General features: G+C 59.5%; 49 protein-coding genes and 1 tRNA gene. 14 read left to right on the top strand and 36 right to left on the bottom strand.

The window, feature by feature from the left end; all coding sequences use genetic code 11:
• Positions 1 to 395 precede the first annotated feature (395 nt).
• Positions 396 to 1547, bottom strand: a complete 1152-nt coding sequence (locus ACIROW_RS24015) for an ABC transporter substrate-binding protein (protein WP_402279711.1) — start codon at positions 1545 to 1547, stop codon at positions 396 to 398.
• 125 nt (positions 1548 to 1672) lie between these two features.
• Positions 1673 to 2083 (bottom strand): thioesterase family protein, encoded by a 411-nt coding sequence (locus ACIROW_RS24010; protein WP_116433127.1) that lies wholly within the window; start codon positions 2081 to 2083, stop codon positions 1673 to 1675.
• 276 nt (positions 2084 to 2359) lie between these two features.
• Between ACIROW_RS24010 and ACIROW_RS24005 the strand changes: the two genes are divergently transcribed.
• Positions 2360 to 4048, top strand: coding sequence for an electron transfer flavoprotein-ubiquinone oxidoreductase (locus ACIROW_RS24005; RefSeq protein WP_402279708.1), 1689 nt, complete (start codon positions 2360 to 2362; stop codon positions 4046 to 4048).
• Between the two features lie 145 nt (positions 4049 to 4193).
• Positions 4194 to 5264 (top strand): alpha/beta fold hydrolase, encoded by a 1071-nt coding sequence (locus ACIROW_RS24000; protein ID WP_402279705.1) that lies wholly within the window; start codon positions 4194 to 4196, stop codon positions 5262 to 5264.
• A gap of 78 nt (positions 5265 to 5342) precedes the next feature.
• Here ACIROW_RS24000 and ACIROW_RS23995 read toward each other — a convergent pair whose 3' ends face one another.
• The 21 genes from ACIROW_RS23995 to ACIROW_RS23895 form a co-directional block, all read right to left on the bottom strand.
• Positions 5343 to 5918, bottom strand: a complete 576-nt coding sequence (locus ACIROW_RS23995; protein WP_402279703.1) for an NUDIX domain-containing protein — start codon at positions 5916 to 5918, stop codon at positions 5343 to 5345.
• A gap of 82 nt (positions 5919 to 6000) precedes the next feature.
• Positions 6001 to 6315, bottom strand: coding sequence for a DUF2818 family protein (locus ACIROW_RS23990; RefSeq protein ID WP_402279701.1), 315 nt, complete (start codon positions 6313 to 6315; stop codon positions 6001 to 6003).
• Positions 6316 to 6328: 13 nt separating this feature from the next.
• A complete protein-coding gene (nuoN, locus tag ACIROW_RS23985) occupies positions 6329 to 7840 on the bottom strand; it encodes an NADH-quinone oxidoreductase subunit NuoN (RefSeq protein WP_402279698.1) in 1512 nt (503 codons plus the stop codon).
• A gap of 179 nt (positions 7841 to 8019) precedes the next feature.
• A complete protein-coding gene (locus ACIROW_RS23980) occupies positions 8020 to 9513 on the bottom strand; it encodes an NADH-quinone oxidoreductase subunit M (protein ID WP_029363018.1) in 1494 nt (497 codons plus the stop codon).
• Positions 9514 to 9533: 20 nt separating this feature from the next.
• Positions 9534 to 11642, bottom strand: a complete 2109-nt coding sequence (gene nuoL, locus ACIROW_RS23975) for an NADH-quinone oxidoreductase subunit L (protein WP_402279695.1) — start codon at positions 11640 to 11642, stop codon at positions 9534 to 9536.
• A gap of 132 nt (positions 11643 to 11774) precedes the next feature.
• Entirely contained in the window at positions 11775 to 12083 is a 309-nt protein-coding gene (nuoK, locus tag ACIROW_RS23970; RefSeq protein WP_016832380.1) for an NADH-quinone oxidoreductase subunit NuoK, read from the bottom strand.
• A 13-nt stretch (positions 12084 to 12096) separates the two neighbouring features.
• Positions 12097 to 12750, bottom strand: a complete 654-nt coding sequence (locus tag ACIROW_RS23965) for an NADH-quinone oxidoreductase subunit J (protein WP_116433134.1) — start codon at positions 12748 to 12750, stop codon at positions 12097 to 12099.
• Between the two features lie 135 nt (positions 12751 to 12885).
• Entirely contained in the window at positions 12886 to 13374 is a 489-nt protein-coding gene (gene nuoI, locus ACIROW_RS23960) for an NADH-quinone oxidoreductase subunit NuoI (protein ID WP_016832378.1), read from the bottom strand.
• A gap of 22 nt (positions 13375 to 13396) precedes the next feature.
• Positions 13397 to 14476, bottom strand: a complete 1080-nt coding sequence (nuoH, locus tag ACIROW_RS23955; RefSeq protein ID WP_402279692.1) for an NADH-quinone oxidoreductase subunit NuoH — start codon at positions 14474 to 14476, stop codon at positions 13397 to 13399.
• On the bottom strand, positions 14476 to 16803 hold the full coding sequence (gene nuoG, locus ACIROW_RS23950; RefSeq protein WP_402279689.1) for an NADH-quinone oxidoreductase subunit NuoG: 2328 nt from the start codon (positions 16801 to 16803) through the stop codon (positions 14476 to 14478). Before nuoG ends, nuoH begins: the two co-directional genes overlap by 1 nt.
• 109 nt (positions 16804 to 16912) lie before the next feature.
• Entirely contained in the window at positions 16913 to 18208 is a 1296-nt protein-coding gene (nuoF, locus tag ACIROW_RS23945) for an NADH-quinone oxidoreductase subunit NuoF (protein WP_053199262.1), read from the bottom strand.
• Positions 18205 to 18696 (bottom strand): NADH-quinone oxidoreductase subunit NuoE, encoded by a 492-nt coding sequence (gene nuoE, locus ACIROW_RS23940; protein WP_116433138.1) that lies wholly within the window; start codon positions 18694 to 18696, stop codon positions 18205 to 18207. The genes nuoF and nuoE overlap by 4 nt, the downstream gene beginning before the upstream one ends.
• Positions 18697 to 18785: 89 nt before the next feature.
• A complete protein-coding gene (locus ACIROW_RS23935) occupies positions 18786 to 20039 on the bottom strand; it encodes an NADH-quinone oxidoreductase subunit D (protein ID WP_402279687.1) in 1254 nt (417 codons plus the stop codon).
• Complete coding sequence (locus ACIROW_RS23930; RefSeq protein WP_402279685.1) at positions 20039 to 20635, bottom strand: NADH-quinone oxidoreductase subunit C; 597 nt, start codon at positions 20633 to 20635, stop codon at positions 20039 to 20041. Before ACIROW_RS23930 ends, ACIROW_RS23935 begins: the two co-directional genes overlap by 1 nt.
• Positions 20636 to 20653: 18 nt before the next feature.
• Positions 20654 to 21130, bottom strand: a complete 477-nt coding sequence (locus tag ACIROW_RS23925) for an NADH-quinone oxidoreductase subunit B family protein (RefSeq protein WP_029363014.1) — start codon at positions 21128 to 21130, stop codon at positions 20654 to 20656.
• Between the two features lie 3 nt (positions 21131 to 21133).
• Positions 21134 to 21493 carry an NADH-quinone oxidoreductase subunit A gene (locus ACIROW_RS23920; RefSeq protein WP_029363013.1) on the bottom strand — a complete coding sequence of 120 codons (360 nt, stop codon included), beginning with the start codon at positions 21491 to 21493 and terminating at the stop codon, positions 21134 to 21136.
• 116 nt (positions 21494 to 21609) lie between these two features.
• A tRNA-Leu gene (locus ACIROW_RS23915) sits at positions 21610 to 21694 on the bottom strand.
• A gap of 109 nt (positions 21695 to 21803) precedes the next feature.
• The gene (secG, locus tag ACIROW_RS23910; RefSeq protein ID WP_402279682.1) at positions 21804 to 22178 is read right to left on the bottom strand and encodes a preprotein translocase subunit SecG; all 375 of its coding nucleotides are present in this window, start codon (positions 22176 to 22178) and stop codon (positions 21804 to 21806) included.
• 30 nt (positions 22179 to 22208) lie between these two features.
• Positions 22209 to 22970 (bottom strand): triose-phosphate isomerase, encoded by a 762-nt coding sequence (gene tpiA, locus ACIROW_RS23905; protein ID WP_402279679.1) that lies wholly within the window; start codon positions 22968 to 22970, stop codon positions 22209 to 22211.
• A gap of 119 nt (positions 22971 to 23089) precedes the next feature.
• Positions 23090 to 24070, bottom strand: coding sequence for an NAD(P)H-quinone oxidoreductase (locus ACIROW_RS23900; RefSeq protein ID WP_402279677.1), 981 nt, complete (start codon positions 24068 to 24070; stop codon positions 23090 to 23092).
• Between the two features lie 52 nt (positions 24071 to 24122).
• Positions 24123 to 24677, bottom strand: coding sequence for a winged helix DNA-binding protein (locus ACIROW_RS23895; RefSeq protein WP_053199273.1), 555 nt, complete (start codon positions 24675 to 24677; stop codon positions 24123 to 24125).
• Between the two features lie 154 nt (positions 24678 to 24831).
• Here ACIROW_RS23895 and pxpB point away from each other — a divergent pair, with 154 nt between their 5' ends.
• From pxpB to ACIROW_RS23865, 6 genes are all read left to right on the top strand, one after another.
• Complete coding sequence (gene pxpB / locus ACIROW_RS23890; RefSeq protein WP_402279674.1) at positions 24832 to 25485, top strand: 5-oxoprolinase subunit PxpB; 654 nt, start codon at positions 24832 to 24834, stop codon at positions 25483 to 25485.
• A complete protein-coding gene (locus ACIROW_RS23885) occupies positions 25482 to 26492 on the top strand; it encodes a biotin-dependent carboxyltransferase family protein (protein WP_402279671.1) in 1011 nt (336 codons plus the stop codon). Before pxpB ends, ACIROW_RS23885 begins: the two co-directional genes overlap by 4 nt.
• A 9-nt stretch (positions 26493 to 26501) precedes the next feature.
• On the top strand, positions 26502 to 27242 hold the full coding sequence (gene pxpA, locus ACIROW_RS23880) for a 5-oxoprolinase subunit PxpA (protein ID WP_402279668.1): 741 nt from the start codon (positions 26502 to 26504) through the stop codon (positions 27240 to 27242).
• 82 nt (positions 27243 to 27324) lie between these two features.
• Complete coding sequence (locus tag ACIROW_RS23875) at positions 27325 to 28044, top strand: DUF969 domain-containing protein (protein WP_116433149.1); 720 nt, start codon at positions 27325 to 27327, stop codon at positions 28042 to 28044.
• Positions 28041 to 29027 carry a DUF979 domain-containing protein gene (locus ACIROW_RS23870; protein WP_402279665.1) on the top strand — a complete coding sequence of 329 codons (987 nt, stop codon included), beginning with the start codon at positions 28041 to 28043 and terminating at the stop codon, positions 29025 to 29027. Before ACIROW_RS23875 ends, ACIROW_RS23870 begins: the two co-directional genes overlap by 4 nt.
• 89 nt (positions 29028 to 29116) lie before the next feature.
• Complete coding sequence (locus ACIROW_RS23865; protein ID WP_402279662.1) at positions 29117 to 30121, top strand: DUF2891 domain-containing protein; 1005 nt, start codon at positions 29117 to 29119, stop codon at positions 30119 to 30121.
• 71 nt (positions 30122 to 30192) lie between these two features.
• Here ACIROW_RS23865 and ACIROW_RS23860 read toward each other — a convergent pair whose 3' ends face one another.
• The 3 genes from ACIROW_RS23860 to rpsO form a co-directional block, all read right to left on the bottom strand.
• A complete protein-coding gene (locus ACIROW_RS23860; protein WP_402279659.1) occupies positions 30193 to 31491 on the bottom strand; it encodes an NAD(P)/FAD-dependent oxidoreductase in 1299 nt (432 codons plus the stop codon).
• A 306-nt stretch (positions 31492 to 31797) separates the two neighbouring features.
• Entirely contained in the window at positions 31798 to 33930 is a 2133-nt protein-coding gene (gene pnp, locus ACIROW_RS23855; RefSeq protein ID WP_402279656.1) for a polyribonucleotide nucleotidyltransferase, read from the bottom strand.
• 311 nt (positions 33931 to 34241) lie between these two features.
• The gene (gene rpsO, locus ACIROW_RS23850) at positions 34242 to 34511 is read right to left on the bottom strand and encodes a 30S ribosomal protein S15 (RefSeq protein ID WP_016832358.1); all 270 of its coding nucleotides are present in this window, start codon (positions 34509 to 34511) and stop codon (positions 34242 to 34244) included.
• Positions 34512 to 34699: 188 nt separating this feature from the next.
• On the opposite strand from rpsO, the gene ACIROW_RS23845 reads away from it, so the two are divergent.
• On the top strand, positions 34700 to 35197 hold the full coding sequence (locus ACIROW_RS23845; protein ID WP_402279652.1) for a hypothetical protein: 498 nt from the start codon (positions 34700 to 34702) through the stop codon (positions 35195 to 35197).
• A gap of 81 nt (positions 35198 to 35278) precedes the next feature.
• Here the strand turns inward: ACIROW_RS23845 and ACIROW_RS23840 are convergent, their stop codons facing one another.
• From ACIROW_RS23840 to ACIROW_RS23825, 4 genes are all read right to left on the bottom strand, one after another.
• Complete coding sequence (locus ACIROW_RS23840) at positions 35279 to 36640, bottom strand: GntP family permease (RefSeq protein ID WP_402279650.1); 1362 nt, start codon at positions 36638 to 36640, stop codon at positions 35279 to 35281.
• A gap of 70 nt (positions 36641 to 36710) precedes the next feature.
• Positions 36711 to 37094, bottom strand: coding sequence for a RidA family protein (locus tag ACIROW_RS23835; RefSeq protein WP_116433156.1), 384 nt, complete (start codon positions 37092 to 37094; stop codon positions 36711 to 36713).
• Positions 37095 to 37196: 102 nt separating this feature from the next.
• On the bottom strand, positions 37197 to 38714 hold the full coding sequence (locus ACIROW_RS23830) for an amidohydrolase family protein (RefSeq protein WP_402279646.1): 1518 nt from the start codon (positions 38712 to 38714) through the stop codon (positions 37197 to 37199).
• Between the two features lies 1 nt (position 38715).
• Positions 38716 to 39597, bottom strand: a complete 882-nt coding sequence (locus ACIROW_RS23825; protein ID WP_402279645.1) for a MurR/RpiR family transcriptional regulator — start codon at positions 39595 to 39597, stop codon at positions 38716 to 38718.
• A gap of 170 nt (positions 39598 to 39767) precedes the next feature.
• Between ACIROW_RS23825 and ACIROW_RS23820 the strand changes: the two genes are divergently transcribed.
• Both ACIROW_RS23820 and ACIROW_RS23815 read left to right on the top strand, forming a co-directional pair.
• Positions 39768 to 41063, top strand: coding sequence for an amino acid deaminase (locus ACIROW_RS23820; RefSeq protein WP_402279642.1), 1296 nt, complete (start codon positions 39768 to 39770; stop codon positions 41061 to 41063).
• A gap of 20 nt (positions 41064 to 41083) precedes the next feature.
• Entirely contained in the window at positions 41084 to 42007 is a 924-nt protein-coding gene (locus ACIROW_RS23815; RefSeq protein ID WP_402279640.1) for a sugar kinase, read from the top strand.
• 75 nt (positions 42008 to 42082) lie between these two features.
• On the opposite strand, the gene ACIROW_RS23810 is transcribed toward ACIROW_RS23815, so the two are convergent.
• The gene (locus ACIROW_RS23810) at positions 42083 to 43414 is read right to left on the bottom strand and encodes a tetratricopeptide repeat protein (RefSeq protein ID WP_402279638.1); all 1332 of its coding nucleotides are present in this window, start codon (positions 43412 to 43414) and stop codon (positions 42083 to 42085) included.
• A 191-nt stretch (positions 43415 to 43605) separates the two neighbouring features.
• Positions 43606 to 45126, bottom strand: coding sequence for a PLP-dependent aminotransferase family protein (locus ACIROW_RS23805; RefSeq protein ID WP_402279635.1), 1521 nt, complete (start codon positions 45124 to 45126; stop codon positions 43606 to 43608).
• A 174-nt stretch (positions 45127 to 45300) separates the two neighbouring features.
• Between ACIROW_RS23805 and ACIROW_RS23800 the strand changes: the two genes are divergently transcribed.
• From ACIROW_RS23800 to ACIROW_RS23790, 3 genes are all read left to right on the top strand, one after another.
• Positions 45301 to 45666, top strand: a complete 366-nt coding sequence (locus ACIROW_RS23800; protein WP_402279632.1) for a hypothetical protein — start codon at positions 45301 to 45303, stop codon at positions 45664 to 45666.
• 133 nt (positions 45667 to 45799) lie between these two features.
• Positions 45800 to 47302: a diguanylate cyclase domain-containing protein gene (locus tag ACIROW_RS23795; protein ID WP_402279714.1), complete on the top strand. Its 1503-nt coding sequence runs from the start codon at positions 45800 to 45802 to the stop codon at positions 47300 to 47302.
• Positions 47299 to 48018: an alpha/beta hydrolase gene (locus ACIROW_RS23790; RefSeq protein ID WP_402279630.1), complete on the top strand. Its 720-nt coding sequence runs from the start codon at positions 47299 to 47301 to the stop codon at positions 48016 to 48018. Before ACIROW_RS23795 ends, ACIROW_RS23790 begins: the two co-directional genes overlap by 4 nt.
• Here ACIROW_RS23790 and ACIROW_RS23785 read toward each other — a convergent pair whose 3' ends face one another.
• The 4 genes from ACIROW_RS23785 to ACIROW_RS23770 form a co-directional block, all read right to left on the bottom strand.
• Positions 48019 to 48537, bottom strand: coding sequence for a hypothetical protein (locus ACIROW_RS23785; protein ID WP_402279627.1), 519 nt, complete (start codon positions 48535 to 48537; stop codon positions 48019 to 48021).
• A gap of 164 nt (positions 48538 to 48701) precedes the next feature.
• On the bottom strand, positions 48702 to 49568 hold the full coding sequence (gene pssA, locus ACIROW_RS23780) for a CDP-diacylglycerol--serine O-phosphatidyltransferase (protein ID WP_116433167.1): 867 nt from the start codon (positions 49566 to 49568) through the stop codon (positions 48702 to 48704).
• 29 nt (positions 49569 to 49597) lie between these two features.
• The gene (locus ACIROW_RS23775; protein WP_402279624.1) at positions 49598 to 50239 is read right to left on the bottom strand and encodes a phosphatidylserine decarboxylase; all 642 of its coding nucleotides are present in this window, start codon (positions 50237 to 50239) and stop codon (positions 49598 to 49600) included.
• A gap of 355 nt (positions 50240 to 50594) precedes the next feature.
• Positions 50595 to 51341 carry an SIMPL domain-containing protein gene (locus ACIROW_RS23770; RefSeq protein WP_402279621.1) on the bottom strand — a complete coding sequence of 249 codons (747 nt, stop codon included), beginning with the start codon at positions 51339 to 51341 and terminating at the stop codon, positions 50595 to 50597.
• Between the last annotated feature and the right edge of the window lie 349 nt (positions 51342 to 51690).

The raw sequence follows: 51690 nt of genomic DNA, 5'->3' as shown, positions 1-51690 counted from the left end.
ACCGCGTAGATCATGCCTAGCGCGATGCCGCTGAAAACCAGCTGTAACAGAATATCCATTATTTCTACCCAAGAAGCGGCTGCCAATGAATGGCGGGTTGAGCGTGCCGCGATTTTTTGCGCCGTAGGGCGGTGAAGGATTATGCAAACCGGGCCTGCTTGTGCATATGCGTAGGAGTACGCATATGCTTGCTACACCCTGCCCGGTTTGGCTTGCGCGTTGCCCGACGTTGAACACGCGGCCGTTCAGCCGATGCGGTTCCGACGTCGCTGCGACATTTCCGTCACTTCCGATACAAGTTAAAAGATCGTCAACAGACTCTGCGAAAAAGGCCAGTCCCCGGATCGCAAGGACTGGCCTTTATGCTTTAACGACAAATTACGTTGCCGTCAGATTTATTTGCCGAGTACGACGCGGCCGTTTTTGACTTCGCCCATCACGACCATGTTGGCCTTGATGGCTTCGTGATCGTCGCGCGTGAATGGCTTGTTGTACGTGGTGACAACGCCTTCAATCTTGGTGTTCAGGCTTTCCAGCGCGCCGCGGACTTTGTCGCCGTCGGTGCTGCCCGCTTGCTTGATCGCGGCGGCCAGCAACAGGATCGAGTCGTAGCCTTGGGCTGCGGAAACAGCCGATGGCATGCGGTCAACCTTGTAAGCTTTTTGGTAGGCTTCGATGAAGGCCTTGCGCTTTGGCGTGTCGCCGTCCTGGATGAAGGTTTGCGGCATGCGTGCGCCGTTGCCGTTCTTGCCGGAGTTGTCGATGAAGTTACCCATCGACAGCGGCCAGCTGCCGATGATAGGCACGTGCCAGTTCAGCTTTTCCATGCCGTTGGCGATCTGCGCCAGCTCAGGGCCGATGCCGTAAGTCAGCACGACTTGCGCGCCGCCTTGCTTGGACTTCAGCAACTGGGCCGTCATGTCGACGTCCTTGAGGTTGTACTTTTCGATGGCGACAGGTGTGATCTTCTTGGCGGCCAGGGCCTTTTCCAGATCTTCACGTCCGAGCTGACCGTAGTTGGTCGAGTCGGCCAGAATCGCGACCTTGGTGTACTTTTGCTTGTCGATGGCTTCGTCAGCCAGCATCTTGGCCTGGATTGCATCGTTGGCCGAAGTGCGGAAGATGTAATTGTCTTTGTCTTTTTCGAACTGCTTGGTGACCACGGAGCCGGTGGCAACGTTGGTGATCACGGGAATCTTGGCTTCCTGGTAGAAGCGCTGCGAAGCCAGTGCCACGCCGGTGTTGGCGTAACCGACAGTAGCGACGACTTTTTCCTTGTTGATCATTTCTTGTGCGATCTGCACACCGCGCTCGTTTTTGGCTTCATCGTCGCGTTCAACGATTTGCACCTGACGGCCCAGCAGACCGCCGGCGGCGTTGATTTCAGCCACGGCGAGCTTGACGCCGTCGCGCATGGACACGCCCATCGGCGCGGAACCGCCGGTGAACGGGCCGGACACGCCGATCTTGATCGGGTCGGCAGCTTGGCTGGAAAGGGAAAGGCTCAGCAATGCTGCTGCAACCAGAGCTTGGGTCTTGTAAGTCATTTGTCTTCCTCCTGGGTTTAATTATGTGGCCAGACCATCTTGTTGTGGACTAACTCTCCTCTGCTGCAGGTTCTCCGCAGCGTCGGTATCGGGGCTGATTCTGTCCCATCTACCTTTCTCGAAACTTACAAACCTGTCAGGGTCTGACGGATGCTTTCGGGTAGTGGAACCGATTTTTCTTGTTTGAAATTAACCCACACGATCTTTGCGCCGCCCTCAGCATAAATGATTTCCGGCTGATCGACACGCCGGATTTCATAGGTAGTTTCCACACTGGAACGGCCGGGAGGCTGCGCGTACATGCGGACCTCGATGTCGGCCGGATACTTGAGCTGGCGCAGGAAGCTGCAGTGCGCATTGACGATCACCGGGCCCAGCCCGTCGGCCTCGATGCCAACGCCGATGGCTTCCAGCCACTCGATACGGGTCTGTTCCATGTAGCGGAAATAGACGGTGTTGTTGACATGATTGAAGGCATCCATGTCGCCCCAGCGCACATCCATGCGCGAGGTGTGAATCAGTATCTTGTCTGTCATTGCGGGGCTTGCCTTTCGTTGCGGGCTAAAGCGATTCATTCATTGTTGAATTTATTTCATCTTTCCTGGCGATGCTGTGGCAGCTGCGGCCCTATTCCTTATCGGTTTCGGATCGACTGCGCGGATTCCATTTCCATACTTACAAGAGGGAAATCACATAAAATACTTGGCATCGCGAACATATTTGCGTTGCAGACTAGCATTCTCTCGCAAAATATTGAACAATAGCACGATCGTTCGCAAAAATATTCCAACCAAAACCATACGGGACACTCCATGACTCAACCTCAAGACTTGCTGGCGCAGTACGGGCCGCGCGAAGCAATGGAATACGACGTCGTCGTTGTCGGCGGCGGCCCGGCCGGCCTGTCGTCGGCCATTCGCATCAAGCAACTGGCGGCAGAAGCCGGCAAGGAAGTCTCGGTCTGCGTACTGGAAAAAGGCAGCGAAGTCGGCGCCCATATCCTGTCGGGCGCGGTCATGGATCCGCAGGCGATCACCGAACTGTTCCCCAACTGGAAGGAACTCGGCGCGCCGCTCAACACCGAAGTCACCGAAGACCGCTTCCTTTTCCTCTCCGCCAGCAAGGCTTACAAGACGCCGTCGTGGATGCTGCCAGCCTGTTTCCAGAACCATGGCAACTACGTCATCTCACTGGCCAACGTGACGCGCTGGCTCGGCCAGCAGGCTGAAGCGCTGGGCGTGGAAATCTTCCCCGGCTTCGCCGCTGCCGAAGTCCTCTACAACGACGACGGTTCCGTCAAGGGTGTGGCCACCGGCAACATGGGCGTGGACCGTCATGGTGAACCGACCGGCGCGTTCCAGCTGGGCATGGAACTGCATGCGAAGTACACCTTCTTCGCCGAAGGCGCGCGCGGCCATCTGGGCAAGCAGCTGATCGCCAAATACAAACTCGACGCCGGCAAGGATCCGCAGACCTACGCCATCGGCATCAAGGAAATCTGGGAAATCGATCCGAAGATGCACAAGCCCGGCCTGGTCGTGCATACCGCAGGCTGGCCGCTGGATAGCGGTACTTACGGCGGCTCCTTCCTGTACCACCTGGAGAACAACCAGGTCGCGGTCGGCTACGTGGTCGGCCTGGCGTACGAGAATCCTTACCTGTCGCCGTACGAAGAATTCCAGCGTTACAAGACCCATCCGGAAATCCGCAAGTTCTTCGAAGGCGGCAAGCGTCTCGCCTACGGTGCGCGCGCGATTACCGCCGGCGGCTTGCAATCATTGCCGAAGCTGACCTTCCCGGGCGGCGCGCTGATCGGCTGCGATGCCGGCTTCCTGAACGCATCGCGCATCAAGGGCAGCCATGCGGCGATCAAGACCGGCATGCTGGCCGCTGAGGCCGTGTTTGAAGCCCTGAACGGCGGTCGCCAGTTCGACGAACTGACGGCCTACAGCGCTGCGTTTGAAAAGTCCTGGCTGCACGAAGAACTGCACAAGGCGCGCAACTTCAAACCGTCGATGAGCAAGGGTCTGTACACCGGCACGCTGTTGGTCGGCATCGACCAGGTGCTGTTCGGCGGCAAGGCGCCATGGACGCTGCATCATTCGCACGCCGATCACGAATGCCTGAAGCCGGCCTCCGACTTCACACCGATCGCGTATCCGAAGCCGGACGGCAAGCTGACCTTCGATCGCCTGTCGTCGGTGTTCATCTCCAACACCAACCATGCCGAAGACCAACCGGTCCACCTGACGCTGAGAGACCCGACGATACCGGTCGGCGTCAACCTGGCGAAGTACGCCGGGCCCGAAGCGCGTTACTGCCCTGCCGGCGTGTATGAGTTCGTGAAGAATGATGAAGGGAATGGCAACAGCGCCGATCGCCTGCAGATCAACGCGCAGAACTGCGTACACTGCAAGACCTGCGACATCAAGGACCCGACGCAGAACATCGTGTGGGTCACGCCGGAGGGCGGCGGCGGGCCGAATTATTCGAATATGTAATTGGCTTGTCGCTTCAAGCAAAAACGGCGCTTCGATCAAACGAAGCGCCGTTTTTGTTTCAGTGTTCTCATCGCAGCGAGGCAAGCGAATTTCATTTAGTATGGCCTTTCACATAAGAACACCTTCTCTTACGAGGACTATAAAAATGATTCGGAGACTTGCCCTGGGCATCATCGCCCCGTTGCTGCTTTCATCTTCCCTGCTGTCGACTGCGGCCCATGCCGCCGGCTATCCGCAACAGCGCGAAGCCGACTGGATTGCGCCGTCCTTCACCTTCCACACCGGTGAGACGCTGAACAACTTCAAACTGCATTACATCACCGTCGGCGATCCGGCCAATCCGGCGGTGCTGCTGTTGCACGGTACCTATCGCAGCGGCGCTGACATGGTCGCCAAGGATTTCGCCGGTGAGATGCTGGGTCCGGGACAACCGCTGGATGCGAGCAAGTACTACGTGATCATGCCGGACGCCATCGGTGTCGGAAAATCGGCCAAACCGTCGGATGGACTTCGCGCAAAATTCCCGCAATACAATTACGCCGACATGGTGCTGGCGCAATACCGGCTGGTGACCGAAGGCCTTGGTGTCAAACACCTGCGCCTGGTGATGGGCAATTCCATGGGCGGCATGCAGACCTGGATGTGGGGAGAAACCTATCCGGCGATGATGGATGCGCTGGTGCCGATGGCCTCGCAGCCGATCGAGATGGCGAGCCGCAACTGGATGATGCGCCGCATGCTGGTCGAATCGATCAAACAGGATCCAGCCTGGAACAGCGGCAACTACACCACGCAGCCGCCGTCGCTGCGACTGGCCAACACCATGTTCGGCATCGCCACTGCCGGCGGCACCCTTGCCTACCAGGCGCTGGCGCCGACGCGCGCGCAGGCCGACAAAATCGTTGATGACCGTTTGAATGCGCCGGTGACGGCGGATGCCAATGACTTCATCTATCAATGGGGATCGTCGGCGGACTTCAATGCCATGCCGAATCTGACGCGCATCCAGGCGCCTCTGCTGGCGATCAATTCGGCCGACGACGAGCGTAATCCGCCTGAGACAGGAACGATGATTGCGGCCTTGAAGCAGTTGAAGAACGCCGAGTTGTATCTGATACCCGCGAGCGCGGAAACGCGTGGGCATGGGACGACGAGCTTTTCAAAATTCTATGCCAGGCAAGTCGGCGACTTTTTGAAAACGCTGCCGCAACGCTGAGTTATTCGGCAGCGCAAACGAAAAAGGCTTCGATACGTATCGAAGCCTTTTGTTTTTGCGGCATATCCGGACCAGCGATTACGCGCCCGGCAAGGTCCATTGACCGTTGATGATTTTCTCCAGCCAGAACGCGCCGATGACCGTCTTGACGTCGGTTACCTTACCCAGACGGACTTGCTCCAGCAACTCCGACAGCGGCGCCTTGTAGATGTCGAGGAACTCGCCGTCGTCGAGCTTGCGCTCCCCTGCCGTCAAGCCGCGCGCCAGGTAGATGTCCAGGTGCTCGTCCGAGTAGGCAATCGCATTGTGGATGGTACAGACGAATTGCCAGTCGGTGGCGGTATAGCCGGTTTCTTCCTGCAGCTCGCGCTTGGCGCAGGCCAGATGGTCTTCGCCGGCATCGATCTTCCCGGCCGGGAATTCGATGAAGACCTGGTCGAGCGGATAACGGAACTGACGCTCCAGCAGCACCGAGCCGTCGTCGAACAACGGCAGGATCACCACCGCGCCTGGATGACGAATATGTTCGCGTATTGCGTGCTTGCCATCAGGCAGTTGGATCGTGTCGCACTGAACCTTGAGGAAATGCCCCTCGTAGACCAGCTTACCGTCTACCTTGCTTTCTTTGAGATGTGCGTCCGGATGTGCGTCCATAGGGAATCAGGCAATCAATAAGCGTGGATGGAGAAAGAAAATCTTGTCGCCGCGACAAGTGTCGGGCACAGGCCGGAGCAGCTCAGGCGTGGCTCTTGCGCAAGTAACGCGCAACGTAGCCCGGATAGGCCAACACCAGGAACAGACAGCCGGTGACGGCATAAAATTCCCAACGCTGGGCAAAGGCATTGCCGATATTGGCTTCGAAGACATGCGCGAGCGCGCCGACGATGAAATACAGGGCCACCAGCTCAAGCAAGCGCACCCATATCGGCTTGCGATAATCGGGTGACTTGCTCAGGGGGATCAGCGCGAACAGCTGCTGATTGAGGAAAGGAAGGTTGGCGGCCAGGACCGCCAACACGATGACACACCAGCTCAACAGAGAGACGTTCACTGGCGGCTTCGCTTTACGCTGCGATGACTTTGCTGAGGAACGTCGCCAGCGTGGTGACGATGGCGTTGGTGCAGGCATCCATCAGGTGACCGGGCCACAGACCGAGGCCCAGCGCTGCGATACCGTTCAGGCTCAATGCAATACGCACGTCGAAGCTGGCGGTGATCTTGCCGCTGTCGGCAGGATCATCGAAGTACATGTTCTTGATCACGCGCAGGTAGTAGAACGCGCCCACCAGCGAGAACACCACGGCCAGCACGGCCAGCCAGATCTGGCCGGTGCCCAGCACTGCTTGCAGCACCGACAGCTTGGCGTAGAAGCCGACCATCGGAGGAATGCCCGCCAGCGAGAACATCAGCACCAGCATGATGCCGGCAAACCATGGGCTGCGTTGGTTCAGGCCCTTGAAATCGTCGAGCGTGTCGGCTTCGAAACCGGAGCGCGCCATCAGCAGGATCACACCGAAGGTACCCAGCGTGGTCAGCACGTAAGTAATCGCATAGAACAGCGACGAGCTATAGGCGTTGACGGCCTGGAACAGATTGCCGTCGACCACGCCCGACATCATGCCCAGCAACATGAAGCCCATGTGCGAGATGGTCGAGTACGCCAGCATGCGTTTAATGTTGGTCTGTGCAATCGCCGTCACGTTACCGACGATGATCGACAGCACGGCCAGCACCATCAGCATTTGTTGCCAGTCGATCGCCAGCGGCAGCAGGCCTTCGACCAGGATGCGGAACACCATTGCGAACGCCGCCAGCTTCGGCGCGCCGCCGATCAGCAGCGTCATCGGGGTCGGTGCGCCGTGATAGACGTCAGGCACCCACATGTGGAACGGCACCGCGCCCAGTTTGAATGCCAGGCCGGCCACCACGAACACGATGCCGAATACCAGTACGTTGCGGTCAACAGTGCCCGAGACGATGGCGCGGAAGACGTCGTTCAGTTCCAGCGAACCGGTGGCGCCGTAGAGCATCGAGATGCCGTACAGCAGGAAGCCGGAAGCCAGCGCGCCGAGGATGAAGTACTTCATCGCGGCTTCGGTCGAACCGACGTTGTCGCGGCGCAGGGCGACCAGCGCGTACAGCGACAGCGACATCAGTTCCAGGCCCAGGTAGATGGACAGGAAGCTGTTGCCGGAGATCATGACCATCTGGCCCAGCAGCGCGAACAAGGCCAGCGCGTAGAATTCACCGCCGAGGTGGCCGCCGCCGACGATGCCGCGGTCGGAGTTGTATTGACGGCCGTAGATCAGCGTCAGGCCGATGGCCAGGTAGGAGAACAGTTTCAGCAGGCTCGACAGCGGATCCGAGACGAACATGTTGCTGAAGGTGTAGACCGTTTCGCCGCTTGCGTAGTTGGTGAAGGTCAGCACTGCGCAGACTACCAGCGCCAGCAGGGACAGCACGTAGGTGATGACGCGCTTTGCATCCGGCAAAAACATATCGATCAGCAGGATTGCGGAGGTCGCAATCAGCAGAAATATTTCCGGATAGACAGGGATCAGATTCATGTTGTTCATTTAGTTACCGCTTAGTTTCGTCCGCGTATTTTGTCCGCTTACCGTTGCCGCCGTTTTCAGCCGGGCCTGCACTTCGCCTGCCCTGCCTGTTTCGAAACGTCGTACCGAATTGCTTGCTGGCGTCGGTGCCACATGGTGCATGTGCTGCAGCAGCGCCGACGCTTTGTTACCTGAGTTGCTTAGTTGCCGATCTTGGAGACCGACACATGCTTCAACAGATCGCTGACCGAAGTCTGCATGGTGTCCGTCACCGGCGCCGGGTACAGACCCATCACCAGCACTGCGATCGCCAGCAGGCCGAGGATGAAGAATTCGCGCTTGTTGACGTCGGTCAGTTCTTCCACGTGGTGATTGGTCACTGCGCCGAAGATCACGCGCTTGGTCAGCCACAGCGAGTAAGCCGCACCCAGGATCAAGGCGGTTGCCGACAGCAGACCGATCCAGAAGTTGAACTTGACCGCGCCCAGGATCACCATGAATTCGCCGACGAAACCGGAGGTCGCAGGCAGGCCGCAGTTAGCCAGAGAGAACAGGATGAAGAAAGCAGCGAAGCGCGGCATCTTGTTGACCACACCGCCGTACTGGGCGATTTCACGGGTATGCATGCGGTCGTACAGCACGCCGATACACATGAACATCGCGCCCGACACGAAGCCGTGGGAAATCATTTGTGCGATACCGCCCTGCACCGCCATGTCGTTGAACATGAAGAAGCCCAGGGTGACGAAGCCCATGTGGGCGATCGATGAGTACGCGACCAGTTTCTTCATGTCCTGCTGCACCAGCGCGACCAGGCCGATGTAGATCACGGCGACCAGCGACAGCGTGATCATGAAACCGGACAGCGCGTGGCTGGCGTCAGGAGCGATTGGCAGCGAGAAACGCAGGAAACCGTAGGCGCCGAGCTTCAGCATGATCGCAGCCAGCACGATCGAGCCGCCGGTAGGCGCTTCCACGTGGGCGTCAGGCAGCCAGGTATGCACCGGCCACATCGGCACCTTGACTGCGAATGCCATCAGGAATGCGAAGAACAGCAGTTTTTGCTCGATCATCGACAGCGGCAGTTGATGCCATGTCGGGATTTCAAAGCTGCCGCCGGACACGATGTACAGATAGATCAGCGCGATCAGCATCAGCAACGAGCCGAGCAAGGTGTACAGGAAGAACTTGAACGCCGCGTACACGCGGTTGGCGCCGCCCCACACACCCACGATGATGAACATCGGGATCAGGGTCGCTTCGAAGAACACATAGAACAGCATGCCGTCGAGCGCCGAGAACACGCCGATCATCAGGCCCGACAGGATCAGGAACGCACCCATGTATTGGCCGACGCGCTTCTGGATCACTTCCCAGCCGGCCAGCACCACGATCACGGTGATGAAGGCGGTCAGCGGGATGAACCACAGCGACAGGCCGTCAATGCCGAGGAAATAGCTGATGTTGAAACGATCGATCCAGGGCGTCTTCTCGACGAACTGGTAACCGTGCGCGGCCGCATCGAAATGCAGGACCAGAGGGATGGTTACCAGCAGGCTGACGACGGCGCCGAGCAGCGCCAGCCAGCGTGCGACGGATGGATTGTCGTCGCGGCCCACGGCCAGGACGAGTATGCCGAACGCGACCGGACACCAGATCGCAAGGCTAAGGAGAGGAAAAGTTGACTGCATCATGGTTGTTATCTTCTTACAGCTTATTTGCCAAACGGAAACGGCATGAACCAAACCAGGAAACCCAGCACCCCGATAATCATCACGAACGCGTAATGGTAGATGTAACCGGATTGCCACAGGCGCGTGACTTTCGAGAACCAGTTGACGACCTTGGCGCTGCCGTTGACGACCAGGCCGTCGATCAGGCCCTTGTCGCCCACTGTCCACAGGCCGGTGCCCAGCAAGCGTGCGCCACCGGCAAACACGACATCATTGAACTTGTCCATGTAGTACTTGTTGTCCAGCAAGGTGTAAATCGCACTGAACTTGTCCTTGAACCAGGCCGGGACGCGCGGGTTGACCATGTAGAAATAGTAGGCCGTCACGACGCCGGCGATCGCCAGCCACAGCGGCGCCGATGTCAGCGAATGCACTGCCATCGCGATCGGACCGTGGAATTCGTGCGCCAGCTCTTCGAGCGCCTTGTGGTTTTCGCCGACAAAAATCACGTTCTTGAAGAAATCACCGAAGACCATTGGCGAGATCGCGAAGAAACCGATGATGACCGACGGAATCGCCAGCAGGATCAGCGGCAGCGTCACTACCAGCGGCGACTCGTGCGGCTTCTGGCCCGGGGCCAGACCGTGATGTTCATGATCGTCATGTGCATGGTCATCATGACCGTGCGCATCGTGGGCATCATGAGCGTCATGCGCAGCGTGTGCGGCAACGGGAGCGTGATGGTCATCATGACCATGTGCGTCAGCCTTGCCGAAACGCTCTTCGCCGTGGAACACCATGAAGTACATGCGGAACGAATAGAACGCGGTCACGAACACGCTGGCCAGCACGGCGAAGTAGGCAAAACCGGAGCCCGCCAGATGCGATTCGGCAGCGGCTTCGATGATGCTGTCCTTGGAATAGAAACCGGAGAAGAACGGTGTACCGATCAGCGCCAGCGAACCCAGCAGCGAGGTGATCCAGGTGATCGGCATGTACTTGCGCAGGCCGCCCATGTTGCGCATGTCCTGGTCATGGTGCATGCCGATAATCACAGAACCCGCGCCGAGGAACAGCAGCGCCTTGAAGAACGCGTGCGTCATCAGGTGGAACACGGCGACCGAGTAAGCCGATGCGCCCAGCGCGACAGTCATGTAACCCAGCTGCGACAGCGTCGAATACGCCACCACACGCTTGATGTCGGTCTGCATGGTGCCGAGGAAGCCCATGAACAACGCGGTAATCGCGCCGATCACGAGGATCACGGACAAGGCGGTGTCGGACAGTTCGAACAGCGGCGACATGCGGGTCACCATGAAGATGCCGGCAGTCACCATCGTCGCGGCGTGGATCAGTGCGGAAATCGGGGTCGGGCCTTCCATCGAATCAGGCAGCCAGACGTGCAGCGGGAACTGGGCGGACTTGCCCATCGCGCCGACGAACAGGCAAATACACGCCACGGTCAGCAGCATCCAGTCGGTGCCAGGCAGCGTCAGCTGAGCCAGCTCGCCGCGCTTGGCGAAGACTTCGCCGTAGTTCATGGAACCGGCATAGGCCAGCAAGAGGCCAATGCCGAGGATAAAGCCGAAGTCGCCGACGCGGTTGACCAGGAAGGCCTTCATGTTGGCCTTGATCGCGGTCGGACGGGTGTACCAGAAACCGATCAGCAGGTAGGAAACCAGGCCCACTGCTTCCCAGCCAAAGAACAGCTGCAGGAAGTTGTTGCTCATGACGAGCATCAGCATCGAGAACGTGAACAGCGAGATGTACGAGAAGAAGCGGTTGTAGCCGTCATCGTCTTTCATGTAGCCGATGGTGTAGACGTGCACCATCAGGGACACGAAGGTCACCACGCACATCATCATCGCGGTCAGGCTGTCGATCAGGAAGCCGACTTCCAGCTTCAGGCCGGCCACGGTCATCCAGGTGTACAGCGTGCCGTTGTAGGTCGCGCCGTCGACTACCGCCAGCAAAGTCTGGACGGAAATGATCAGTGCGATCAACACGCCGAGGATGGTCGCCGTGTGCGAAACCTTGCGGCCGACTACATTGCCGAAGAACTTCGTCCCGAGCAGGCCTGCGATCGCAGAACCGGCCAACGGCGCCAGTGGTACGGCTAAAAGAAGATGTGGGTTAAGTTGCCCCGCCATGATGAACCTTATCGCTATTTGGGTTCTCCTCGAATCGGGAAGACTCTCGGAGAACACCCATCTTTAAATGAAATTTAAATTCAATCTACCTGCATTGCGGACGTTCCAATGCGCACTACAGCTCAAACGTGCTTATCCCTTGAGCGTGTCCAGGTCTTCCACGTTGATGGTGTCCAGATTACGGAACAGCACCACAAGAATGGCCAGGCCGATTGCGGACTCCGCAGCGGCGACGGTCAGGATGAAGAACACGAAGATCTGTCCTGCTGCATCGCCGAGGTAATGCGAAAAGGCAATGAAGTTCATATTCACCGCCAGCAGCATCAGTTCGATTGCCATGAGCAACACGATGACGTTCTTGCGGTTGAGGAAAATGCCGACGATCGAGATCGCGAACAGGATCGCGCCGAGGATCAGGTAATGCGAGAGCGAGAGGGTCATGATTGCGCGCTCCTTAAGCTTGTGGTCCTGCGCCGGATGCCTGAGCATCGCCGCCGGTGTTGGTGTCATTGCGAGTGGATTCAGCCTTCATCTTGACCAGGCGAACGCGATCGGTGCTCTTGACCTTGACTGCTTCGGCCGGCGAGAAGTACTTGCTGTCCTTGCGGCGACGCAGCGTCAGCGCCACGGCGGCGACGATGGCGACCAGCAGGATCACGGCGGCGACTTCAAAGGCGTAGACGTATTCGGTGTAGATCAGCATGCCCAGCGCCTTGGTGGTGCCGATGGTGTTCGATGCCGCCGGTACTTGCGCTTCCGGCGCCCAGAAGCTGCGCAACAGGACCGCTGCCATTTCCAGCACGATGATCACGCCGATGGTCGCGGCCAGCGGGAAGTATCCCCAGAAGCCCTCTCGCATCTTGTCGAGATTGATGTCCAGCATCATCACCACGAACAGGAACAGCACCATCACCGCCCCGACATAAACCAGCACCAGCACGATGGCGAGGAATTCCGCCTTCAGCAACATCCAGATGCCGGCCGCCGAAAAGAAGGCCAGCACGAGAAACAGGGCCGCATGCACCGGATTGCGGGCCGTAATGACGCGTAATGCGGCGAGCACGAGGACCACCGAAAACGCATAGAACAAGACAGTTTTAAATTCCATAATCAACCAAAAAGTTGGCTAAAACCAGCATCAGATCATTCGATCGCCCGATCCATCGATCAGGCTACCCAACAAGCTTCAGACCCGATCATCTCAGCGGCATGCAACAACCAGCGCATGCCGTCCCGAACTCAATCAACGATATGCCGCGTCTGCAGTACGTGCAGCGGCGATTTCATTTTCGTAACGATCACCAACGGCCAGCAGCATTTCCTTGGTGTAGTACAGATCGCCGCGCTTTTCACCGTGGTATTCCAGGATGTGCGTTTCAACGATCGAATCAACCGGGCATGACTCTTCGCAGAAGCCGCAGAAAATACACTTGGTCAGATCGATGTCGTAACGCGTGGTGCGGCGCGAACCGTCGTCACGCTGTTCCGATTCGATCGTGATCGCCATCGCAGGGCAAACCGCTTCGCACAGTTTGCAGGCGATGCAGCGCTCTTCACCGTTCGGATAGCGACGCAAGGCGTGCAGACCGCGGAAACGCGGCGACTGCGGCGTCTTCTCTTCCGGGAACTGAATCGTGATCTTGCGCGCAAACAGATAGCGGCCGGTCAGGGCCAGGCCCTTGAACAGCTCCCGCAACATCAGGCTGCCGAAAAAATCCTTAATAGCTTCCATGCTTCTCACCTCAGCCTTTACATTACTTCCAAATATTCCACGAGGTCTGCATCCAGGTCGCAACGATGACCAGATACACCAATGTCAGCGGAATGAACACTTTCCAGCCCAGACGCATGATCTGGTCATAGCGGTAACGCGGGAACGATGCGCGCACCCAGATAAATAGCGACACAATGAAGAACGTCTTGATACCGAGCCATATCCAGCCAGGGATGAAGTCCAACACGCTCAGCGGCGATGCCCAGCCGCCCAGGAACAGCAGCGCGGTCAGGATCGAAATCAGCCACATGTTGGCGTATTCAGCCAGGAAGAACATCGCAAACGACATACCCGAGTATTCGATCATGTGACCGGCCACGATTTCGGATTCGCCTTCGACCACGTCGAACGGGTGACGGTTGGTTTCAGCGATGCCCGAGACGATGTAGATCACGAAAATCGGCAGCAGCGACAACCAGTTCCACGACAGGAAACCGACGCCGTGGTCGGCGAAGAAGCCTTTGCCCTGGCTGGTGACGATGTCGATCAGGTTCAGGCTGCCGGACACCATCAGCACGATGACCAGGCAGAAGCCCATCGAGATTTCGTACGAGACCATCTGCGCCGAAGCACGCATGGCGCCGAGGAAGGCGTACTTCGAGTTGGACGCCCAGCCGGCGATGATCACGCCGTAGACTTCCATCGACGTGATCGCCATGACGAACAGCAGGCCGGCATTGACGTTGGCGATGACCGCTTCAGGTCCGAACGGAATCACTGCCCAGGCAGCCAGCGCCGGCATGATGGTCATGATCGGTGCGATGAAGAACAGCACCTTGCTGGCGCGCGCCGGCGTGGTCACTTCCTTGAAGATCAGTTTCAGCGCGTCGGCGATCGGTTGCAGCAGACCGGCGGGGCCGACGCGATTCGGACCGAGACGAACGTGCATCCAGCCGATCAGCTTGCGTTCCCACAGCGTCAGGTAAGCGACGCAGCCCAGCAGCGGCACCATCACGACCAGAATCTTCAGCAGACTCCAGACGAAGGTCCACACATACGGCCAGGCGGTGCCCAGATACGTGGGGCCGACTGCGTTGATGTTGGCAATCAGTTGATCCATTACGCTTTCTCCACAACGATTGCGCCGAACATGCTGCCCAGATTAGCGGTGCTTGCATGGGCGGCTGCCACACGTACGACATTTTCCGGCAGGTTCTTGTCGATGCCTGCAGTCAGCAGCGCGCTGCCCTGCCCTTGCTTGATGCTCACGCGATCGCCGGCGGCGATGCCGAGCTTTTGCGACAAGGCGGCCGACAACCATGCCTTCGGCGCCTGGCCGTCTTGCGTTTGCAGCAGCGCCGGCGAACGGCGTGCGATGGCATCGGCAAAATGGATAGGCACATCGGCCAGGCGTTCCAGCGCACCGTTGGCGGCCACGTTGCCCGCTTGCGGCGCCAGCTTGGCGATATTGTTCAGACGCGCGGACAGATCGGTTTCTTCGCCGATGACTTCGGTGCGAATCGATTCCGAGGTTTCGTAGTCGAAATTTTGCAGACCGAGCAGATTGCCCAGGACGCGCAACACCTTCCATGCCGGACGAGCGTCACCCAGCGGCTTGACGGTGCCGTTGAAGCTTTGTGCGCGGCCTTCGGCGTTGACGAAGGTGCCGGCTGTTTCAGTGAACGGTGCGATCGGCAGCAACACGTCGGCGTAATCCGCGCCGTGTTTGAATGCCGACATCACGACGACCATTTCAGCTTGCTTCAGCGCAGCGGTAGCAGCTTGGGCATCATGGCTGTCGAGTTCCGGTTCGGCGTTCAACAGGAGGTAGGCCTTGCGCGGTTGCGCGAAGGCTTGCAGCGCGTTGGCGCCGTCCTTGCCTGGGATCGCGTTGGCGAGGTAACCGCCGACGGCGTTGCCGCCTTCAGTCAGGTAGCCCAGCTTGGCGCCGGTTTGTTCGGCGATCCATTGTGCGGCGGCGTGCAGTTGCGATGCTTGCGGATGTTGCGCAGCGGCGTTGCCCAGCAACACGGCCTTGGATGCACCCGACAACAGGCTTGCTGCGGTCTGCTTGGCTTCCTGCGAAATCTCAACGTTTTCGAAACCAGCCGGTGCGGCGACGCTCTTGGCTTGCGCCACGGCGGCAACGATGCCGCTCAGTGCCGCCAGCCATGCGGACGGTGCTGCGATGATCTTGTTGGCGACCGGCATCAGCAGGTCGTCGTCGGCGGCGTGCAGGACGCTGATCTTGGCGCCGCTCTTGACTGCCTGGCGCAGACGCGCGGTCAGCAACGGATGATCCTTGCGCAGGAACGAGCCGATGATCAGGGCGCGGTTCAGTTCGGAGAACTCGACGATGGACATGCCCAGCCATGGAGTGACCTGATGGTCCAGCGCGAAGTCGGACTGACGCAGGCGGAAATCGATGTTTTCCGAACCCAGGCCGCGCACGACTTTTTGCAGCAATGTCAGTTCTTCCAGCGTCGAGTACGGCGTACCCAATGCAGCGATGGCGCTGGCGCCGTGTTCGTGGCGGATGTTGCGCAGGCCGTGTGCGACGTATTCCAGCGCAACTTGCCATTCGACTTCCTGCCACTTGCCGTCTTGCTTCAACATCGGCTTGGTCAAGCGCTCTTCGCTGTCCAGCGCTTCGTAGGAGAAACGGTCCTTGTCGGAAATCCAGCATTCGTTGACCGCTTCGTTTTCCAGCGGCAGAACGCGCATGACCTTGCCGCCCTTGACCTGAACGATCAGGTTGGCGCCGAGGCTGTCGTGCGGGCTGACCGACTTGCGACGCGACAATTCCCAGGTACGTGCAGCGTAGCGGAACGGCTTCGATGTCAACGCGCCGACCGGGCACAGATCGATCATGTTGCCGGACAGTTCGGAGTTGACGGTGTTGCCGACGAAGGTAGTGATTTCGGAGTGCTCGCCGCGACCCAGCATGCCCAGTTCCATGACGCCGGCGACTTCCTGGCCGAAACGTACGCAACGTGTGCAGTGGATGCAACGATTCATTTCCTTCATGGAGATCAGCGGGCCGACGTCCTTCGGAGGAACCACGCGCTTTTCTTCTTCGTAGCGTGATGTCGAACCACCGTAGCCGACCGCCAGATCCTGCAGCTGGCATTCGCCGCCCTGATCGCAGATCGGGCAATCCAACGGGTGATTGATCAGCAGGAATTCCATGACGCCTTTTTGCGCCTTGACCGCCTTGTCGCTCGCCGTACGAACGATCATGCCGGCCGTGACCGGAGTGGCACAGGCAGGCAGAGGCTTCGGCGCTTTTTCAACGTCGACCAGACACATGCGGCAGTTGGCCGCAATGGATAATTTTTTGTGATAGCAAAAATGAGGAATGTAAGTGCCGACCTTGTTGGCAGCATCCATAACCATGCTGCCTTCTTGCACTTCAACTTTTTTGCCGTCTATTTCGATTTCAACCATGGCTTTTTGCCCAAGCTAAGTATTCTTTTGACCTTGAAGACATGCGCCCTGCCTTGTCGCCGATCGCATGTCTTGCCGTGCTGCCTAATGCTGTACTTGACGCTATGCGTTAAATATAAGCAGGCACCGAGCAGTGTTTGTGCTCGATGTGATACTCAAATTCTTCGCGGAAGTTCTTGATGAAAGCACGCACCGGCATTGCCGCCGCATCGCCGAGCGCACAGATGGTGCGGCCCTGGATGTTGTCGGCAACCGAATTGAGCACATCGAGGTCTTCCAGCTTGCCGTGACCGTTTTCGATACGCTCCACCATGCGGTACATCCAGCCGGTGCCTTCGCGGCACGGCGTACATTGACCGCAGGATTCTTCGTAGTAGAAATACGCCAGGCGCAACAGCGACTTGACCATGCAACGCGTTTCATCCATGACGATGACAGCGCCCGAACCCAGCATCGAGCCGGCCTTGGCGATGGCATCGTAGTCCATGGTGGTTTCCATCATGACGTCGCCGCGGATCACCGGAGCGGACGAGCCGCCTGGGATGACTGCTTTAAGCTTCTTGCCGCCGCGCATGCCGCCCGCCAGTTCCAGCAGTGTCGAGAACGGCGTGCCGAGCGGGATTTCGTAGTTGCCCGGACGTTCGACGTCGCCCGAGATCGAGAAGATCTTGGTGCCGCCGTTGTTCGGCTTGCCGATGTCGGCGTAGGCTTGCGCGCCGATCTTGAAGATGAACGGCACAGCAGCAAACGTTTCGGTGTTGTTGATCGTGGTCGGCTTGCCGTACAGGCCGAAGCTGGCAGGGAACGGCGGCTTGAAGCGCGGTTGGCCCTTCTTGCCTTCGAGCGACTCCAGCAGCGCAGTTTCTTCGCCGCAGATGTAGGCGCCGTAACCGTGGTGACCGTGCAGCTGGAAGCTGAAATTGGTGCCGAGGATGTTGTCGCCCAGGAAGCCGGCTGCGCGTGCCTCTTCCAGCGCTTCTTCAAAACGCAGGTACGCGTCGAAGATTTCGCCGTGGATGTAGTTGTAGCCGACCGTGATGCCCATTGCGTAGCCGCCGATGATCATGCCTTCGATCAGCGAGTGCGGATTGTAGCGAATGATGTCGCGGTCCTTGAATGTACCCGGTTCGCCTTCATCGCTGTTGCAGACCAGGTACTTTTGTCCTGGGAACTGGCGCGGCATGAAGCTCCACTTCAGGCCGGTCGGGAAACCTGCACCGCCGCGACCACGCAAGCCCGAGGACTTGAGTTCGGCGATGACTTGTTCAGGCGTGATGTTTTCAGCCAGGATGCGCTTGAGCGACTCGTAGCCGCCGCGCTTGACGTAATCCTCCAGATGCCAATTCTGGCCATCCAGATCCGCCAGAATCAGCGGCTTGATATGACGATCGTGCAGACAAGTCATTTCTTCAGTTCCTCCAGCAGCGCGTCGATCTTGTCGTTCGACATCCAGCTGCACATGCGGTGATTGTTGACCAGCATGACAGGTGCGTCGCCGCATGCGCCCATGCATTCGCCTTCGACGATCGTGAACTGACCGTCGGCGGTGGTTTCCTTGTAGCCGACACCGAGCGTGTGCTTCAGGTGATGCGCTGCACGATCGCCGCCCGACAGCAGGCATGGCAGATTCGTACAGACGGTGATCTTGTGCTTGCCCTGCGGGCTGGTGTTGAACATGTTGTAGAACGTGGCGACTTCCTGCACGGCCACCGCAGGCATGCCGATGTAATCGGCGATTTCCTGTTGCAGCTCAGCAGGCAGCCAGCCGTGTTCGACCTGCGCAATGCGCAGCGCGGACATGACGGCAGACTGGCGTTGATCCGCCGGGTATTTCGCGAGTTCGCGATCGATTTTCTTAAGAGCGTCTTGACTTAACAGCATATCGTTGGCCATCCGTGCGCATGGTTTGTTGAGAACCTGCGCGGGTTTATCGGATATTCCCCAGAACCTAATGGGTTTTCAAAAACATCCAGGGACCGGTTTTACCGGTCGATTTCACCAAACACAATGTCTTGCGTACCGATGATGGTTACGGCATCGGCAATCATGTGCCCCTTGGCCATCTCGTTGAGACTTTGCAAATGCGCATAACCCGGCGCGCGGATCTTCATCCGGTAAGGCTTGTTGGCGCCGTCCGACACGAGGTAAATGCCGAACTCGCCCTTCGGATGCTCGACCGCTGCATATGTTTCGCCCGGCGGCACGTGGAAGCCTTCGGTGAACAGTTTGAAGTGGTGAATCAGGTCTTCCATGTTGGACTTCATGTCCATGCGTGGCGGCGGCGCAATCTTGTGATTGTCGATGATGACCGGACCCGGGTTGTTGCGCAGCCACTCGACGCATTGCTTGATGATGCGGTTCGACTGGCGCATTTCTTCCACGCGCACCAGATAGCGGTCGTAGCAGTCGCCGTTCTTGCCGACCGGGATGTCGAAATCGAGCAGGTCGTAGACTTCGTACGGCTGCTTCTTGCGCAGATCCCATTCGATGCCCGAGCCACGCAGCATCGGACCGGAAAAGCCCATTGCCATTGCGCGTTCCGGCGAGACCACGCCGACGCCGACCAGACGCTGCTTCCAGATACGGTTGTCGGTCAGCAGTGTTTCGTACTCGTCGACGTATTTCGGGAAACGGTTGGTGAAGTCCTCAATGAAGTCCAGCATCGAGCCCTGGCGATTTTCATTGAGTTGCTTGATGGCTTTGTCGTTGCGGATGATCGATGCCTTGTACTGCGGCATGGTTTCCGGCAGGTCGCGATACACGCCGCCCGGACGATAGTAGGCCGCATGCATGCGTGCGCCGGACACGGCTTCGTAGCAATCCATCAAATCTTCGCGTTCGCGGAAGGCGTACAGCAGCACGCCCATCGCGCCGACGTCCAGACCGTGGGCGCCGATCCACATCAGGTGGTTCAGCAGACGGGTGATTTCGTCGAACATGACGCGGATGTACTGGGCGCGCAGCGGCACTTCGATGCCGAGCAGCTTCTCGATGGCCATGACGTAGGCGTGCTCATTGCACATCATCGACACGTAATCGAGGCGGTCCATGTACGGAACCGATTGAAGATAGGTTTTTTGCTCGGCCAGCTTTTCGGTGCCGCGATGCAGCAGACCGATATGCGGGTCGGCGCGCTGAATGACTTCGCCGTCCAACTCCAGCACCAGGCGCAGCACACCGTGCGCGGCCGGATGCTGCGGACCAAAGTTCAGCGTGTAATTCTTGATTTCAGCCATTATTTAATCCCGTAGTTTTCTTCACGAATGACACGCGGCGTGATTTCACGCGGCTCAATCGTCACGGGTTGATAAACCACGCGTTTTTGTTCGGCGTCGTAACGCATTTCGACATAGCCCGACACCGGGAAGTCCTTGCGGAACGGATGGCCGATGAAGCCGTAGTCGGTGAGGATGCGACGCAAGTCGTCATGCCCGTCGAACAGGATGCCGTAGAAGTCGAAAGTCTCGCGCTCATACCAGTTGGCGGCGGACCAGATATTCATGAGCGAGGCCACCAGCGGCATGTCGTCGTCCGGCGCAAAAACCCGCACGCGAACGCGCCAGTTATGCGTCAGCGACAGCAGATGCGAGACCACCGCAAAGCGCGGACCGTCCCAGACGCCGTCGCCGTACGTCGAGTAGTCGACGCCGCACAGGTCCATCAATTCTTCGAAACGGGTATCGGCGTGATCGCGCAGAACGCGCATCGCCGAAAGATAATCGGCGGACTTGACCACTACCGTGATCTCGCCCAAAGACACTGTCAAATTCTGAAGATACCCTCCAAGCGCGTTGCGCAAGGCAGCTTCGAGAGTTTCCAATTTTGTCGTCATACTGACCCTTCCACTCCCTTAGCGCGCAATGGTATTGGTGCGCTTGATCTTATTTTGCAGCTGGATCACGCCATACAGCAGCGCTTCGGCTGTCGGCGGGCAGCCTGGAACATACACGTCGACCGGCACGATACGGTCGCAACCGCGCACGACGGAATACGAATAGTGATAGTAGCCGCCGCCGTTGGCACAGGATCCCATCGAGATCACCCAGCGCGGCTCGGCCATCTGGTCGTACACCTTGCGCAGCGCCGGCGCCATCTTGTTGCAAAGCGTGCCGGCAACAATCATGACATCGGACTGACGCGGCGACGGGCGGAACATGATGCCAAAACGATCCAGGTCGTAACGCGAGGCGCCGACGTGCATCATTTCAACCGCACAGCACGCCAGACCAAAGGTCATCGGCCACATGGAACCGGTACGGGTCCAGTTGATTACCTTATCCAGCGAGGTGGTAACAAACCCTTCGTTTAATACGCCTTCAATTGACATGGCTCACTCCCAATCCAGGGCACCCTTTTTCCAGATGTACCAAAAACCGACAACAAATTCAGCGATGAAGACCATCATCGTGATGTAGCCAGACCAGCCCAGGTCGCGCATGGAAACGCCCCACGGGAAGAAAAATGCAGTTTCGAGATCGAACAGAATGAACAGGATGGCGACGAGGTAATACCGCACATCGAACTTCATGCGGGCATCTTCAAAAGCTTCAAAGCCGCATTCGTAAGGAGAGGTCTTTTGCGCATCAGGCCGGTGAGGCCCGAGCAAACGACCGAGTAACTGAGGAGCGACACCGACACCGATGCCAACTAGGATAAACAACAGAACTGGAAAGTAATTTTCGAGGTTCACGATTTGGCGTAGGTTTGTTGATAATTAGCGGAATGATTCTCAATATCAAACAGCTTTTTCCTCGACAAAAAGCCAGCTCGGGACTTGGTCCTTTGCTGGCTTTTCTCGGTATTTCATGGTGCCGACGACGAGACTCGAACTCGTACAGCTTTCGCCACTACCCCCTCAAGATAGCGTGTCTACCAATTTCACCACGTCGGCTTGAGACTGCAATTGTAACCCGTTTTGATGCTCTTGTTCAATGCACAATCACACTAAAACTTCACAATCTGCTTTAAGTTTTGCGCATTATTACACTCTGCGCAAAAGACTATTTCGGAATCTGATTTGATTGATCTGCAGGATTTGCAGGAGCTGCTGCAGGAGCGCCCGATGCAGCGGGAGTTGCCGGAATTGCGGCAGCCGGAGCAGGCAAATTATCCATAACGCCACCAGATTGCGAAACATGATGATTGCCGACGAATGCCAGCGCAAGAGTCGCCGCAAAAAAGATCGCAGCAGCGATGCCGGTCGACTTCGACAAGAAGTTGGAAGAACCCGTGGCGCCGAACAAGCTGCCCGACGCGCCCGAACCGAACGCAGCCCCCATATCCGCCCCTTTGCCGTGCTGCAGCAGAACCAGACCGATGATAGTCAGCGCCGCGAGCACCTGAATCACAACAATAACAGTAAATAAAGTATTCATATAGCCATCTTAAATTAAAACAACAAACAATCAGTTGCCCTGGGCAGCCTGGACAATCGCCAGGAAATCCGCTGCTTTCAGAGCCGCGCCACCGATCAGACCACCATCAATATCCGACATGGCCAGCAGTTCTTTGGCGTTATCGGGTTTCATGCTACCACCGTAGAGGATTTGCACCCTGACGGCGGCGTCAGCATTTTTTGCGGCCAGTCGCGCGCGCAACATCGCGTGCACATCCTGCGCCATGTCGGGCGTGGCCGTCTTGCCTGTGCCGATGGCCCAGACCGGCTCGTATGCCACCACAATCTTTTGCACGTCGGCCGCATCCAGCGCAGCCAGCACGACATCGAGCTGGCCGCCGACGACGGCGTTGGTGCGCCCTGCCTCGCGTTCGGCCAATGTTTCACCCACGCAGACGATAGGCGTCAATCCGGATTTCAGCGCCGCAGCGGCCTTGGCCGCAACCGCCGCGTCGTTTTCGCCGTGATAGGCGCGACGCTCGGAATGGCCGACGATGGCGTATTTGCAAGCGAATTCGGCCAGCATGGCCGCCGACACTTCACCGGTGTACGCGCCGCTTGCATGCGCGGAGACATCTTGCGAGCCCAAAGCCAGCGCGGAGCCGGCAACAGCCGCCTGCACTTGCGCCAGGTAAGGCGCCGGCACGCACACGGCGACGTCGGCATTGACGCCGACGGCAGCCAGACCGGCTTTGACATCGGCGACCAGCGCGGCGTTGGCGGCGAGGCCGCCATTCATTTTCCAGTTACCGGCAACTAATTTACGGCGCATAAAAGGGAGAGCCAAAGGACGAATTAAGGGGAGAATTCTGAATAACCCCGCATTCTATCGCGCCGCGGCAAACCCGGTCAAACCAAACACCCCGGCATCTGGCGCCTGCCCGATATTCTTCAGTCCAGCGTCAGCATGATCTTGCCGACATGCGCACTCGATTCCATCAGTGCATGGGCCTCTGCCGCCTGCCCCAGCGGGAACGTCTTGTAGATCACCGGCTTGACCTTGCCGCTGGCCAGCAGCGGCCAGACGCGCTCCTGCAACTGCTGCGCGATGAAGGCCTTGAACTCCACCGGACGCGGACGCAGGGTCGACCCGGTGACGGTCAGGCGGCGACGCAGGATCTGGCTCATGTCCAGCTGCCCCTTGGCGCCGCCCAGCAAGGCAATGATGACCAGCCGGCCATCGTCGGCCAGGGTCTTGATTTCGCGCGGCAGGTAGTCGCCGCCGACCATGTCCAGGATGACATCGACGCCGCGGCCTTCGGTGGCGGCCTTGAGGACTTCTTCGAAATCTTCAGTACGGTAGTTGATGGCGAGCTCAGCCCCCAACTCTTCGCAGGCGCGGCATTTGTCATCCGAGCCGGCGGTAGCAAAGACACGATGCCCCAGTGCGGCTGCGATCTGGATCGCGGTCACGCCGATACCGGAGGAGCCGCCCTGCACCAGCAGGGTTTCGCCCGGCGCCAGTCGCGCCCGCTCGAACACGTTGCTCCAGACGGTGAAGAAATTTTCCGGCAGCGCCGCCGCCTGCAACGCGCTCAGACCTTGCGGCACCGGCAGGCATTGCGCCAGCGGCGCTGCGCAATATTCCGCATAGCCGCCGCCCTGCACCAGCGCGCACACCAGATCGCCCTTTTTGAAGACGCTGCCGCTCAGATCGCCGTCGACGATTTCGCCGGCCACTTCCAGCCCCGGCAGATCCGAGGCGCCCGGGGGCACCGGATAATTGCCCTGGCGCTGAAATACGTCTGGACGATTGACGCCCGCCGCATGAACCTTGATCAGGATTTCGCCGGTTTTCAGCTGCGGCAGCGGGCGTTCGCACAACTGCAGCACTTCCGGCCCGCCTAATTCGGTAATTTCGATTGCTCGCATGATTTTCCCTCTGCGCCCCCAGTGGGAGACGCCGTCGATGGCCGACGGTTGCTTACAACGATGCGGCCGCGCGCGCGGCGGTATCGTACAAACCGGAGGCGCTGCGCAACAATTGCGCGGCCTCGCCGATGGCCTGGTTCTGGATGCCGCTGTCGACCTGCACTTCGATCAGGCAGCGCTCGCGCACTTCCTTGTAGCGCATGCACAGTTGCTGGCCTTCGTCGGTGGTCGAAAACAGCAGTTCCTTGCCGGCCTTCTCGCTCTTCACGTAACCCGCCTTGACCAGTTTCTTGAGCGCATAGGTGACAACGTGCGTATCCTCAATATTCAGGACAAAGCAAATGTCCGCGAGTTTCTTTTTGCGCTCGCGGTGGTTCACGTGATGCAACAAAGAGACCTCGATTGCCGTCATATCTTTGGCGCCTGCGGCCATCATGCAACGCATCATCCAGCGATTGAATGCATTACCTGCCATGATGAGGGCATATTCCAGCTCCGACAGCTCGGCGCTGCGCTCGGAAACGAGATGATTGGAGGAGACGATTTTGGTCGGAGATTTTTGTGTCACGGCCTGTTCCGGCGTGTTTTTCAAGGATTTGTCACTCATAAGCTTTTTTCTGTCATGAAAATGTTCGTACAACTACGACACTATATAGCAATCTTAAATAAATAATTTATCTATATATTGTCTATACCTTGTCCGAAATGTATGATCCCTCGGGATTAACGGGCGCAAGCCTTCCAGCCAGATCCGGATGACAATGATTCAACCTCAACTCCACTTTCTCGGCGACGGCGCACTATTGTGCAATCTGCCGCCGCCGGCCACCCTGTCACATCAGCAGCGCATCTGGAGTCTCGCCGACACCGCAGCGGACTGGCCCGAAGTTGCCGAAGTCGTCCCTGGCATGAACAACCTGACGCTGATCCTGCGCCGCCCCATTGTCGATATGGATGCCGTCTCAAAGCGCATCCTCGACAGCTGGAAATACCTCGACGTAGGCCAGCTGAGCGGCCGCAACATCGACATCCCTGTCGTGTATGGCGGCGCCGGCGGTCCCGACCTCGACGTCATTGCGCGCCATACCGGCCTCTCGACGGCGGAAGTCATCCGCCGTCACAGCGAAGGCGAATACGTCGTCTACTTCATCGGCTTCATGCCCGGCTTCGCCTACATGGGCGGCCTCGATCCGCAACTCGCGACACCGCGCCAGGATGAACCGCGCCTCTCGATTCCCGCAGGCTCGGTCGGCATCGGCGGTGAACAGACCGGCATTTATCCGCTGGCCTCGCCGGGCGGCTGGCAATTGCTCGGACGCACCGCGCTGCCGCTGTTCGATCCGACGCAAAATCCGCCAACCCTGCTGCGCCCGGGCGACCGCGTCCGCTTTACCGTGGAACGGATCGCCAAATGATCGATATCATCCAACCCGGCCTGCTGACTTCGGTGCAGGATCTCGGCCGCCCCGGTCATCGGCAGCTCGGCATCAATCCAGGCGGAGCACTCAATCCGCTGGCGCTCAGCACTGCCAACCTGCTGGTCGGCAACGACGTCAATGCCGCTGGCCTTGAAATCACCATGGGCGCCTGTGAGCTGCGGTTCACCATCGACACGCGTATCGCGCTAGGCGGTGACGATTTCGACGCGCGGATCGACGACAAACCGCTGGCGCCTTACTGGAGCACGCCGGTACGCCCAGGACAGACGCTGCGCCTTGCCCACGTCGGCCGCAGCGGTGCGCCAGGCATGCGCACCTGCCTGGCCGTCGCGGGCGGCATTGACGTTCCCGTCATCCTGGACTCGCGCAGCACTGACCTCAAGGCCGGCTTCGGCGGCCACCAGGGGAGGATCCTGCGCAAGGGCGACCGCCTGCCGCTGGGCGACGCCGGCGTCAAAGCGACCGGACCGGCCTTCGGCGTACGTTCACCGCAATGGAGCGGCCTTAGCGCACAGGCCAACGACAGCAGCAAACTGATCACGCTGCGAGTGCTGCCCGGGCCCGAATTCGAACAATTCACGGTCGCCGCCCGCAACACGCTGTGGCACGACAAGTGGCGCATTACGCCCAACAGCAACCGCATGGGCTACCGCCTGGAAGGTCCTGAACTCAAGCGCAAGCAAAGTCGCGACCTGCTGTCGCACGGCGTGGTGCCGGGCGTGATTCAGGTGCCGCCCTCCGGCCAGCCGATCATCCTGATGGGCGATGCACAGACCACCGGTGGTTACCCGAAGATCGGCGTGGTCATCGCGGCGGACATGTGGAAGCTCGCGCAGGCGCCGCTCAATGGCTTGCTGCAACTGCAACTCTGCGATCTGGAACAAGCCTTGCATGCATGGGAAGAACAACAGCGCTACCTCGCCCATGTCGAACAAACCGTCGCTGCGCTCGATTGGTCACGCGCGACGCAATACCGGAAATAAGGACAGCTCATGCACATCGATCTCAACGCCGATCTCGGCGAAGGCTGCGACAACGACGAACTGCTGCTGACGCTGGTCAGCTCGGCCAATATCGCCTGCGGCTGGCATGCCGGCGACGCCAACACCATGCGCCAGAGCGTACGCTGGGCGATCCGGAATCAGGTCGCCATCGGCGCGCACCCGAGTTTTCCAGACCGCGAAAATTTCGGCCGCAGCGCCATGAATTTGCCGCCTGAAGAAATCATCAGCGGCATGCTGTATCAATTGGGTGCGCTCGATGCCATCGTACGTGCCGAAGGGGGTCGCATGGTGCACGTCAAGCCGCACGGCGCGCTGTACAACCAGGCCGCCAAAGATGCCGTGCTGGCGCAGGCAATCTGTTCAGCGATACGCACCTTCAATCCGGAGCTGGCGCTGTTCGGCCTGGCCGGCAGCGAACTCGTCAGCGCAGCAAAACAGGCTGGCCTGACTGCCGTTGAAGAAGTGTTTGCCGATCGCGCCTACAACGCCGACGGCAGCCTGGTCAGCCGCGCGTTGCCCGGCGCCATGATCGAGGATGAAGCGCAGGCCATCGCGCAAACGATTTCATTCGTCAAGGACAAGCAAGTCACCGCCATCGATGGCAGCGTTGTGAAGGTCAACGCGCAGACCGTCTGCCTGCACGGCGACGGTGCGCATGCATTGGAATTTGCACGCCAGATCCGTGCTCGCCTGAGCAGCGAGCACATCGGCATCCGCGCCCCGTCCTAAGTTCATTTTGCCGTCCGTTCTTTTTGATTTTCCGTCGTCAGCAGTCAATTCACAATAACCATTCCTACTTGGGAGATAGTCCATGGATAGCTCGATTTTGCTACCGTTGATCGGGATTCCGATCGTCGTTGCAGGCTTTGCATTCCGCTTCAATCCGCTGTTGGTCGTTACCGTCGCAGGCCTTGCCACCGGACTTGCCGTCGGCATGGATTTCGGCATGCTGCTGGAAACCTTCGGCGAGAAGTTCATCAACAGCCGCTCGCTGGCTGTGTATGTACTGATCCTGCCGATCATCGGTCTACTGGAAAGCTATGGTCTCAAGGAACGCGCGCAAGACTGGATTTCCAGCATGGCCAGCGCGACCTCCGCACGCATCCTGATGCTGTACTTCATCCTGCGCCAGGTGTTTGGCGCGCTCGGCCTGACCTATATCGGCGGCCAGGCGCAAACCGTGCGGCCCTTGCTCGCCCCCATGGTCGAAGGTGCTGCGACAGCGCGCTATGGCGACCTGCCGCAACATATCCGCGACAAACTGCGCGCGCACTCCGCTGCCTGTGACAATATCGCCGTGTTCTTTGGCGAAGACATCTTCCTCGCCTTCGGTGCAGTACTGCTGATCGACGCCTTCCTCAAGGAAAACGGCATCACCAACATCGAGCCATTGCATCTCGGCTTGTGGGCCATTCCGACCGCGATTGCGGCGCTGGCCATTCACATGTTCCGTCTGGTGCGTCTCGATGCCGGGATTCAGCGTGACGTCAATGCCTGGAAAAAATCAGAAGGAAAAGAGGTGGCAGCATGAGTACCCTTATCACCATCAACGAAATCTACTATCTCATCGGCGTCATCGTCATGCTGCTGGTCGGCATGACATTGCGCGACAAAGGCAACCCCAAACGCCTGACCACCGCGCTGTTCTGGTTCTTGTTCGGTGCGGTATTCCTGTTCAGCGATCTGCTGGTTTCCTCACTGGGCAAACCGCTGGCTTATCGCATCATCGGCGTCGTGGTCATCCTGATCTCGCTGATTGCCGGCTTCGGCCTGCTGTCGCTCGGCACGTACAAGCAGCGCAGCGCCGAGCAACGCCAGGCATCGGCCAATCAATACGGTAACTGGATCTTTGTCCCAGCCATCCTGATTCCGGTCGTGACCGTGTTGTGCACCATCCTGCTCAAGGGCGTGGCCATCGGCGGCATGTATATCCTCGACCAGAAACAACTGACGCTGGCGGCGTTGTGCGTCGGCTGTATCTGCGCCATCCTGGCAGGCTGGAAACTGACCGGCGGCACGCCGCTGCATGCCGTGCGTGAATCGCGCCGGCTGCTCGACGCCATCGGCTGGGCTGCGGTGTTGCCGCAAATGCTGGCGATGCTCGGCGGCGTTTTCGTCGCAGCCCAAACCGGCAAATCGGTGCAGCAGGTTGTCGGCCTGTTCGTCAATCCTGAAAATCGCTTCATGCTGATCGTGATCTACTGTGTCGGCATGGCGCTCTTCACGATGATCATGGGTAACGCCTTCGCGGCCTTCCCCGTCATGACCGCCGGCATCGCCCTGCCCTTCATCATCGTCGGACAACATGCCGACCCGGCGCCGCTGGTCACCATCGGCATGCTGGCCGGTTATTGCGGCACGCTGATGACGCCGATGGCAGCCAACTACAACATCGTGCCGGCGGCGCTGTTGGAGCTCAAGGACAAGTACCAGGTCATCAAGGTGCAGATTCCTACCGGCATCGCGCTGTTGGCAGCCAATATCCTGCTGATGTATTTCATCGTGTTCCGTTAACTGTTCCGTCAATGTACGTCGCGGCCGGCGCTTCTGCACCGGCCGCAAACACGCTGCAACAACGCTGATCTGAAAACCGGAAAATTCTCATGCAACTCACTATCGAACTGGCCGCCGCATACACCGAGATGCCGCTGACCTACCTCCGCCAGGAATATCCCAATCACATCATGCACGTGCTCCACAGCGCCGACGACGTTTTGTCGCCACGCGCCATGCATCCGGTGTTTTACGGTTGCTACGACTGGCACTCGGCCGTCCATGGCTACTGGCTGCTGTTGCGCTGCGCGAAGCTGTATCCGACGCTGCCGACGCAGGACAAAATCACTGCGATCTTCGACGAACACTTCACGCCGGAATTGATGGCGCAGGAAACCGCCTACTTCCAGGTCGGCGGCCGCGCGTCTTTCGAGCGTCCTTACGGCTTTGGCTGGATCCTCGGTCTGGAGCAGGAACTTGCCGCATCGTCGCATCCACGCGCAAGCGCGTGGCACGCTGCGATGCAACCGCTGACACTGGAAATCCGCAAGCGCCTGCTGGAATACCTGGGCAAGTTGACTTACCCGATTCGCGTCGGCACGCATTACAACACGGCGTTTGCGCTGGCATTGGCGCTCGACTACGCCCGCGCCGCAAACGATGACGAGCTGGAAAGCGCCATCGTCCAGGCGTCGCTGGGCTACTACGGCAAGGACGTCAACTATCCGGCGCATTACGAACCGGGCGGCGACGAATACATCTCTGCGGCGTTGACGGAAGCGCTGTTGATGAGCAAGGTCCTGGACACAACCGCATTCCCGGCGTGGTTCGATACCTTCCTGCCGCAGATCGACAAGATCGAACGCCTGATGCAGCCGGCACAAGTCAGCGACCGCACCGATCCCAAGATCGCCCATCTCGACGGCCTCAACCTGAGTCGCGCCTGGTGCATGAAACACATCGCGCGGCATCTGCCGGCCGCTCACCCGGCGCAACCGGCATTGACTGGCGCGATCGAACGTCACCTGAAAGCCAGCGTTGATCACGTCGTCGGCAGCCACTACAGCGGCGGCCACTGGCTTGCCAGCTTTGCGCTGCTGGCGTTGGAAAACTGACGCTGCGGAACGAACTGCAAACGAAAAAAAGGCCGGCATATTGATGCCGGCCTTTTTATTTCGCAAATCAATTACTGCGTCGGCGCTTCATCATGCTTGTCATGCGGCTTGGCAGGCGGCGTGTTGATCGCACTGGAGATCACGCGTGCGCTGCGCTTGAAGGTCAGGTAAGCCCACGCCCAGTCCGTCATTACCATCAGGCGATTGCGGAAGCCGATCAGGAAATAGACGTGGATGAACAACCAGAACAGCCACGCCGGATAGCCTGAAAACTTCAGCTTGCCGACCATCGCCACGGCGGCCTTGCGACCAATCGTGGCCAGCGATCCATAGTCCTGGTAGACGAAGTTTTCCGGCGTCTTGCCCGCCATGTGGGCGAGCACATTGCGCGCAGCGACGCGGCCCATCTGCTTGGCCGCCGGCGATACACCCGGCACCGGCTTGCCGTCGGAAGTCGCAGCGGCAAGATCACCGATGACAAAGACTTCCGGATGGCCGGGAATCGATAGCCCGCCGCCCACCGGCACCCTGCCCGCACGATCGAGCGGCACATTGAGCGCCTTGCCCAGCGGCGACGCCGCCACGCCGGCCGACCAGATCACGGTGCGTGACGCCAGCCGTTGCTCGCCGTCCTTGTCGGTGTAGCGCACGCATTCTTCATCGATGTCAGTAACGCGGCTGCCCGTACGCACGTCGACGCCGAGCTTGACCAGCTGCGTGCGCGCCTTTTCCGACAGGTCGGGTGGAAAGGCCGCCAGCACGCGGTCGGAGCCTTCCAGCAACACCACCTTGGCATGGTGCGGATCAATGCGGCGGAATTCCCCGCTCAGCGTATGTCGGGCGATTTCGATCAGCGTGCCGGCCATCTCGACGCCGGTGGCGCCGGCGCCGATCACGGTGAAGGTGAGCCATTCGGCGCGGCGCACGGGGTCGTCTTCGCGTTCCGCATATTCGAACGCCATCAGGATGCGGCGGCGGATGTCGAAGGCGTCTTCCAGCGTTTTCAGTCCGGGGGCCAAGGATGCCCATTCGTCGTGACCGAAATAGCTATGGGTGGAACCTGCGGCAACGATCAGGTAGTCGTAGGCAATTTCGCTGCCGTCTTCCAGCGCGACCGTCTTGCGCGTCACATCGATGTCGGCGACCGCCGCCATCAGGCTGGTGACATTGCGTTGTGTCGCAAGGATGCTGCGGATCGGCGCGCTGATGGCGGGCGCCGACAAGCCGGCGGTGGCGACCTGGTACAGCAGCGGCTGGAACAGGTGGTGGTTGCTGCGGTCGATCATGGTGATGTCGACCTTGGCGTCGGCCAGTGCGCGAGCTGCGGCGAGGCCGCCGAAACCGCAACCGACGATGATCACGTGAGGCATGGAACTCCTTTCAGATTCGAATGAAATGACGCTCCCAAATTGTCCTGAATAGTTTGCGCCTGCATTGTCTCAAACGACTACCCCGAGGGTAATGCCAGTTGCAGGCATGGGCAAGGTGTACAGACGCGAATCGGCGCGCGTCCGACAGCTGCATGCGGCGCTTTCCGACAAACCAGGCAAAGCAAGGAAGGACAAGACACGCCAAAAACAAAAATCCCCCAGGACTTTCGCCCTGAGGGATTCGACACTACCTGACTGCAGCTGGCGAATGAGGCGATGCCTGCATCCGCCATGCCAATACGGCGATTACTGCGCGTCTTGCGAAGCAGGCGCTTCCGTGCCTTCTTGCGCTGCCTTCATCGACAGTTTCAGACGGCCGCGGTCGTCGGTTTCCAGAACCTTGACGCGGACTTGCTGGCCTTCCTTCAGGTAATCGGCAACGGCGTTGACGCGCTCGTTGGCGATCTGGCTGATGTGCAGCAAGCCGTCTTTGCCTGGCAGGACCTGAACGATCGCACCGAAGTCCAGCAGCTTCAGGACGGTGCCTTCGTAGACCTTGCCCACTTCGACGGAAGCGGTCAGTTCTTCGATACGGCGCTTGGCTTCCTGGCCTGCACCAGCGTCAACGGAAGCGATGGTGACCACGCCTTCGTCGCTGATGTCGATCTGGGTGCCGGTTTCTTCGGTCAATGCGCGGATGACTGCGCCGCCCTTGCCGATCACGTCACGGATTTTTTCCGGATTGATCTTGATGGTAATCAGGCGTGGAGCGAAATCGGACAGTTCGCCGGCGCCGGCTGGAACGGCTTCCTGCATTTTGCCCAGGATATGCACGCGGCCTTCCTTGGCTTGTTCCAGTGCGACCTGCATGATTTCCTTGGTGATGCCCTGGATCTTGATATCCATTTGCAGTGCGGTGATGCCGTTGGCAGTACCCGCCACCTTGAAGTCCATGTCGCCGAGGTGATCTTCATCGCCCAGGATGTCGGTCAGGACGGCGAACTTGCTGCCTTCCTTGATCAGACCCATGGCGATACCGGCCACGTGTGCTTGCATCGGCACGCCGGCGTCCATCAATGCCAGGCAGCCGCCGCAGACCGAAGCCATCGACGAGGAGCCGTTGGATTCAGTGATTTCCGACACCAGACGCACCGAGTAGCTGAATTCTTCAGCTGGCGGCAAGGCGGCGATCAGTGCGCGCTTGGCCAAACGGCCGTGACCGATTTCGCGGCGCTTTGGCGTACCAACGCGGCCGGTTTCGCCGGTTGCGAACGGAGGCATGTTGTAGTGGAGCATGAAGCGATCGGTGTACTCGCCCATCAGCGCGTCGATCTTTTGTTCGTCGCGTGCAGTGCCCAGGGTCGCGATGACCAGGGCCTGAGTTTCGCCGCGGGTGAACAATGCCGAACCGTGGGTGCGTGGCAGCACGCCGGTGCGGATGCTGATCGGACGGACGGTGCGGGTGTCGCGGCCGTCGATGCGTGGCTCGCCGTCGAGGATCTGCGAGCGGACGATCTTGGCTTCCAGATCGAACAGGATGCCGCCGACTTCTGCGGAGTCAGCTGCCGATGTACCTGCCGCTGCAGCATCTGCCGCCAGCGCTGCGTTGACTTCGGAAGTGACGGTCTTCAGCTTTTCGGTACGGGCTTGCTTGTCCTTGGTTTGATACGCAGCGCGCAGCTTGCCGTCAGCCAGTTCGGTGACGCGTGCGATCAGCGGTTCATTCTTGGCAGGCGCAGTCCATTGCACTTCAGGCTTGCCGCCGTCGCGCACCAGTTCGTGGATCGCGTTGATGACAGCCTTCGATTGATCGTGACCGAACACGACCGCGCCCAGCATGATTTCTTCGGACAATTGCTTGGCTTCCGATTCGACCATCAGCACGGCGGTTTCAGTGCCGGCGACAACCAGATCCAGTTGCGAAGTCTTCAATTGCGTTGCGGTTGGGTTCAGGACGTACTGGCCGTCAATGTAACCGACGCGTGCGGCGCCGACCGGGCCGTTGAATGGAATGCCGGCGATCGACAGAGCAGCCGACGCACCGATCATTGCCGCGATGTCCGGATCGATTTCCGGGTTCACGGACAGAACGTGAATGATGACCTGGACTTCGTTCAGGTAGCCTTCAGGGAACAGCGGACGAATCGGGCGATCGATCAGGCGCGATGTCAGTGTTTCCTTTTCGGAAGGCTTGCCTTCACGTTTGAAGAAGCCGCCGGGGATGCGACCCGCAGCGTAAGTCTTCTCGATGTAATCGACGGTTAGTGGGAAAAAGTCCTGACCTGGCTTGGCATCCTTGCGGGCCACAACCGTTGCCAGCACAACAGTGTCTTCAATCGAAACGACGACTGCACCGGAAGCCTGGCGAGCGATTTCGCCGGTTTCCAGAGTGACCTGGTGTTGTCCATACTGGAAGGTTTTAGTAACTTTATTGAACACGGTATTTCCTTTCTATATTGAACCTCCGCGTTGCCTTGCTTGGCGGGGATTCTTTTTTGCCGACAGATTTTCAGGCGCTGTCGTTCACCTCACCACGGATGCTTGTCACCGGCAAAAACAGCACCGCTGCAAGACATCTTACGAATCACGATCATTGGATGGGATCGCGGTACTGCAAAGAAGTTTTGCGAACCGGGAAAACATCGAGAACCACACGAAGCGGAATCGCAAAAAACAAAATGCCCGCGTCAGAAACTGACGCAGGCATTTTGGCTATGAACCCTGAACCTGAATGGTACGAGGGAACAAAATTACTTACGCAGACCGAGTTTTTCGATCAGTGCGCGGTAACGGTCGGCGTCCTTGCCCTTGAGGTAGGACAGCAGGCTCTTGCGACGGTTAACCATCTTGATCAGACCACGACGGGAGTGGTGATCCTTGCTGTGTTCTTTGAAGTGACCATTCAGGTCGTTGATGCGTGCTGTCAGCAGCGCAACTTGAACTTCCGGGGAGCCGGTGTCGTTTTGACCACGGGCGTTATCAGTAATAATGGCAGCCTTGGCTGTTTTTTCGATCGACATGCTATACCTTTCACAAGCGGTGTGCGGAGTGGCTACCCTGCATACCGTGAACAAAAATAAAAACTGGCCGAAATGACCAGAGGCGCAAGTATATAGCAAAAGACCAGCAGATTCAAATACTTACCTGAAAAGCGTAGAATCACAGACCTCTCGGGATATTTTTCTTACAAACATCTCTCCAACTGCTCATGAAACGACTCCTTCTCCCAGTTTTAGCTGCGGCCGCCTTGTCTTTGAGCGGCTGCGCCAGCGTGTTCGCCCCGCCGCCAGCCGCCGGCGACTCCGAAGAACAGGTCGTCACGCGCCTGGGGCATCCGACCGCCGTCTATCCCGACGGCAACACCCATCTGCTTGAATATGCGCCAGGTCCTTTCGGCCAATACTCTTATATGGCCCGTATTGGTCCGGACGGACGCCTGATTTCCTATGAGCAAGTGTGGACAGTCCAGAAATTCCAGTCAATCAAAGTCGACCAGGCCACCAAGAACGATGTATTGCGTATCGTCGGTCAGCCGACCGAAGTAACGCGTTATGCGCGCATCCCTTACGAAGCCTGGAACTACGGCTTCAAGGAAAGCGGCGTCTGGAACTCGCAGATGACGGTCTACTTCGATGGCAACGGCATCGTCCGCAAAGTCGAAAATGGTCCCGATCCGCGTTACGACGACAGCCGCATGCGCTTCTGATCGTTCACGCTCCAGCCTCGCCATAAAAAAAGCCGCTTGAAAAAGCGGCTTTTTTCTTGGATCTCATAGAATTCAGACAACTCAGACCACAGTCGACAGCGCCAGCGTGAACAACAGGGCCAGCACCGAGATCAGCGTTTCGCAGACGGTCCAGGTTTTGAAGGTTTGCGGCACAGTCATGTTGAAGTACTCCTTGACCAGCCAGAAACCGCCGTCGTTGACGTGCGACAGGATCAGCGAACCGGCGCCGGTGGCCAGCACCATCAATTCCGGACGCGCGCCGCCGCCCGCCATCACGATGGGCGCCACGATACCGCAAGCGGTAGTCATCGCGACAGTAGCCGAACCCGTCGCTACACGAATCAGCGCCGCCACGAACCAGCCCAGCAGCAACGGCGACAAATGCGCATCGGTCGCGATACCGACGATGGCCTTGGACACGCCGCCATCCATCAGGATACGACCGAAACCGGCACCCGCGCCCACCACCAAGGTGATGCTGGCGATCGGGCCCAGGCATTCGTTGGTGAATTTGAGGATGGCTTCGCGGTTGAAACCGCGCATGTTCCCGAAGGTGTAGAAGCTCACCAGCGTGGCGATCAGCAACGCGATCACCGAATTGCCGATCAGACGCAGGAAGTCGTTGGCGAAGGTCTTCGGTGTGAAGAACACGTCCGCCCAGCTGCCGATCAGCATCAGCGCCACCGGCAACAGGATGGTGAATAGCGTGATGCCGAAGCCCGGCAGTTCACGCTTGGTCCCACCATTTGCGCCTTGATCGACAAACTGGCCGATCAGGGGATTGTCCGGATTGGGGATCACCACTTTGGACATCAGCTTACCGAAGATCGGGCCGGCAATGATGGCGGTCGGAATACCGACGATCAGCGCGAACAGGATGGTGCGGCCGATGTCCGCGTTATACGCGGTCACCGCCAGCAGCGCCGCAGGATGCGGAGGAATCAGGCCGTGCACCACCGACAAACCCGCCACCATCGGGATACCGACCAGCACCATCGACGTGCCGGTGCGCTTGGCGACGTTGAAGGCGATCGGGATCAGCAGCACGAAGCCGACTTCGAAGAACACCGGCAGACCGACGATAAAGGCCACCGTCATCATTGCCCAGTGCACGTTTTTTTCACCGAAGGCGTCGATCATCGTCGTCGCGATGCGTTCGGCGCCGCCCGACTCCGCCATCATCTTGCCCAGCATGGTGCCGAGACCGACCACCAGTGCGATGTGACCAAGGGTGTTGCCGACGCCGGTTTCAAACGATTTGACGATCGCGCCCATCGGCATGCCGACGGCCAGACCCAATATCAGCGAGACCACGATCAGCACGATGAACGGATTCATCTTGAATTTCGCGATCAGCACGATCAATGCGATCACCGCCACCAGTGCGTAGATCAGCAACATGCTTCCTTGTACTGCTTCCATTTCCTTCTCCTCACCCCAATTCGGGTTTCACTCAACCCCGGGTTTCATTGAACCCCGGGCCTCATTCAACTCAGCGCTTGAACGCCACGCAATCCACTTCAACCTTGCAGTCGACGACCATTGCCGACTGCACGCAGGCGCGCGCCGGCGGGTTGGCGCCGAAGTATTCCTTGAACACTTTGTTGAAGGACTGGAAGTCGCGTGTGTCGTCAAGCCAGACGCCGCAACGCACCACGTGCTCAGGGCCGTAGCCGGCCTCCTTGAGGATGGCCAGCACGTTCTTGATGGCTTGGTGCGACTGCGCCACGATGCCGCCGTCGATCACTTCGCCATCAACCATCGCCACCTGGCCGGAGACGTACAACCAGCCATCCGCTTCCACTGCGCGGGCGAAAGGAAGATGCTGTCCGCCAGTACCTTTGCCGCCGTCGACGCCATATCGTTTGATGCTCATTGTGTTTCTCCTTCAAGAAATGAAATCGGGATACTGCTCGACCATCGATGCATCCCGCTATTGCAATTGTTGGTTGTGAATTATTTGTGAATTACTTCTGAATTACGCCGGGGCGGTGTCTTCCGCCTGAATCCGCTGACGCGCCAGGAAACGACCGGCGCGTTCGCCGGTGGCCTTCTTGTCGTCGCCGCGATAGGACAGCACGCCGTTGACCCACACGGCATCGATGCCGTGCGCCGGCTGCATCGGATCGGTGAAGGTAGCGGCATCGCGAATGGTGGCGGCGTCGAACAGGACCAGATCGGCCCAGTAACCGGTTTTGACCAGACCGCGTTCGTGCAGGCCGAAACGCTGCGCCGACAAACCGGTCATCTTGCGCACCGCCGCCGCCAGCGAGAACAATTTCTGCTCGCGGCTGTAATAGCCGAGCACGCGCGGGAAAGCTCCCCACAGGCGCGGATGCGGCAGCGGATCGTTGGGCAAGCCGTCGGAACCGATCACGGTGGCCGGATGGCTCAGTATGCGATTGACGTCATCGTCGGCCATGCAGTGGTACACGGCGCCTGCCGGAATCAGGCGGCGCGCCGCTTCCGTCAAGTCGACCTGCCATGCCGCGGCGATGTCGGACAGCAGCTTGCCGCCCTGCTCCGGATGCGGTTCGGACCAGGTGACCTGGATGGGGTAGGTATCGGTGACTTGTTTCAGGTCCAGTGTTGAGGAGCTGGCGGTATAGGGATAGCAATCGCAGCCGACGTGCTGATGTTTTTCGGCCTGTTCCAGCGCGGCCAGCACTTCGCTGCTGCGGCCCCAGTTTTCGACGCCGGCGCATTTGAGATGCGAGATCACCACCGGCACGCGTGAATGCTTGCCGATGTGGAAGGCTTCGTCCATGGCGTCGAGGATGTCGGCGAATTCGCTGCGCAGATGGGTCGCGTACATCGCGCCGTACTCCGCCAGCGGCTCGGCCAACGCCAGCACTTCTTCAGTCGGCGCGTTGATGGCATTGCCGTAGGCCAGGCCAGTGCTCAGGCCGAGCGCGCCATGCTCCAACGCTTCGGTCAGCTGGTCGCGCATGCCGGTGATTTCAGCATCGCTGGCGGCACGGTCGAGGCGGTCCATGTGATTGCTGCGCAAGGCGGTGTGCCCGACCAGCGCGGCGACATTGACCGAGGGCTGGGCGGCATCAATGGCGGCGACGTAGCTGGCGAATGTCGGGTAGGAAAATGCCGCCGACTGACCGAGCAGATTCATCGGGTCCGGCGGATCGCCCCTGAGCGTGACCGGCGAGGCGCTGATGCCGCAGTTGCCGACCACCACGGTGGTGACGCCTTGCGACAGCTTGGGGAACATGTCCGGCATGCGGATCACGTTGGTATCGTCATGCGTATGCACGTCGATGAAGCCGGGGCTGAGGACTTTTCCTGAGCCGTCAATCACTTGCTTCGCCTGCCAGCCATCCAGCGTGCCTATGGCGGCGATGCGGCCGTCGGCAATGGCGACGTCGGCGACAGCAGGATCGCCGCCGCTGCCGTCAACCACCAGAGCCTGGCGGATCAGGGTGTCGCAGGCGCCTGCGGAATTTGCAACGCCGGATGCGTTGGAAGTGTTCGGGGTGGTCATATCAATCTCCCAGCGGCTGACGGTCGCCGCCGCCGCGATGCATGTCGAGCACATACTTCAGGCGCCGCAACTGCTCCTGGCTGCTATCTTTCTGCAGCAGGGCCAGCTCCAGCACCAGCATGTCCAGCGCCATCATCATGGCGTAGCGCGACGATGACGGTTTGAAAATAAAATCGGTTTCCAGCGCCTTGATCGGCAGCAGCACGTCGACCATCCCGGCCAGCGGCGAGCCCAGTGCGGTGATGGCGATCATCTTGACGCCATATTCCTTGGCGACTTCGCAATTGGTCAGCAACTCAGGCACGTTACCCGTGGTCGAAAAGACCAGCAGCACATCGTTCTTGTCCAGCGTCGCTGCAACCATGCGCTGCAACAACGCGTCATGGTAAGTCGCCACCGGGCGGCCCAGCCGCACCAGGCGGTAGCGCGCTTCGTCGGACATCATGGTGGAACCGCCGCCCATGCCGAATGAATAAATCATGCGCGCGTCGCGCAGCAGTTCGGCGGCACGTGCCAACGCGTCAGTGTTGATCAGTGCGCGATTGACTTCCAACACCGCGTGGATATCGTTGTAGACCACGTCGATCAACTCCGGAGGTTGTCCGGACGGAATGGTTTTGACGCCATCGAAGAAGCGTTGTCCGACCGCCACGGCCTGCGCCAGCATGAATTTGAATTCACGCACGTCGCGGCAACCCATGGCCTTGGCAAATCGCGTCACGCTCGCCAGGCTGACACCGGCCTTCAACGCAAGCTCGCCGATGCTCGCGCTGGCGGCAAAGGACAAATCGGTCAAGATCGCCTCGGCGACCTTTTGCTCCGCCAAGCGCAACTGACCGCTGCGCTCGGTAATGCGTGAAACGATGTCGAAAGCTTGTGCCATGGCTGTGGAATGAAGTCTCGAATTGTGAATGAGATCCTGACCGGAATCGCCGTTAAAAACTTACTGTCAGGTGCATCATAATTTTTTCGTGTTAGTTTATAACACACTTCCAACATAGTAAATTCAGGACTATGATTACGTCAAATCAAATTTTTGAGGAGAAATTCAAGATGAGTGATACAAACTACCAGAAAGAATGGCAAAGTGGCATCATCGATCCGCTCAACAAGGGAATCGGCACGCTGGCAGCCCCGCTGGCGCCGGATGCCGCCAACGCCCTGCCCTGGAATCTCCTCAAGGAAGACCTGAGCCTGCCGACCGCCGTGCTGTATGAAGAACGCCTGACGCATAACCTCGACTGGATGCAGCGTTTCGTCACCGAATACGGCGTCAAGCTGGCGCCGCACGGCAAGACGACCATGGCGCCGAAGCTGTTCGCGCGCCAGCTCGCCACCGGCGCCTGGGGCATCACGCTGGCCACCGCGCACCAGACCAACGTTGCCTATCACCACGGCGTGCGCCGCGTGCTGATGGCCAATCAACTAGTCGGCAAACAGAACATGCAGATCATCTCGCGCCTGCTGGAAGATCCTTTGTTCGAATTCTTTTGCCTGGTCGACTCCGCCGATCTGGTCGATCAGCTCGGCCGCTTCTTCTCGGAAAAGAAACAAACCCTCAACGTCCTGCTCGAACTGGGTCCTGTCGGCGGCCGCACCGGCGTGCGCGACAACGAACAACAGGCTACCGTACTGGCCGCCATTAAGCGCTGGGAAGGCAGCATCGCGCTGTCCGGCATCGAAGTGTATGAAGGCGTTCTCAAGGAAGAAGCCGATATCCGGCTGTTCCTGCAACGCGCGGTGCAATGCGCCAAGGACCTGGCGCAACAAGGCTACCTCAGCCATCGCACGGCGCAAAAGCCGGCGGTGCTGACCGGCGCCGGCTCGGCCTGGTACGACGTGGTCGCGGAAGAATTCGCCGGCGCCGACATCGGCGTGCCGCTGGACGTGGTGCTGCGCCCGGGCTGCTATCTCACGCATGACGTCGGCGTCTATCGCGCCGCGCAGGAACAGATCCAGACCCGCAATCCGGTAGCACGCAAGATGCGCAGTGAACTGCTGCCGGCCCTGCAACTATGGGCGTACGTTCAATCGATTCCGGAAGCCGACAAAGCCATCATCGCCCTGGGCAAGCGCGACGCCGCCTTCGATGCGGGCCTGCCGCTGCCGGTCAAGCGCTTCCGTCCGGGCCAGGACGCCACACCTGCAGACTCTCCTGCGCATTGGGAAGTGACCGGCATGATGGACCAGCACGCCTATCTCAAGATTGCCCCGGGCGACGACATCCGCGTGGGCGACATGATCGCCTTCGACATTTCGCACCCTTGCCTGACGTTCGACAAGTGGCGCCATCTGCCGGTGCTGGACGCTAAATTCAACGTTCTCGACATCGTCCAGACCTTCTTCTGAGCCTTTAATACATTGACATCATGAGCAAGAAAATCCTCGCCTACGGCGAAGCGATGGTGGAATTCAACCAGAGCATCGAAGACCCTCGCTATTACCTGGAAGGCTTCGGTGGCGACACCTCCAACTTCTGCATCGCTGCGGCGCGCCAGGGCGCCGACACCGCTTACGTCAGCGCGGTCGGCGACGACCATTTCGGCAAGAGCCTGCAGGCGCTCTGGAAAACCGAGCGTGTCAGCGATGCCCACGTCAACGTGGTGCAAGATACGCCATCAGGCGTGTATTTCGTCACGCACGACGATGCAGGCCATCACTTTACCTACCTGCGCTCCAACTCCGCCGCCAGCCGCTACACTTCGGCACAACTCCCGCTGCAAGCCATCGCCGACGCCAAGGTGCTGCACCTGTCCGGCATCAGCCTGGCCATCAGCGAAAGCGCCTGCGATGCCGGTCTGGCTGCCATGGCGCATGCACGCAAGAACGGCACGCTGACCTCGCTGGACACCAATCTGCGGCTGCGGCTGTGGCCGCTGGAACGCGCCCGCGCCAAAATGGCCGAAGCCTTTGCGCTGTGTGACATCTGCCTGCCGAGCTGGGAAGACGTCAGCGCACTGACCGGTCTGGAAGACCGCGACGCCATCGTCGACAAATTGCTGGGATACGGCGTCAAACTGGTCGCGTTCAAGCTCGGCAAGGAAGGCTGTTATGTCGCGACGCCCGCTGAACGACGCATGGTGGCGGCCCACACAGTTGACGCCATCGACGCCACCGGTGCGGGTGACTGTTTCGGCGGCGCTTTCATTGCGCAACTGGTCGACGGCAAGGATCCGTTCGAAGCGGCGCGTTACGCCAACGTGGCGGCAGCGATCTCCACCACCGGCTACGGCGCCGTCGCGCCGATTCCGACCGGCGAACAGGTACGCGCGGTCTTGAGCCGTCTGAACTGATTCAGGCGTACCCCCAAAAAAAGCGGCGAGGCTGATGCCCGCCGCTCTTTTTTTGCCTGTCGTCCTGAACCGGACCTATCGTTTTTGCGCCACTACCAGCATGCCTTTGACCGGCTGGCGGATCTCTTCGCGCAAGGTTGCATCGGTCATGCTGATCGGAGTAAGGCCGGCGTCGGTCAGACAGCGGACGACATAGTCGGTGCCGTGGCGATAGCGGCCGCTCGGGTGAAGTTGAAAGCCGTCCACCTGCCCGGCTTCCTCGGTAACCGCTTCCACGGTAAACATGAAATGACCGGCGCTCCTGAGCGTGGCCGCCACGGCTTGGAAGACGCTATCCAGGCCGCCAAAATAAATCATCGTGTCCGCTGCCAGCACCAGATCAAACGCCTGTGACTCCGCCATCATGAAGTCGGTGATTTCCTGCTTGATCAGCCGATCGTAGCCGCCGCGTGCACGCGCCTGGTCGAGCATCTTGCCGGACAGGTCGACGCCGGTCAGCGAGCGCGCGTGCGCCGCCACGATGGGCGCGCACAATCCCGTGCCGCAGCCGAGATCGAGTACGTCGTACTGTTTGCCGGCGGCGCCGATGATGTCCAGCCCCTGCCCCATCAATTGCGGACCGCGATAGCCGAGGCTGCCGACCAGGTTGGCGTTGAAAGTGTCGGCATAGCGGTCGAAGTGTTTTTCCAGATAGCTGTCCGACGCCCGGCCGGGCACTTCGATCTGCGAGCAAGCGGCATACATGTGCGCAGCGATCGGATTGTCGGGTTCGTCTTCCATCCAGTCGCGATAGATGTCGGCTGCCTCTTGCAGGCGGCCGAGGAAGTAGAACGAAATGCCCAGCATCTCCTTGGACTTCCCTTCCAGCGGCGGCAGTACGAAGGCGCGGCACTGATAGTGCGAACTGGTCATCTTGTCGCCGGCGGCGTCGTAGATATTGCCGAGGTGGATCAGCGCCGGACCGAATTCCGGAGACAACGCGACGGCTTGCTTGAACGACGCGATCGCGCCTTCGCTGTCGTTGTGCTGCAGTTGGGACGAGCCCAGGTTGTTCCACACCACATGGTCGTGCGGATCAGCGTCGAGCGAGGCCTGATAGGCTTCGGAAGCTTCTTCGAATTCGCGCAGCGCAAACAGTACGTTGCCAAGGTCGTTGTGCCAGGCCGCGTTGTCCGGCTGCAGCGCGCATGACAGGCGGATGCTTTGCACGCCTTCGTCATGCTGACCGTTCTGATGCAAGAAAATGCCGAGGTAATGCAGGGCGATCGGATGCACCGGGTCCTGCGCCAGCACTTCACGATAGATCCGCTCGGCCCGGGCCAGATCACCGGCAGTATGAAAACTGATCGCCTGCTGCAGCAGCTGCAACAACGCCGCGTCCGCCCCGCCCTGAGAAAGAGACTGCATATGCTGTTCCTGTAATTTGTTTAGGAATACGCCTGTCCTGCAGCGACGTGGAAATCAGCACGGTGCGCCGGTCGGCAAGTGGTGCTTTGTCGCGGGGATCGAACGCAATCTTACAAGTTTTCTTCAGGGAAGCAAAAAAAAGCTTTCCGGCAGCAGCGGGAAAGCCTCTCGTCAATCGCATGCCGATGCCGTCAGCCTGGGAGGCGCTCGACAATCCCGCCCAGCTTGCGCAGAGCCTGATCCAGCTCGTGCGTAAACGGCTTGCCGCAGCACAGGCGCAGATAGTGGTCGAAACGGTCGGAGTTGGAAAAGATCACGCCGGGCGACACGCCGATGCCCTGATCAAGCGCGGCGGCAAACACGGCTTTTGACGACAGCCCGCGCGGCAACTCCACCCACAGGCCGACGCCGCCGTCGGGCACGCTCAGACGCGTTTCCGCGGGGAAGTAACCGGCGATTGCTTCCGCCATCTGCTCGCGCTGCTCCTTCAGGCTGCCGCGCAAGCGCCGCAGGTGACGGTCGTAGGCCGGCGAGCCCATGTAGTTGGCGGCGGTGATCTGGGTCCATTCCTCATTGGCGCGGGTATAGGCGAACTTGAGCATCTTGACGCGTTCATGCCATTTGCCGCTGGTCATCCAGCCCAGCCGCATGCCCGGCGCCAGCACCTTGTTGAGCGAGGCGCAGTAAATCACATTGCCGCTGCGGTCCCATACCTTGGCCGCGCTAGGCGCGACGTCGCCGTCGGCCAGTTCGCTATAGGCGTCGTCTTCGATCAGCGGCACCGCGCAGCGCTCGCACAGCGCCACCAGGCGTTCCTTGTGGCTGTCCGGCATGATGCAGCCGAGCGGATTTTGCAGCGTCGGCACCACCACGACCGCCTTGATGTTGCCGTAAGTCTGGATCGCCAGTTCCAGCGCCTCGATCGAAATGCCGGTCTGCGGGCTGGTCGGAATTTCCAGCGCGCGCATGCCCAGGCTTTCCAGCGTCTGCAGCAAGCCGAAATACGTCGGCGACTCCACCGCGATCGTGTCGCCCGCCTGGGCCACCGCACGCAACGCAAGATTGAGCGCCTCGATGCAGCCGTGCGTGACCACCACGTCATCGGCGCCGATACGAATGCCGGCATTGAGCGCCCGCCTCGCGACCACCTGGCGGAAGGTGGCATTGCCGTTGATCGGCATCGCACTGGTGAGCAAGGAAGGCTGCTCGCGCAAAGCGCGGATGGCGGCGTTCTTGAGCGCTTCGACCGCATACAGCTCGGGCGCACAGGTCATGCCGCTGAGGTCGATGGCGGGCGCCTGCAACTGCCGGCGTGCGATGAAATCGGAAACCTGCTCATGGATGCCGACATATTGCGCGGGATCGAGCGGCGCCAGGATGTTAGGCTCGCCCACCGGGCGGATGGCGGCGCGACGCGGCTGGCGCACGAAATAGCCGGAGCGCGGACGCGCCTCCAGCCAACCGCCCTCTTCCAGATGACGCAAGGTCTGCAACGCAGTCGACAGGCTGACATGATGCTGCCGCATCAGGTCGCGCACCGACGGCATGCGGTCGCCCGGCGCCAAGGTGCCCGACTGGATCGCCGACAGGTAGTGTTCGGCCAGGCGACGATAGATCGGCAAGGCCGGGGCCGGTGGCACCGGTGATATTGGCGACACTGATGCGATGGCCGCAGCAGCAGCGTTAGAGAAAGGGGGTGGTTGCATGTCCATGGGTGAATCTTCAGCTTTCCGCTGTGGCGGCGATAGATACAGAGCAGTCGAAAACAGACGATAACAGATCAAAAAAAGACACGCTGTTTCGATTCACATGGCAACCGCCTGTGCCTGTTTCGTAAGACCGGTCCTGCCTAGACTATCCCTACGCCAACCAACAGGGAAAACATCATGCGCACAACCGACAGCCCTCAGACCGCCCCGACCCGGATCCAGCTCAGCGCCGGCCAAAGCTATTACTTGTGGAGCCGCCGCGATGCCGTGTTGGTGGTGGAAGCCGGCAGCATCCGCCTGCGCGAGTCGCCCGAATGGCTGTCCGACGCCGTGCTGAGGACCCTGTCGACCGTGCACGAAGGTCAGCACTACCAGATTGAGCGCGGCGGCTGGACTTGCCTGCATGCAACACGAACGGCTGAAGTGTTGCATTACGCCAGTGCGCCGACGCGTTACTTTTCGCTGGAATCCCTGGTTCGCCTGGCGACGGCGCCGGCCCGTCGTTTGCGCAACATGGCGGCGCAATTGCTGGCGCCCCGGTAGGAATTGCACGCGTCAAGCTGCTTAGTAAAATTGCATAATTTTCATCAAAAAATCTGCAAATTGACCTTGAAGGATGTGGGTGCATTGCATTAAAGGCATTACACTTATGCGTCACCCACCTTTCTTCACCGTTATGCAGAATCAAAGCAGCCCCCTCGACAATGCCGCCACCGACGGCGTCGGGTTTGTCAATGCGGAGATGTTTGAGCTGGCTCCCGTCTCCATGTGGCTGGAAGATTTCAGCGGCGTCAAGGATCTGCTCGATGCCTGGCGCGAAGCCGGCGTCACCGATTTGCGCAGCTACCTGCAAGCAGACTTGTCGCGCGTCCATGAATGCACCTTGAACATCCGCGTCCTGCAAGTGAACGGCAAGACGCTGCAATTGTTCGAGGCCGACAATCTCGATCATCTGATCGCCAACCTCGGCAAGGTATTCCGCGACGACATGCTGCACACGCATATCGAAGAGCTGCTGCAGGTATGGGAAGGCAAGCACGAATTCTCCAGCCACAGCGTCAACTACACGCTGTCCGGCAAGCGCCTCGACATCCAGCTGAATGCACGTATCCTGCCCGGCTACGAAGACAGCTGGGGGCGCGTGCTGCTGGCGGTGGAAGACGTCACCGAACGCGAAACTGCACGGCGCAAGCTCACGCACAGCGAAGACTATGCTCGCGGGCTGTTCGAGTATTCACCGATCTCGCTGTGGGTGGAAGATTTCAGCGCGGTCAAGCGCCTGTTCGGCGACCTGCGCCAGATCGGCATCAAGGATTTCCGCGTGTTCACCGATGTGCATCCGGAGTTCGTCGAACGCTGCATGCAGGAGATCCGCGTCATCGACGTCAACCAGCAGACGCTGACGATGTTTCACGCGCCGGACAAGCAGACCCTGCTGTCGCGCCTGAGCGAAGTGTTCCGCGACGACATGCGACCGCATTTCAACGAGCAGCTGGGAGAACTGTGGCACGGCAATCTGTTCCACCAGCGCGAAGTGGTGAATTATTCGCTCAATGGGGACCAGTTGCACGTGCATCTGCAATTCTCGGTATTCCCCGGCCACGAAGAGAACTGGGACCTGGTGCTGGTCGCGCTGACCGACATCACGGCGCGCAAGAAGGCCGAAGCCTATCTCGAATTCCTCGGCAAGCACGACGAACTGACCAAGCTGCACAATCGCGCCTTCATGGTCGATGAAATGAATCGCCTCGAGCGCAAGGGACCGTTCCCGGTCAGCATCATCATGGCCGACCTCAACGGTCTCAAGGAAGTCAACGATCAGCTCGGTCACGCAGCCGGCGACGCCCTGCTGCGCCGTATCGGTGAAGTGCTCGGCAAGGCGGCCGACCGGCCGGTGCATGCGGCGCGCATCGGCGGCGACGAGTTCGCCATCCTGATGCCGGCCACCGACGAACGCGGCGCCGTCGCCATGATGGAAAACATCCAGAGCCTGATCGACATCAACAACCAGTATTACTCCGGCTCGCCGCTGAGCCTGTCGATGGGCAGCGCCACCAGCCAGCACGGCGAACGCCTGGAAGCCACGGTGCAACGCGCGGACGCGCTGATGTACGAAGACAAGCGTTCTTATTACGCCAAGACGCCGGGCAACGAACGGCGGCAAAATTCGCCTGAATGAACGAACGGCGCTTTGAACTGAACGTTGACGATGAGACCATCGTCGGCGACGTTCTCGGCACGGCGAATGCGCCGGGCGTACTGTTCCTGCATGGCGCCGGACAAAGCCATCGCCAACGCCAGCGCCCGCTGCGGGAAGACCTCGCGGCGCAGGGCCTTGGCAGCGTCGCCTTCGATTTTTCCGGTCATGGCGACAGCAGCGCCAGTACCCCCGGCTCGCTGAAAAAACGCCTGCATCAGGCCGGGCAGGTACGGCAGCATGTCGATCCCCAACACCATATCCACACCGTCGTCGGCACCAGCATGAGCGGCGAGATCGCCATTCGCCTGGCCTGCAGCGGAGCCAGCGGTATTGATCACGTGGTCCTGATGGTCGGTGCGATTTATGACCGAGCCGCCTTTGCCTTGCCATTCGGCCCAGAGTTCTCCGCCGCGATACGGCGGCCCGCCAGCTGGCGGGATGCGAAAACGCTGGAATTGATCCGCAGCTATCGCGGCGGCCTGACGATCATCCGCGCACTCGACGACGCGGTGATACCGCACGACGTCGCGGACCTGTTGATGGATGCAGCGCAGTCGGTGCGTTTCCGAAGACTGATCGACCTGCCCGGCACGGACCACCGCCTCAGCGAAAAAATCGCGCAGGACGCCGGGCTGCGACGACGCATCGCCACCGCCATCAGCGCGGACAAGCTGGAAAATCCGGAAGAAAAATAATCAGGCTGTGGTCGATACCAGCGTGCCGACGGCGCCTGACGCGAACGAGTCGTTGGCCGCGACGGCCGACAAGCCCGGATCGCTGCGCAGCGCCGCAGCGAATTGCGGCGAGATGCCGCTGGTCGGCGTGAACACGCCGCTGCCGTTGTAGACGCCATCCACTGCCGGTTCACTCTGGTCCGGCTGCTGGACGTCGTTGCCGGGAAAAGCTGCGGATGCCGAGTTGGCTGCTTGAGAGGATTGCCGTTCTTGCGGTACCCGTTCTTGCCGAACGACTTGCGGCGACGGTCTTTGCGTCGGCGCGCTTGCAAAAGAGATTTCACGCAACAAGCCGGCCGCCGTATACGTTACCGATCCGGCCGGCGCGCCGCTGATGCTGACAACCACCGATCCGGCATTGGTCAATGCCACCGCCGTACTGATCGCCGCCGGGCTCAGGCCGAGGTCGATCACCGGCGTGCTGCCTCCATAGGCAGCCGGAACGCTGGCGGTAAACGAACTGTTGATTGCAATGGCCATGAAGGTCCTCGACGGGGGTATCAGCCTCTCCGTTTCAGCTTAGCAGCAATGTGGACGATTTTCGATGCAACAGTGACAACCCGGTCGACTCTGCAGCGCGTGACGAAAAAAAACCGCCGGGCTTTCGCTGCGGCGGTTTTGATCGGCTTCAGTTGCCCTGAAAACTACTTCTCTTCGTGTTCCGTCTGCACGATGCTGACGGGCTTGCCCTTGATCTTGCGCCAGGCATAGACGATATAGCCTGACAGGCCATAAAGGACGAACAGACCGAACAACACCTTGGACGGATCGCTGGAGATCACCACCAGAAGCACCACCACCAGCAGGGCCGCGATGAACGGCACCGGCTTGCGGAAATTGATGTCCTTGAAACTGTAGAACGGCACGTTGGTCACCATCGTGATGCCGGCATACAAGGTGATGATCCACGCCGCCCAGCTCAGGTCGGTGCCGGCAAAACGCAGGTCGTCCATCAGCCAGACGAAGCCGGCCACCAGCGCCGCAGCGGCAGGACTTGGCAACCCCTGGAAGTAACGCTTGTCGACCACCGCGATGTTGGTGTTGAAGCGCGCCAGGCGCAAGGCACCGCCGGCGCAATACACAAACGCCGCCAGCCAGCCCAGCTTGCCCATGCCGCGCAGGGACCACTCATACACCACCAGCGCCGGCGCCGCGCCGAACGACACCATGTCGGACAGGCTGTCGTACTGGGCGCCGAATTCGCTTTGCGTATTGGTCATGCGCGCCACACGGCCGTCCAGGCTATCCAGCACCATGGCGACGAAAATTGCGATGGAGGCATGGTCGAACTTCAGGTTCATCGCCATCACGATGGCGTAGAAGCCGCAAAACAGCGCCGCCGTCGTAAAGGCATTCGGCAGCAGGTAGATACCGCGCGAGCGCCGTGGACGCACGATGGGCGCACCGTCGACGTCTTCCAGCTGGGCCGGATACATCGGCGCCTTATGGCTGCGCAAGGATTTCGGAAACGGAATCGCGCCCTTGTTTTTGCGTCTGCGGAAAGTTGCCATAGGAAGTCAGTCCAATATGCGTCGGGTGATCAGAATTCAGCCAGGATGGTTTCCGTAGCCGAGACTTTTTCGCCGACGCTCACTTTGGGGGTTGCCGTCAACGGCAGGTACACGTCAACGCGCGAGCCGAAACGGATGAAGCCGTAACGCTGGCCGCGCGCCAGCACGTCGCCGGCTTTGACGTAGCACAGGATGCGGCGCGCAATCAGGCCGGCCACTTGTACGCACGTCACGCTTTGGCCGTTGGCCGTAGTGATCGCCAGTGCATTGCGTTCGTTTTCCAGCGAAGCCTTGTCGAGGTCGGCATTGACGAACTTGCCGGGGAAATACTGCACGGTCTCAATCTTGCCATCCACCGGGGCACGGTTGGAATGCACGTTGAACACGTTCATGAACACGCTGATCTTCAGCGCTTCGCGATTGGTGTAAGGATCGTGGGCTTTGGCGACCACAACGATGCGGCCATCGGCAGGCGACAGCACGGCGTTGGGATTCTGCGGAATGGTGCGCGGCGGATCGCGGAAGAATTGAAGTACGAACAAGGCGATGATCCAGAAAGGAATCGACCATGCTCCACCGATCAGGGTGACGACAACGGCGACGACAACGGCAATGCCCAGAAAAGGCCAGCCTTCGCGGGCAATAATAGGATGTGGATAGTGATTATTCAACGTTGCTCCGATAGTCGCTGATAGTTTTCAAAATGTTAAAGCGTGCTTATTCTAGACGAGCGCCTAAGAAATGTAACGCACCGCGCGTCAAATCGACGGATATTTACCCGTAGACAGCGAATGACAGCCAGAGATTCCGGCCGGAGGAAAACGGAGGGACCTGGTGGCCTGATAAAGCCATTCTTCTTCTGATGAGTGACTATTTTATCGCGATTAGCACGATTGACGCGAACAATGGCGTGGGTGGCGGACAGGACAAGGAGAACAGTCATGGCGCTGCGGCATGCTGGTGCACCGGCGCCCCGCAGCGCATCGGGCGACCTGCACGGCACGCCGCCCGATGGCATTCATTCAATTACTTGAACCGCACCTTCCCGACCAGATGCATGCCGATGGTAGTGTCACCCGGTTCAAAGCTCGGCTCGGCGACGGCTTCCTGCGCCGGCGCATCGGCCATCGCGCGCATCATCATCGCCTTGGGGGCCGCTGCGTTCTGGGCGTAGTTGCCGGAGCCTTCGAAATCCACCGTTTCCACCACTACGTCACTGCTGCGGCGGCCCATCGCGCCGGCAATCGATGCAATGCGTTCATTGAGATTCTTGAAGGTGGCATTGATGAGGTCTGCATCCAGTTTCTTGGTTGCGGCCGGGCTCAGTCCGAATTGCAGATTGTTGAGTCCCAGGATGCCCTGTGCTGCTGCCACGGTACGCGGCAGGCCTTCCAGATTGGTGGTTGTGACGTCAAGGTACTGCCCCACACGCCAGCCGACAATGGGGCGCGGCTTGTTGCTCGGGCGCGGATCTTCGGCGTAGACCGCGTAGGTGTAATAGCCGCGTGTCTTGAGCTGCGCCTGCGGGTCTTGCCGCTTCACGATGTCGATGCCCTGCTTCATCTTCTTGTTGACGCGCGACGCAGCGGCGGCCTTGTCCTTGTCCTGCTCTTCCACGTTCAGGGTGGCGCGGGCCTCATCGTTGGGCACGACGAGTTCGCCCGAAGCAGGGATGACCACCATGGTGCCGGTGGTTTGAGCTGATTGCGCATGTGCCGCCATCGTGGCTGTGGCAAGTACGGCGGCGAATAATAGTTGGCTTGAGCGCGACATGGATATCTCCAGAAATGAAACGGATTGATGAGTTTCGCACTGCCCTGCGCATGAAAGCCCGAAAGAAGCAGTAACGAAGACTGGCGTTGGACGCCTTGCAAGACGCTTAGTTCTTCGGAGGAACAATGCAATTGTGACAAGATGCAAGCGTTGCAACATCTTTGTTGCTGCAGATCGCGGAAAATAAAAAAGGACGCCGGAGCGTCCTTTTCGTCATCGATAGAAAGCGATTAGTTCTTCGACTGATCCATCAATTTGTTGGCCTTGATCCAAGGCAGGCTGGACGGGGTTTCGCAAAGCAATGCTTTGCGCCGTCCTGCCCAGGGCACGCATGCTTGCGTGTCCTGAG

The organism is Herbaspirillum sp. NPDC101397, from assembly GCF_044767325.1.
GTDB lineage: Bacteria > Pseudomonadota > Gammaproteobacteria > Burkholderiales > Burkholderiaceae_D > Herbaspirillum.
The sequence above is the reverse complement of the archived record's forward strand: the minus strand, read 5'-3'. Positions and strand labels throughout refer to the sequence as shown.

Coding starts and splice junctions, on each gene's coding strand:
- ACIROW_RS24015 (WP_402279711.1), bottom strand. CDS start 1,547: ATGACTTACAAGACCCAAGCTCTGGTTGCAGCAGCATTGCTGAGCCTT.
- ACIROW_RS24010 (WP_116433127.1), bottom strand. CDS start 2,083: ATGACAGACAAGATACTGATTCACACCTCGCGCATGGATGTGCGCTGG.
- ACIROW_RS24005 (WP_402279708.1), top strand. CDS start 2,360: ATGACTCAACCTCAAGACTTGCTGGCGCAGTACGGGCCGCGCGAAGCA.
- ACIROW_RS24000 (WP_402279705.1), top strand. CDS start 4,194: ATGATTCGGAGACTTGCCCTGGGCATCATCGCCCCGTTGCTGCTTTCA.
- ACIROW_RS23995 (WP_402279703.1), bottom strand. CDS start 5,918: ATGGACGCACATCCGGACGCACATCTCAAAGAAAGCAAGGTAGACGGT.
- nuoN (WP_402279698.1), bottom strand. CDS start 7,840: ATGAACAACATGAATCTGATCCCTGTCTATCCGGAAATATTTCTGCTG.
- ACIROW_RS23980 (WP_029363018.1), bottom strand. CDS start 9,513: ATGATGCAGTCAACTTTTCCTCTCCTTAGCCTTGCGATCTGGTGTCCG.
- nuoL (WP_402279695.1), bottom strand. CDS start 11,642: ATGGCGGGGCAACTTAACCCACATCTTCTTTTAGCCGTACCACTGGCG.
- nuoK (WP_016832380.1), bottom strand. CDS start 12,083: ATGACCCTCTCGCTCTCGCATTACCTGATCCTCGGCGCGATCCTGTTC.
- ACIROW_RS23965 (WP_116433134.1), bottom strand. CDS start 12,750: ATGGAATTTAAAACTGTCTTGTTCTATGCGTTTTCGGTGGTCCTCGTG.
- nuoI (WP_016832378.1), bottom strand. CDS start 13,374: ATGGAAGCTATTAAGGATTTTTTCGGCAGCCTGATGTTGCGGGAGCTG.
- nuoH (WP_402279692.1), bottom strand. CDS start 14,476: ATGGATCAACTGATTGCCAACATCAACGCAGTCGGCCCCACGTATCTG.
- nuoG (WP_402279689.1), bottom strand. CDS start 16,803: ATGGTTGAAATCGAAATAGACGGCAAAAAAGTTGAAGTGCAAGAAGGC.
- nuoF (WP_053199262.1), bottom strand. CDS start 18,208: ATGACTTGTCTGCACGATCGTCATATCAAGCCGCTGATTCTGGCGGAT.
- nuoE (WP_116433138.1), bottom strand. CDS start 18,696: ATGGCCAACGATATGCTGTTAAGTCAAGACGCTCTTAAGAAAATCGAT.
- ACIROW_RS23935 (WP_402279687.1), bottom strand. CDS start 20,039: ATGGCTGAAATCAAGAATTACACGCTGAACTTTGGTCCGCAGCATCCG.
- ACIROW_RS23930 (WP_402279685.1), bottom strand. CDS start 20,635: ATGACGACAAAATTGGAAACTCTCGAAGCTGCCTTGCGCAACGCGCTT.
- ACIROW_RS23925 (WP_029363014.1), bottom strand. CDS start 21,130: ATGTCAATTGAAGGCGTATTAAACGAAGGGTTTGTTACCACCTCGCTG.
- secG (WP_402279682.1), bottom strand. CDS start 22,178: ATGAATACTTTATTTACTGTTATTGTTGTGATTCAGGTGCTCGCGGCG.
- tpiA (WP_402279679.1), bottom strand. CDS start 22,970: ATGCGCCGTAAATTAGTTGCCGGTAACTGGAAAATGAATGGCGGCCTC.
- ACIROW_RS23900 (WP_402279677.1), bottom strand. CDS start 24,070: ATGCGAGCAATCGAAATTACCGAATTAGGCGGGCCGGAAGTGCTGCAG.
- ACIROW_RS23895 (WP_053199273.1), bottom strand. CDS start 24,677: ATGAGTGACAAATCCTTGAAAAACACGCCGGAACAGGCCGTGACACAA.
- pxpB (WP_402279674.1), top strand. CDS start 24,832: ATGATTCAACCTCAACTCCACTTTCTCGGCGACGGCGCACTATTGTGC.
- ACIROW_RS23885 (WP_402279671.1), top strand. CDS start 25,482: ATGATCGATATCATCCAACCCGGCCTGCTGACTTCGGTGCAGGATCTC.
- pxpA (WP_402279668.1), top strand. CDS start 26,502: ATGCACATCGATCTCAACGCCGATCTCGGCGAAGGCTGCGACAACGAC.
- ACIROW_RS23875 (WP_116433149.1), top strand. CDS start 27,325: ATGGATAGCTCGATTTTGCTACCGTTGATCGGGATTCCGATCGTCGTT.
- ACIROW_RS23870 (WP_402279665.1), top strand. CDS start 28,041: ATGAGTACCCTTATCACCATCAACGAAATCTACTATCTCATCGGCGTC.
- ACIROW_RS23865 (WP_402279662.1), top strand. CDS start 29,117: ATGCAACTCACTATCGAACTGGCCGCCGCATACACCGAGATGCCGCTG.
- ACIROW_RS23860 (WP_402279659.1), bottom strand. CDS start 31,491: ATGCCTCACGTGATCATCGTCGGTTGCGGTTTCGGCGGCCTCGCCGCA.
- rpsO (WP_016832358.1), bottom strand. CDS start 34,511: ATGTCGATCGAAAAAACAGCCAAGGCTGCCATTATTACTGATAACGCC.
- ACIROW_RS23845 (WP_402279652.1), top strand. CDS start 34,700: ATGAAACGACTCCTTCTCCCAGTTTTAGCTGCGGCCGCCTTGTCTTTG.
- ACIROW_RS23840 (WP_402279650.1), bottom strand. CDS start 36,640: ATGGAAGCAGTACAAGGAAGCATGTTGCTGATCTACGCACTGGTGGCG.
- ACIROW_RS23835 (WP_116433156.1), bottom strand. CDS start 37,094: ATGAGCATCAAACGATATGGCGTCGACGGCGGCAAAGGTACTGGCGGA.
- ACIROW_RS23830 (WP_402279646.1), bottom strand. CDS start 38,714: ATGACCACCCCGAACACTTCCAACGCATCCGGCGTTGCAAATTCCGCA.
- ACIROW_RS23825 (WP_402279645.1), bottom strand. CDS start 39,597: ATGGCACAAGCTTTCGACATCGTTTCACGCATTACCGAGCGCAGCGGT.
- ACIROW_RS23820 (WP_402279642.1), top strand. CDS start 39,768: ATGAGTGATACAAACTACCAGAAAGAATGGCAAAGTGGCATCATCGAT.
- ACIROW_RS23815 (WP_402279640.1), top strand. CDS start 41,084: ATGAGCAAGAAAATCCTCGCCTACGGCGAAGCGATGGTGGAATTCAAC.
- ACIROW_RS23810 (WP_402279638.1), bottom strand. CDS start 43,414: ATGCAGTCTCTTTCTCAGGGCGGGGCGGACGCGGCGTTGTTGCAGCTG.
- ACIROW_RS23805 (WP_402279635.1), bottom strand. CDS start 45,126: ATGGACATGCAACCACCCCCTTTCTCTAACGCTGCTGCTGCGGCCATC.
- ACIROW_RS23800 (WP_402279632.1), top strand. CDS start 45,301: ATGCGCACAACCGACAGCCCTCAGACCGCCCCGACCCGGATCCAGCTC.
- ACIROW_RS23795 (WP_402279714.1), top strand. CDS start 45,800: ATGCAGAATCAAAGCAGCCCCCTCGACAATGCCGCCACCGACGGCGTC.
- ACIROW_RS23790 (WP_402279630.1), top strand. CDS start 47,299: ATGAACGAACGGCGCTTTGAACTGAACGTTGACGATGAGACCATCGTC.
- ACIROW_RS23785 (WP_402279627.1), bottom strand. CDS start 48,537: ATGGCCATTGCAATCAACAGTTCGTTTACCGCCAGCGTTCCGGCTGCC.
- pssA (WP_116433167.1), bottom strand. CDS start 49,568: ATGGCAACTTTCCGCAGACGCAAAAACAAGGGCGCGATTCCGTTTCCG.
- ACIROW_RS23770 (WP_402279621.1), bottom strand. CDS start 51,341: ATGTCGCGCTCAAGCCAACTATTATTCGCCGCCGTACTTGCCACAGCC.